The organism is Actinobacillus genomosp. 2 (genome assembly GCF_029773605.1).
In the GTDB taxonomy this organism is placed as follows: Bacteria; Pseudomonadota; Gammaproteobacteria; order Enterobacterales; family Pasteurellaceae; genus Actinobacillus.
Map to the genome: position 1 here is coordinate 865,073 of NZ_CP103807.1, position 57,671 is coordinate 922,743.

46 protein-coding genes and 4 pseudogenes (2 of these 50 running past the window's edge) are annotated in these 57,671 nt (G+C 37.9%); 16 read left to right on the plus strand and 34 right to left on the minus strand.

The genetic code is table 11. The features are described 5' to 3' along the window. The 3 genes in view from NYR60_RS04210 to NYR60_RS04220 are tightly spaced (at most 20 nt apart) and all read right to left on the minus strand, a layout consistent with a single transcriptional unit that may run on beyond the window. A protein-coding gene (locus tag NYR60_RS04210) for a TRAP transporter large permease (RefSeq protein WP_279467886.1) crosses the window boundary here: on the minus strand, positions 1 to 582 show its 5' portion. The gene continues 699 nt to the left of window position 1, outside the view; the window shows 582 of its 1,281 coding nt (coding positions 1-582); the start codon lies at positions 580 to 582; its stop codon lies beyond the left edge, outside the window. Positions 583 to 593: 11 nt separating this feature from the next. After that, positions 594 to 1,103 (minus strand): TRAP transporter small permease, encoded by a 510-nt coding sequence (locus NYR60_RS04215; RefSeq protein ID WP_279467887.1) that lies wholly within the window; start codon positions 1,101 to 1,103, stop codon positions 594 to 596. A 20-nt stretch (positions 1,104 to 1,123) separates the two neighbouring features. Then, positions 1,124 to 2,143: a TRAP transporter substrate-binding protein gene (locus tag NYR60_RS04220; RefSeq protein ID WP_279467888.1), complete on the minus strand. Its 1,020-nt coding sequence runs from the start codon at positions 2,141 to 2,143 to the stop codon at positions 1,124 to 1,126. Positions 2,144 to 2,497: 354 nt separating this feature from the next. Between NYR60_RS04220 and msrA the strand changes: the two genes are divergently transcribed. Further along, a complete protein-coding gene (msrA, locus tag NYR60_RS04225) occupies positions 2,498 to 3,004 on the plus strand; it encodes a peptide-methionine (S)-S-oxide reductase MsrA (RefSeq protein ID WP_279467889.1) in 507 nt (168 codons plus the stop codon). A 74-nt stretch (positions 3,005 to 3,078) separates the two neighbouring features. Here msrA and NYR60_RS04230 read toward each other — a convergent pair whose 3' ends face one another. The 6 genes from NYR60_RS04230 to NYR60_RS04255 are packed head-to-tail and all read right to left on the minus strand — an operon-like array spanning position 3,079 to position 8,871. Continuing rightward, the gene (locus NYR60_RS04230; protein WP_279467890.1) at positions 3,079 to 3,879 is read right to left on the minus strand and encodes a glycosyltransferase family 2 protein; all 801 of its coding nucleotides are present in this window, start codon (positions 3,877 to 3,879) and stop codon (positions 3,079 to 3,081) included. Then, positions 3,879 to 4,760, minus strand: a complete 882-nt coding sequence (locus tag NYR60_RS04235; RefSeq protein WP_279467891.1) for a glycosyltransferase family 2 protein — start codon at positions 4,758 to 4,760, stop codon at positions 3,879 to 3,881. The genes NYR60_RS04230 and NYR60_RS04235 overlap by 1 nt, the downstream gene beginning before the upstream one ends. Further along, on the minus strand, positions 4,753 to 5,952 hold the full coding sequence (locus NYR60_RS04240) for a hypothetical protein (protein ID WP_279467892.1): 1,200 nt from the start codon (positions 5,950 to 5,952) through the stop codon (positions 4,753 to 4,755). The genes NYR60_RS04235 and NYR60_RS04240 overlap by 8 nt, the downstream gene beginning before the upstream one ends. Further along, positions 5,953 to 6,723, minus strand: coding sequence for a glycosyltransferase family 25 protein (locus NYR60_RS04245; RefSeq protein ID WP_279467893.1), 771 nt, complete (start codon positions 6,721 to 6,723; stop codon positions 5,953 to 5,955). Further along, on the minus strand, positions 6,720 to 7,928 hold the full coding sequence (locus NYR60_RS04250) for a lipopolysaccharide biosynthesis protein (protein WP_279467894.1): 1,209 nt from the start codon (positions 7,926 to 7,928) through the stop codon (positions 6,720 to 6,722). Before NYR60_RS04250 ends, NYR60_RS04245 begins: the two co-directional genes overlap by 4 nt. Next, positions 7,906 to 8,871, minus strand: coding sequence for a polysaccharide pyruvyl transferase family protein (locus tag NYR60_RS04255; protein ID WP_279467895.1), 966 nt, complete (start codon positions 8,869 to 8,871; stop codon positions 7,906 to 7,908). The genes NYR60_RS04250 and NYR60_RS04255 overlap by 23 nt, the downstream gene beginning before the upstream one ends. Positions 8,872 to 9,026: 155 nt before the next feature. On the opposite strand from NYR60_RS04255, the gene NYR60_RS04260 reads away from it, so the two are divergent. Beyond that, a complete protein-coding gene (locus NYR60_RS04260; protein WP_279467896.1) occupies positions 9,027 to 9,767 on the plus strand; it encodes a YdcF family protein in 741 nt (246 codons plus the stop codon). 53 nt (positions 9,768 to 9,820) lie between these two features. Here the strand turns inward: NYR60_RS04260 and priA are convergent. The 7 genes and pseudogenes from priA to NYR60_RS04295 all read right to left on the minus strand — a co-directional run bounded on the left by priA (position 9,821) and on the right by NYR60_RS04295 (position 16,551). Beyond that, positions 9,821 to 12,018 (minus strand): annotated as a pseudogene (gene priA / locus NYR60_RS04265) (primosomal protein N'). A gap of 85 nt (positions 12,019 to 12,103) precedes the next feature. After that, a pseudogene (locus NYR60_RS04270) lies at positions 12,104 to 12,410 on the minus strand (nucleotidyltransferase family protein). Positions 12,411 to 12,416: 6 nt separating this feature from the next. Then, positions 12,417 to 12,836 (minus strand): annotated as a pseudogene (locus tag NYR60_RS04275) (HI0074 family nucleotidyltransferase substrate-binding subunit); the annotation flags it as partial. Positions 12,837 to 12,908: 72 nt separating this feature from the next. Continuing rightward, complete coding sequence (locus NYR60_RS04280; protein WP_279467897.1) at positions 12,909 to 13,529, minus strand: LysE family translocator; 621 nt, start codon at positions 13,527 to 13,529, stop codon at positions 12,909 to 12,911. Beyond that, positions 13,526 to 14,392, minus strand: coding sequence for an EamA family transporter RarD (gene rarD, locus NYR60_RS04285; RefSeq protein WP_431831749.1), 867 nt, complete (start codon positions 14,390 to 14,392; stop codon positions 13,526 to 13,528). Before rarD (NYR60_RS04285) ends, NYR60_RS04280 begins: the two co-directional genes overlap by 4 nt. Then, entirely contained in the window at positions 14,393 to 15,286 is an 894-nt protein-coding gene (gene rarD / locus NYR60_RS04290; RefSeq protein WP_279467900.1) for an EamA family transporter RarD, read from the minus strand. A 47-nt stretch (positions 15,287 to 15,333) separates the two neighbouring features. Next, on the minus strand, positions 15,334 to 16,551 hold the full coding sequence (locus NYR60_RS04295; RefSeq protein ID WP_279445091.1) for a pyridoxal phosphate-dependent aminotransferase: 1,218 nt from the start codon (positions 16,549 to 16,551) through the stop codon (positions 15,334 to 15,336). Between the two features lie 164 nt (positions 16,552 to 16,715). On the opposite strand from NYR60_RS04295, the gene NYR60_RS04300 reads away from it, so the two are divergent. Next, positions 16,716 to 17,996, plus strand: a complete 1,281-nt coding sequence (locus tag NYR60_RS04300; protein WP_279467901.1) for an isochorismate synthase — start codon at positions 16,716 to 16,718, stop codon at positions 17,994 to 17,996. A gap of 36 nt (positions 17,997 to 18,032) precedes the next feature. Here the strand turns inward: NYR60_RS04300 and NYR60_RS04305 are convergent, their stop codons facing one another. Next, on the minus strand, positions 18,033 to 18,941 hold the full coding sequence (locus NYR60_RS04305; RefSeq protein ID WP_279467902.1) for a lysine exporter LysO family protein: 909 nt from the start codon (positions 18,939 to 18,941) through the stop codon (positions 18,033 to 18,035). Positions 18,942 to 19,047: 106 nt separating this feature from the next. On the opposite strand from NYR60_RS04305, the gene dinB reads away from it, so the two are divergent. Both dinB and htpX read left to right on the plus strand, forming a co-directional pair. Further along, positions 19,048 to 20,118, plus strand: a complete 1,071-nt coding sequence (gene dinB, locus NYR60_RS04310; protein ID WP_279467903.1) for a DNA polymerase IV — start codon at positions 19,048 to 19,050, stop codon at positions 20,116 to 20,118. Positions 20,119 to 20,202: 84 nt separating this feature from the next. Further along, positions 20,203 to 21,072: a protease HtpX gene (gene htpX, locus NYR60_RS04315; protein ID WP_279467904.1), complete on the plus strand. Its 870-nt coding sequence runs from the start codon at positions 20,203 to 20,205 to the stop codon at positions 21,070 to 21,072. 70 nt (positions 21,073 to 21,142) lie between these two features. On the opposite strand, the gene NYR60_RS04320 is transcribed toward htpX, so the two are convergent. Then, on the minus strand, positions 21,143 to 21,625 hold the full coding sequence (locus tag NYR60_RS04320; protein WP_279467905.1) for a YqaA family protein: 483 nt from the start codon (positions 21,623 to 21,625) through the stop codon (positions 21,143 to 21,145). Between the two features lie 203 nt (positions 21,626 to 21,828). Between NYR60_RS04320 and focA the strand changes: the two genes are divergently transcribed. From focA to pflA, 3 genes are all read left to right on the plus strand, one after another. Further along, the gene (focA, locus tag NYR60_RS04325) at positions 21,829 to 22,653 is read left to right on the plus strand and encodes a formate transporter FocA (RefSeq protein WP_279445097.1); all 825 of its coding nucleotides are present in this window, start codon (positions 21,829 to 21,831) and stop codon (positions 22,651 to 22,653) included. A 93-nt stretch (positions 22,654 to 22,746) separates the two neighbouring features. Beyond that, positions 22,747 to 25,059: a formate C-acetyltransferase gene (pflB, locus tag NYR60_RS04330; RefSeq protein WP_279467906.1), complete on the plus strand. Its 2,313-nt coding sequence runs from the start codon at positions 22,747 to 22,749 to the stop codon at positions 25,057 to 25,059. Positions 25,060 to 25,186: 127 nt separating this feature from the next. Continuing rightward, positions 25,187 to 25,924, plus strand: coding sequence for a pyruvate formate lyase 1-activating protein (gene pflA, locus NYR60_RS04335; RefSeq protein WP_279467907.1), 738 nt, complete (start codon positions 25,187 to 25,189; stop codon positions 25,922 to 25,924). 77 nt (positions 25,925 to 26,001) lie between these two features. Here pflA and NYR60_RS04340 read toward each other — a convergent pair whose 3' ends face one another. After that, positions 26,002 to 28,299, minus strand: a complete 2,298-nt coding sequence (locus tag NYR60_RS04340) for a TonB-dependent receptor (protein ID WP_279467908.1) — start codon at positions 28,297 to 28,299, stop codon at positions 26,002 to 26,004. A 236-nt stretch (positions 28,300 to 28,535) separates the two neighbouring features. Here NYR60_RS04340 and prlC point away from each other — a divergent pair, with 236 nt between their 5' ends. After that, positions 28,536 to 30,569 carry an oligopeptidase A gene (prlC, locus tag NYR60_RS04345; protein WP_279467909.1) on the plus strand — a complete coding sequence of 678 codons (2,034 nt, stop codon included), beginning with the start codon at positions 28,536 to 28,538 and terminating at the stop codon, positions 30,567 to 30,569. A gap of 122 nt (positions 30,570 to 30,691) precedes the next feature. Next, positions 30,692 to 31,849: a chorismate mutase gene (locus NYR60_RS04350; protein WP_279467910.1), complete on the plus strand. Its 1,158-nt coding sequence runs from the start codon at positions 30,692 to 30,694 to the stop codon at positions 31,847 to 31,849. Between the two features lie 68 nt (positions 31,850 to 31,917). Here the strand turns inward: NYR60_RS04350 and NYR60_RS04355 are convergent, their stop codons facing one another. Together NYR60_RS04355 and hutZ are read right to left on the minus strand one after the other, a co-directional pair. Next, complete coding sequence (locus NYR60_RS04355; protein ID WP_279467911.1) at positions 31,918 to 34,770, minus strand: TonB-dependent hemoglobin/transferrin/lactoferrin family receptor; 2,853 nt, start codon at positions 34,768 to 34,770, stop codon at positions 31,918 to 31,920. Positions 34,771 to 34,835: 65 nt separating this feature from the next. Beyond that, complete coding sequence (hutZ, locus tag NYR60_RS04360) at positions 34,836 to 35,354, minus strand: heme utilization protein HutZ (protein ID WP_279467912.1); 519 nt, start codon at positions 35,352 to 35,354, stop codon at positions 34,836 to 34,838. 225 nt (positions 35,355 to 35,579) lie between these two features. On the opposite strand from hutZ, the gene NYR60_RS04365 reads away from it, so the two are divergent. Beyond that, positions 35,580 to 36,041 (plus strand): pyridoxamine 5'-phosphate oxidase family protein, encoded by a 462-nt coding sequence (locus NYR60_RS04365; RefSeq protein WP_279467913.1) that lies wholly within the window; start codon positions 35,580 to 35,582, stop codon positions 36,039 to 36,041. Positions 36,042 to 36,066: 25 nt separating this feature from the next. On the opposite strand, the gene NYR60_RS04370 is transcribed toward NYR60_RS04365, so the two are convergent. From NYR60_RS04370 to NYR60_RS04395, 6 genes and pseudogenes are all read right to left on the minus strand, one after another. Next, entirely contained in the window at positions 36,067 to 36,810 is a 744-nt protein-coding gene (locus NYR60_RS04370) for a TPR domain-containing protein (protein ID WP_279467914.1), read from the minus strand. A 2-nt stretch (positions 36,811 to 36,812) separates the two neighbouring features. Further along, positions 36,813 to 37,211: a heme lyase NrfEFG subunit NrfF gene (nrfF, locus tag NYR60_RS04375; RefSeq protein WP_279467915.1), complete on the minus strand. Its 399-nt coding sequence runs from the start codon at positions 37,209 to 37,211 to the stop codon at positions 36,813 to 36,815. Further along, positions 37,211 to 37,744, minus strand: a complete 534-nt coding sequence (locus NYR60_RS04380; protein ID WP_279467916.1) for a redoxin family protein — start codon at positions 37,742 to 37,744, stop codon at positions 37,211 to 37,213. Before NYR60_RS04380 ends, nrfF begins: the two co-directional genes overlap by 1 nt. 19 nt (positions 37,745 to 37,763) lie before the next feature. Next, positions 37,764 to 39,658 (minus strand): annotated as a pseudogene (nrfE, locus tag NYR60_RS04385) (heme lyase NrfEFG subunit NrfE). A 160-nt stretch (positions 39,659 to 39,818) separates the two neighbouring features. Next, positions 39,819 to 41,711 (minus strand): monovalent cation:proton antiporter-2 (CPA2) family protein, encoded by a 1,893-nt coding sequence (locus NYR60_RS04390; RefSeq protein ID WP_279467917.1) that lies wholly within the window; start codon positions 41,709 to 41,711, stop codon positions 39,819 to 39,821. Between the two features lie 24 nt (positions 41,712 to 41,735). Next, a complete protein-coding gene (locus NYR60_RS04395; protein ID WP_279467918.1) occupies positions 41,736 to 44,258 on the minus strand; it encodes a class I adenylate cyclase in 2,523 nt (840 codons plus the stop codon). A gap of 264 nt (positions 44,259 to 44,522) precedes the next feature. On the opposite strand from NYR60_RS04395, the gene fabB reads away from it, so the two are divergent. Further along, entirely contained in the window at positions 44,523 to 45,740 is a 1,218-nt protein-coding gene (fabB, locus tag NYR60_RS04400; protein ID WP_279467919.1) for a beta-ketoacyl-ACP synthase I, read from the plus strand. 169 nt (positions 45,741 to 45,909) lie between these two features. Here the strand turns inward: fabB and NYR60_RS04405 are convergent, their stop codons facing one another. After that, entirely contained in the window at positions 45,910 to 47,235 is a 1,326-nt protein-coding gene (locus NYR60_RS04405; RefSeq protein WP_279467920.1) for an MFS transporter, read from the minus strand. 318 nt (positions 47,236 to 47,553) lie between these two features. On the opposite strand from NYR60_RS04405, the gene NYR60_RS04410 reads away from it, so the two are divergent. Next, positions 47,554 to 48,831: an NRAMP family divalent metal transporter gene (locus NYR60_RS04410; RefSeq protein WP_279467921.1), complete on the plus strand. Its 1,278-nt coding sequence runs from the start codon at positions 47,554 to 47,556 to the stop codon at positions 48,829 to 48,831. A gap of 87 nt (positions 48,832 to 48,918) precedes the next feature. Here the strand turns inward: NYR60_RS04410 and rnt are convergent, their stop codons facing one another. Together rnt and gloA are read right to left on the minus strand one after the other, a co-directional pair. Beyond that, the gene (gene rnt, locus NYR60_RS04415; protein ID WP_279467922.1) at positions 48,919 to 49,575 is read right to left on the minus strand and encodes a ribonuclease T; all 657 of its coding nucleotides are present in this window, start codon (positions 49,573 to 49,575) and stop codon (positions 48,919 to 48,921) included. A gap of 136 nt (positions 49,576 to 49,711) precedes the next feature. After that, the gene (gene gloA / locus NYR60_RS04420; RefSeq protein WP_279467923.1) at positions 49,712 to 50,119 is read right to left on the minus strand and encodes a lactoylglutathione lyase; all 408 of its coding nucleotides are present in this window, start codon (positions 50,117 to 50,119) and stop codon (positions 49,712 to 49,714) included. 98 nt (positions 50,120 to 50,217) lie between these two features. On the opposite strand from gloA, the gene NYR60_RS04425 reads away from it, so the two are divergent. The 3 genes from NYR60_RS04425 to NYR60_RS04435 are packed head-to-tail and all read left to right on the plus strand — an operon-like array spanning position 50,218 to position 53,986. Continuing rightward, the gene (locus NYR60_RS04425) at positions 50,218 to 51,042 is read left to right on the plus strand and encodes a hypothetical protein (RefSeq protein ID WP_279467924.1); all 825 of its coding nucleotides are present in this window, start codon (positions 50,218 to 50,220) and stop codon (positions 51,040 to 51,042) included. Beyond that, entirely contained in the window at positions 51,042 to 53,768 is a 2,727-nt protein-coding gene (locus NYR60_RS04430; protein WP_279467925.1) for a YdbH family protein, read from the plus strand. The genes NYR60_RS04425 and NYR60_RS04430 overlap by 1 nt, the downstream gene beginning before the upstream one ends. After that, complete coding sequence (locus tag NYR60_RS04435) at positions 53,765 to 53,986, plus strand: YnbE family lipoprotein (protein WP_279467926.1); 222 nt, start codon at positions 53,765 to 53,767, stop codon at positions 53,984 to 53,986. The genes NYR60_RS04430 and NYR60_RS04435 overlap by 4 nt, the downstream gene beginning before the upstream one ends. A gap of 37 nt (positions 53,987 to 54,023) precedes the next feature. Here the strand turns inward: NYR60_RS04435 and folK are convergent, their stop codons facing one another. From folK to thiB, 4 genes are all read right to left on the minus strand, one after another. After that, the gene (gene folK, locus NYR60_RS04440; RefSeq protein ID WP_279467927.1) at positions 54,024 to 54,494 is read right to left on the minus strand and encodes a 2-amino-4-hydroxy-6-hydroxymethyldihydropteridine diphosphokinase; all 471 of its coding nucleotides are present in this window, start codon (positions 54,492 to 54,494) and stop codon (positions 54,024 to 54,026) included. Between the two features lie 70 nt (positions 54,495 to 54,564). Further along, positions 54,565 to 56,097, minus strand: a complete 1,533-nt coding sequence (gene pcnB, locus NYR60_RS04445) for a polynucleotide adenylyltransferase PcnB (RefSeq protein WP_279467928.1) — start codon at positions 56,095 to 56,097, stop codon at positions 54,565 to 54,567. A gap of 122 nt (positions 56,098 to 56,219) precedes the next feature. Further along, complete coding sequence (dksA, locus tag NYR60_RS04450; protein ID WP_279445955.1) at positions 56,220 to 56,669, minus strand: RNA polymerase-binding protein DksA; 450 nt, start codon at positions 56,667 to 56,669, stop codon at positions 56,220 to 56,222. 227 nt (positions 56,670 to 56,896) lie between these two features. Next, on the minus strand, positions 56,897 to 57,671 hold the 3' portion of the coding sequence (thiB, locus tag NYR60_RS04455) for a thiamine ABC transporter substrate binding subunit (protein WP_279467929.1). 191 nt of this gene lie beyond the right edge of the window; only the last 775 of its 966 coding nucleotides appear in the window; the start codon falls outside the window, past its right edge; its stop codon occupies positions 56,897 to 56,899.

The window sequence follows — 57,671 nt, forward strand, 5'->3', positions numbered from 1 at the left end:
ACGAGAAACTAATGCCCAAATGATACATAATGCGATAGTAATATAAATTGCCGGGGCAATTCCTCCCATAAATAAATCCGTTACGGATACACCGGCTGTCACACCAAAGATAATCATTGGTACTGACGGAGGCATAATTGGTGATAAAATATTACCAGCACCAATTAATGCAGTAGCTCGGTCACGGTTATAACCAATTGTTGCCATCATTGGGATAAGGATTGCTCCCAAAGCAGCTGTAGAAGCTACGGCACTTCCGACTAAGCTAGCAAATAATAGGATCGCAATAATAGCTACATAACCTAGACCACCACGGATATGACCTACAAGGGCTGTTGCAGCATCAACAATTTTATTTGTTAAACCACCACGATTCATTAAATCTCCAGCTACTACGAAAAATGGAATCGCCATCATCGAGAAGCTATCTGCACCGTTAAATAAATTTTGAGAAAGAATTTGTGAGTTGAAGCCACCAAGATAGAACATCAACATCATACCTGAGAATAGTAGAGAGAAAGCAATTGGAATACCAATTACAATACCGCCTACAAGACTTGCTAGAAAAATAAGAATAGTCATTTGTTTAACTCCTAATCCGAATCTGCTTCACTCATTAACGCTGCTTTGTGAATAGATTTAGGATCTCTAATCACATCAATAATGTTTAACAAAGCAATTAGAATAATTGCACTTGCCGTTATTAATCCGATTCCATAAACAACAGATAATGGTAAACCTGTTGCGGCAGCTTTTGCAGTAGAGGACTGAATTACCATTGCAAGGCTACCCTTAAATAAGATAGCCATTACGGTAATAACAATTAAACGTCCAACTACAAAAAGTAGCCATTTCAATTTTTCAGGGCAGTTTTTAATGAACGTATCCACACCTAAATGTGCATTTTCTTTCATTGCAACAATTGCACCAAGATAAATTACATAAACGAAAACATATCTTGAAACTTCTTCTGACCAAACTAACCCTGAGTTGAAAAAGAATCGAAGTATGACATTGAGGAATACAAGAGCAATCATTATTGCAAGCATTACTCCTAGTAATACTTGAATCCCATTGAATAATTTTTCAGTAAAATTTTTCATACTTCAAATCTCCACAATAATTATTGTGTATTTCTTACTTTCTCAACTAAGGCCTTAGCCCAGTCATATTTTTTATAAAGCTCGTCATAAAGCGGTTTCATTTTTTCTACTAATGCTTGTTTGTCAGCATCAGTTGGAACGACTACAGAGCCACCTTTTTCTTGTACGAGTTTTTTATCTGCATCAATGCTCGCTTGGTATAAATCCCAACTTTTCTCTGAAGTTGCTTTAGCAGCTTCATTGAAAATAGTTTTTTCTTCCTCAGATAAGCCATTCCAGAAATTTGAATTTGCTAAAAGTTCTAGTGAAGAAATCATATGGTTGGTTTCATAAATATTTTTATTCACAGAATAGAAACCTTGTTGAACAAAAGTGGATAATGGATTGTCTTGACCATCCACAACGCCTTGTTCAAGTGCGGTGAAAACTTCACCTAAGCCCATAATTGCCACATTTGCACCTAATAACTCTGCTACTTTTACGTGAATTGGGTTATTAGGCATACGCATTTTTTGGCCTTTAAATTGATCTGGAGAAGATAATGGTTTGCTTGATGAGAACACTCGTGCACCATTTGGCATCCATGCTAAGAATTTAATTGGTTGAGATTCTTCAAAACTTTTAGCAATCTCCGCACCCACTTCACCTTGGTAAACTTTACGAGCATGTGGGACATCTCTAAATAAGAAAGGGAAATCTGGAACTGACATTTTTGGTACTTCTGACCACATTACTGTACCTAATACAGACATATCAATGATACCTTGGCGTGTATAGTCAAAAGATTGTTTTTCATCACCTAACTGGCCAGAATCATAAATATCAATTTGATATTTACCTTTTGTTTTGCTTTCAATCATCGGTTTAAAAACTTCTTTTAACGCAATGGTTGATGGATGAGTAGTAGCGACAACAGAAGACACTTTAACTACTTTGGTTGCTTCACTCGATGAGTTATTAGCTCCTTTATCATCACAAGCAGCTAATGAGAATAAAACAGCACTTGCAAGTAAAGTTTTAAAAAACGTTCTTTTTTTCATGATAACTTCCTCTTAATAAGTAAAAGAAATTCTAGTATACAAGTATTTTATGGACATATTTTAATCTTATAAAAAGAAAAAAACTGAGAGAAAGATCACAAATTCTGAAAATATCTATATTTTTATGTTAATTTTGAAGCTTGTATAAAGAAACAAAAGAGATTAGAAATATTTCATTCTCTCTCCCCTAATCATTTATAGCTTTCTCTTTTCTCGGTTGAAATTAGCTAAAAGCATCTATAACATTAAGAGAAACTAACACCTTGTACTCTCAAATAAATCACTATATGCTATAAACACTTAATGCAAGCGGTCTAATTCCGCAAAATTTTTACCAAAATTGGGAGAAAACATATGGCGAATATTCGAGAAATTTATTTAGCAGGCGGGTGCTTTTGGGGGACGGAAGCCTTTATGCAACGTATTAATGGTGTGATTGATGCACAATCAGGTTATGCCAACGGTAATACTGAAAATCCGAGTTATCAAGAAGTGTGTGCTGGTAGCGGCCACGCTGAAGTGGTTAAAGTAACTTATGATGCAGACAAAATCAGCTTAGCAAAATTACTAGATTACTATTTTAAAGTGATTGATCCGGTGAGTGTAAATCAACAAGGTGAAGATAAAGGGATTCAATATCGTACCGGAATTTATTATGTTGATCCGCAAGATATTCCTGTTATCAATCAGGCTCTTGCCGATTTGCAAGCGCAATATGAGCAACCACTTGCGGTTGAAAATACAATGTTAGAACATTACTTCCCAGCGGAAGAATATCATCAAGACTATTTAGATAAGAATCCGAACGGCTATTGCCATATTGATTTACAATTAATGAACGAGATTCTACGTAATCAATAAAAAATCTGCACCTTAATCCGTTGGAGGTTTAGTCCAACTTTTGGGGTGCAGATAAATTTTGATACGCCTTTTTACTATTTCCGCATTAAACCATAAATCGCTTTGAGAGCTGCAAGCGGTAAAATTCTTGGTAAACCTCGCATTAAGAAAATAACAAACCCGGTTAACGGATCGTGAATTTTACATTCATTTTTTAGCTTCATTAAACGCCATTCGCTTTTGAAGTAATTCCAACCGTGTCGGCGGCTCACCATACCGTTTCCAACTCGAGCATACACTAACAAATCGGCTAAATTCGCCACATTATTGCCGTTTGCCACCATTTTTACCCAAAGGTTATAGTCTTCTTGTAGATCTTGATAACCGCCACACGCTTGAACTGCGGATTTTTTATAAGCAACCGTCATATGATTAAACGGGCAACGCAAGCGGGTAAATTTAACGATTTCATCCGCTTTAGTCGGTACATTTCGGTAAGCGACAATATCTTGAATATTTTGACCGAACTCGGCAATTTGTCCGCCAAAAATAATTGTATCCGGATTTTGTTCGATAAATGCCACTTGTTTTTCAAAACGTTCCGGTAAACAAATATCATCGGTATCCATACGGAACACCCATTCGTGCGAACAATAATTTAAACCGTCATTTAGCGTTTTACCTAAACCACGATTTTGCTCAAAACGAACGGCTTTAATCGGAAGTTGTTGCTCGTACTCCACCACAATCGCATCTAATTCCGGTGTAACTTTTCCGTCAAATAACACCACGATTTCATCTGCCGGTCGAGTTTGTGCTTTTAAGCTGTCAAAACATTCTCTTAAAAACTGAGGATTTTCTTTGATATACAAAGACATTAAAACAGAGAATTTCATTAAATAAACCTTTTCATATTAATTGCCAATTTTGGCGAAATAAATGTAACCATTGCAATAATCAAATGTTTTAAGCTATGGCTACGTTTGAACATTTGCAGATAATAACTTGCCGCTTTGCGAGAAAGATTCATCGCATAAGGATAAGCTAAAATATACAGCGAGTTCATTGCAAAATTTGCCGCTTGAGTATCCGTTTTCACATATTTTTGGCGAATCACTTCCAATGCCAACTCAGTATTGCTTGTATTGGTCGAAACGCTGGCACGTTTGGTATGAAAACCACAAATACTAAGCGGTTGATCGACAAATAAGGGCGAAAAATCCGGGTTAGATAGTGCTTTCAATACAAACTCATAATCTTCCAACGATTTTAAATCGGTCGCTAAACCGCCTAATTCAAAAAAGAATGATTTTTTAATACCCAACATCGGCATGCCGCCAATTTTATTGGCTAGCAATATCGCATCTAAATTCAATTTTTCTGGAGGAAGCGGTTTGGTAATATAGATAAATCCTTCATTAACCATCACACATTCCGCTGGATGATAAACAAAATTCGCTTGTGGGTGTTGAGCAATCTCCTGTGCAAGTACTGCACATTTTTGATCGGCAAAACGGTCATCGTCATCAAGGAATAATAACCATTCATAACTTGCATGTTCCGCCCCAACATTGCGGCTACCAGCAGCCCCTTTGTTCGGATTATTGCGGATTACTTTTACCGTAAAAGGATATTCTTGCGTTACCGTAACTGGCTGTTGAGAAAAATCATCAACAATAATCACTTCAAAATTTTGTTGCGTTTGTTTGGTCAAGCTCTCCAACAATGCCGGTATTTCTTGAGGACGATTGTAAGAAGGCACAATAATACTAAACATTTTTTGTCTCATTCTTGTTGTTAAAAAATACTTTAATTCGACCGCTTGTTCCAAACAAAGATAAGAACATTAATAAGACGAACATAATGCCCGGATAAGCATAAGTATCCGCCTTAATATTTAACACACTCAATAATGCCAATGTAGATAACGTAAATTTCCAACTGCCATTTAACCAGTTATCTGCGACACGTTTAACAAAATATGCGGTAAATATAAAACACACGAAAATATAGCCGACACCGCCATATAAGGCTTGGCGAATAAAGCCCGAATCCGAGCCGCCGTAATAACTACCGCCGTTTACATAATATTGACCATCTCCCATAATTAATTGCTTCACTTCCGGCATAAATAGATGCTTATTCATTAACGTATCGGTTGAAGAACTCAAACGATCGCCACCATTAATTAAGTTGATTACCGGTTCGAGGGCGTGTTCTACATAAGGGTGAGTCGGATAGTTATAGGCTAAAAACAGCACCACCGCAGCAAAAGCAATCATTGCCGTTAAATAATGGCGGCGGAAATAAAGCACCAAACTGACGATAGAAAATGTGAGGAAGGTACGTCCGGCAATCAGTCCGATAAACAGCAATAAGAAGACATAAACCGCATTTAGTTTTTCCGTTTTATGATGATATGCCAATAAAAAATGCAGTAACAGCATATAGAAAATACTTAATGGGAAAAATGCCGAAGAGGTTAAGTTATATAAACGATATTCTTGCTCCGAACCGATAAAGCGACTTAAATGTCCACGCATTTCGGCGTTAGTGTTTAATGCCAACTCAATAAATAAAGTAATGCCTAATAATGCTAAGAAACCAATCGTTGCCTGTACGCCAATCCCAATTTTCAGATCACGAATTAAATAAGATTTGCCTTGCTCGGTTTGATAAAACAGATTGTAAATCACAATACCAAAAATAAAAGCAATCAGTGATTTAACATACATACTGATGACACCCAATTCTCGTGTGCCGTTAATCAGAAGCGGAATCACCGATAAAGCGATTAATGCAATACAAACGATTAAACTATCGACCGGCACGACAAAATTTTTTTGGGTTTTGGTATACCATTTATAACCTAGCCATAATAACGATAAAAAGCCGGTTAATAAGCTCATTCGTACAATATGGAAAAACCACGGATCATAAATATAAAAAAGGTTAATCAATGATGTCATTTATAAATTTCTCTTAATTGCCAATAACTTTTTAAGTGGAAATTTTAATAATTTTTTTAGCATATTATTTTCAATTGAACCTCGTAAGGTTTCCAAATTACTGACTAAATTCGGATTTTCAATCGCCATCAACGGACGTACCACCAAGGTATCAATCGCAAATTTTTGTCCGAATAAAATATAATCATCTGCTAGCCAAAACGGTAAATTAGCCGTTTTTTGAGCTAGGAATTTACGAGCGGTCGATTTTTTAATTAAATAAGCAACCGTACCGGCAAAATAGTTTTTATACGGATAGGCATAACGATATTCAGTTTCACCAATTTTTTTCTGCATAACACGGAAGGTAGTCGGATAATTGATCTCTAATTCCTTATCATCAAAACTGAGAATTTTCGATTGACCGACCAGCACCATATCCGCACTCAGTTTCTCATTGAATAAAGCGGTCAAATTTTGCTGAAAATTTGCAGCAAATAGGCAATCGTCTTCACATACCAAGGTATAATCGTCTTCATTAATAGCATCATCATTAATAATTAATTCATACACGCCCAAATGACTCATCGTACAGCCGATTTCACCTTTAGTCACTTTACGTCCATAATGTTGCTCAAACTTTGCCATATCAAAACGCTGTGCAAGTTCACTCTGCTCAACATTCATTGTATTAATTGCGCTAAAGATCGAAAAGTCAGCCGTATCCGGTTGAGAAAAGAAAAGCTCTCTGCGTTGTACATCTTTATCGAGAGAGATAAGAAATTTTTTCATTTTGGTTCTGCCGTAGTTTGTATTACAGGGTATTTAAAATAGTAAATAATCGAAATAATCAGACGGGTTAAGCTACCGCCGATAAAGGCATAAGCTACACCATATAACTGATGATCACGTAATAAATAGAATAATCCGACAAAAACTGCTATTGATAGAATTTGACGTGTAAACAACAACACTTGTTTACCTAACAGCAACATATTTTGTGAGAGAATCCAAGAAAGTCCGGCTAAAATCGAATTGATAATAAACCAAATTAGTACATCCGCCACTTCGACATATTTACTACTAAAGAAAAAGCTAATAATCGGCTCGGCAAGTAAAGGTACTAACACAATTGCACCGACACTCATTAAAACGACAACCGCCAATACCGCTTTAATCCGGTTTAAATTATTTAATAACCCCGAATAGTAGTAATCCGCCAACATATTAATAAACTTAGTCATTAACGAATCAAAAGCAATACATACCGTATAAAGCCCAAGTACATAATTACCCATAAACGCCATAATTAAAAATTTATCCAAACTGGAGGTTGTTGCACCAAAAATTTGTAATAAATTTTGCTTACCCCAAGTTTTTAAGAAAAACGCGCGATCAATTTCAGCCACTTCATTTTCTTTTTTAAAGGACTTATCAATTTTAGCCAAATAAAATAAACAAGCGATAGCCTGAATCAGACTGAATAACGTTAAAAGGTAAAGGACAACTTCCAGTTCTTGATCACCAAATAACCAATAGGCTGAACCATAAATTGCGACTAATAAAATCGGCTGTTGTAAGGTCAGTAGCCGATAAACTTTCATCTTCGGATCAATTTTACTTTTCTCAAGCGTAATGGTCAGAATTGCAGTCAAAACAACATTGATAATGAACAACACATCAAAAGAAGTGAAATCAAACAGCAACATAGCCATATTGGCAACCACAACAGCTAATGCAAGAAACGCTACAAAATAACGCTTCCAATGCAAATATTGCTTATTACGCATTGAAAGTGCCATTGCAAAGCCCACACCGCCAGTTGCAATGGTAACGACATAAGAAACAGCGGTAATGAATAACTGATGAGAACCACGATCTTGTACGGAAAGCATATGTGCCAAAATAAAGGAACTTACCATCGTAAGTCCCATACTTAACACCGTTACCGTAATCAGTTTTACCAAGTTTTTACTAATTTTGATAGGTTTTGGCATAATCAATATCTTTTGTCCATTGCTTGTAATAACCTGTATTTTTTCCGTATGAGTTATCACAGACTTCGTTTGGCAGCCCTAATAAACACGAAAAAATATGCCCGTGTAAACGGCTGGTTACTACTGTATCATAACTGAGGAATACATCTTGGCAGCGACTAATCACATCTAAAGCATGCTGATACCACAAATCATTGATTTTATTTTTTACAAAGCCTAAATTGAATCGATTTGCCAATTTTGAAATACGGCTACACCATAACTCAAATTTCATATCGCTCGGTAATAAAATATCGTCCCAATCTTTCACATCATCTAAATTAGGTAATGTTGCCTGAATTTCTGCTTCAATATGACTTTTCTCTACATCTTTACGCAAGAAATACAACGTTTTACCCGAATGAGAAATGGCTTTCTTAGGCAAATGTCCATAAAGCTGATGAGCCATATCCGGAGAAAGCTGTACTTTATCGGAAAAATTCGCTTTCATCATTTCAAACGTCTTAATATCACGTGCAAATAAATGGCAATCTTGATGAGCAGCAAAAATAGCTGCTGATTTTTTCATTGCCTCTTCATTTGAAAAATGAGCGGTTTGCGGTAATAAAATGATGCGATTATTCGGAAATGCTTTGACCAAATCCTCTCGCATTTTTTGAATAGAAGGATAAATATCGCCAAAATTACCACCGCCATGACAAAGAATAGTGGAATTTGGCGTAACAAATTTCTTCGCTTCATTTACATCGAATCCTTGCAGACTGCGACGAAGGCGAATATTGAGATTATAATCTTTAAAAAACTGTTCCGTACCGGCATAGATCAATAAATCCCCTACATTTAAATGCAGAGGATAATCGAAATAAAGGACATCATTTTTATCTAAAATGAGTGTTTCAATTGTTTGTAATTGTTGTTTTAATGCTAAAAGTGTTTCGTTCATAAATAAAGCCTATTGAGTAAGACCGAGTTGCTTTGAAATGTGGCATTTTGACAGAGTAAACTACGGCAAGTTCCACTCAAAAACTTAATAAAAATAAAGTGTGCATTCTACCAATAAATCAAGCAAAATACGCAAAAATTTTTAGAGGCTTTCTTATGTTTTATCTAGGCAAAATTTTGACCGCTATCGTGCTTCCTCCCTTTAATATTGCCGTTATTTGGCTTTTTTCATTAGTTTGCTATTGGCTGAATTTCAAAAAAATTAGTTACGGATTAGCTTTTTTAGGTATCGGTTCACTTTATCTATTCAGCACGCCTTATGTTGCAACTAAATTAACCGATTCGCTAGTTACCAAAGATAATCTTACTTTAGATGATTATAAAAAAGCCCAAGCGATTGTGGTACTTGGCGGTGGTGTACGAGATAGTAAAGAAATCTACAATCAAATTACCGTAGGTAATCAGGCATTGGAACGTATGCGTTATGCCGCTTATTTACAAAAAGAAACTCAGTTACCCATGCTGATTACCGGCAGTAGTCCGAATGGCACATCTGAAGCGAAAACGATGGCAAACGAGTTTAGGTATTTCTTCAATGTACCGACTCAATGGCTGGAAGAAAAAGCCAAAACTACCAAAGAAAATGCTCAATTTTCACATGAAATATTAGCAAAAGACGGCATTAATAAGATTATCCTAGTCACAAATCAATGGCATATGAAACGAGCCAAAATGTTATTTGAAAAACAAGGTTTTGAAGTGCTTCCGGCAAGTATCGGACACGGTGTAACCCCTCAAGAATACATTAGTTTTACCTATTTCATACCACAATCCGGTGCAATGGACAGCATAATGCTTGCTTTAAAAGAATGGTTGGGGTATTGGAAGGAAAAATAGCATAAATTAAGCGGTCTAACTTTTGGGGGTCAGATCAAATCAGACCGCTTTTTTTAACCAATTTCTTGCGGATCAATATCTAAGGTTAAACGAATATTGTTTTGTAAACCTAAATTGGCTTTATCCAGATCAAATTGATCGATCAACTGTTGTAGTACGCCCCTTGAGCGATGTTGGATTAATAAAAGCCAGCGGTAATGCCCCGCTTTTTTTGCCATCGGTGCAGAAAAAGGCGGTAGAATTTGAATATCCTGTAAACCGAGTTCCGTGCTTTTTTGCTGGAAGTAAGCGGTCAAATTTTGCAAAAGATTTACTACTTGCTGATTGTCTTTACCGGTTGCTCGTAACAACACTTGCGCAGCAAACGGCGGCAAGCCCATCACTTTACGCATTTTTAACGCTTCTTGTGCAAATGCCAAATACCCTTGTTCTAACAAAGTCTTGAGCAACGGATGTTCCGGATAATGAGTTTGTAATACCACTTCGCCCTGCTTTTCCGCTCGTCCGGCACGTCCCGCCACTTGCACATAAAGCTGTGCCAAACGTTCTTCCGCACGGAAGTCGGTCGAAAACAGTGCCGAATCTACATTCACAATCGCCACTAACGTTACATTCGGAAAATGATGCCCTTTCGCTAACATTTGCGTGCCGATAAGAATTTGACTTTTACCTTCTCGGATATCGTTTAAGTGATTTTCCAATGCCCCTTTACGAGCGGTGGAATCTCGGTCGATACGACTAATTTGGTAAGTTGGGAACTGCTCACTTAACACTTGCTCCAACTGTTCCGTCCCCACTCCGATGGTAATCAGATTGGTTGAACCGCAATGTCCGCACTGGCGAGGGATCACTCGCTGTGAAGAACAGTGATGACAACGCAAGATTTTCTGCTTCTGGTGATAAGTGTAAGGCTTTTCACAAGCATCACATTCACACATCCAGCCACATTCGTGACAAAGTAAAACCGGTGCAAAGCCGCGGCGATTTAAAAACAACATTACCTGATTTCCTTGTTCCAAATGCTGTTTCATCATCGCTAATAAGCGGTCGGAAAGTCCGGCGGTAATACGCTGTGTTTTTAAATCAATCAGTTGTTGTTTCGACTGTTGGGCATTACCGGCACGGGCAGTTAAAGATAGTTCGATAAACTTGCCGTTTTGAGCATTTTGCACGCTTTCCAAACTCGGAGTTGCAGATCCTAGAATGATCGGAATATGTAAATTTTTTGCCCGTAAAATCGCCAGATCTCTCGCGTGATAACGCCAGCCGTCTTGTTGTTTGAAGGAACTATCATGCTCTTCATCAATAATGATTAAGCCCAATTTCTCAAACTGGCTAAACAATGCCGAACGAGTACCAATCACAATCGCACTTTCACCGTTTTTTGCTCGCAACCAAGCATTCAAGCGTTCGGTTTCATTCATATTCGAATGTAGTACATCAATTTCAACATTAAAACGCGCTTTAAATCGTTGTACCGTTTGCGGTGTCAGCCCAATTTCCGGCACTAACACCAACACTTGTTCGCCTCGCTTTAACACCTCTTCAATCACTTGCAGATACACTTCAGTTTTACCCGAACCAGTCACACCGTTTAATAAAAAGGTTTCAAAGCCGTTTTGTACCGTTAAACGGCTAACGACCAAGGTTTGCTGTTTATTTAATACCAGTCTATTCTGCAAGTTTACAAGCGGTCGATTTTGCAATTTTTTTTGCCAATGTTGCGGCTCAAACGGCACATTAACCGGTTCGATATAGTTTTTCTCCAATAGCCCTTTCCAAGCCGATTGACTACAAGCGGTCGGTTTTTCAAAAAATTTGCAATTTCTGCCAGTTCCGCCAGTAAATCTTGTTGTTTTTTTGCCCGTTTGTTCTCACCCGAGAGCAATGCCGCACGTCCGGCTTCGGTAACCGCAAAGTAATCTGGCTGCGCTCTCTCGGTGCTATCACCATTGCGCAATTTCACCGGCAAAGCATTGATCGCCACTTCACCGATAGGTGCGTGATAATAACGTGCTGCCCAACAAATTAGCATCCAAATTTCATCGTCAAAAATCGGTTCTAAATCCAATACTGCTTTAATCGGTTTGAGCTTATCTTCAGGCACATCGCTTATTTCAGGGAAATCCACCACCACGCCGATTTTCGTTTGATTACCGAAAGGCACTTCAACACGCACGCCTTTGACTGCCGACAAAAACGGCGGCAGTAAATAATCAAAATAACGATGTAACGGCACAGGTAATGCCACTCTAACTAACTTCGACATAACACTAAAAAATGAGAGAGAGCAATAGATTAAAATCTATCACTCTCGTAGGTTGCTAATGGGTTTATTAAATCACAACATAACGTTGCTGAATAATCTTTCTGAAACTTTCACTCGTGCTTGCCCAATCAACAATATCGACTTTCCAAACTAAATCCGATTCTGAAAAGGCTTCTCGCAAATGATCACTTTCCAAAAAAAGTTAGGGGGCTATCCGTACTAATGACAAGATCAAGATCGGAATATTTTTTAGCTGTGCCTTTTACTCGTGAAGCGAACGCCCATACCGCTAAATTCAGTACATATTTTTGTAGAATTTCTTTGACGATACGTAATTCTTCAGGCTGAATATCAAGGCTATAATCACTACTCATCTTGGTTCGCTGGCGTAATTGCTCAACTAAAAAGCGACTTTGCTCAAGAAAATCACTTATTCGGCTATAAACAGCATCCGCTTTTTGCTGATCATAAGTGTACGAAGTAATATTGCGTATATCTCGATACTCTGCCCACTTGCTCATATCATTTATCAGTCCTAAACGTAACGCTTCACGTAAAATATCTTTAAAACCGTATCCACCAACATCATCATTAATCGCTTCTTGTTGTAATTGGCGTTTCATCATTTTTAGACTGAGTTCATAAACAAATTCGAATTTCTGAATAGCACCGGCAATTAAAGTATCTTGAACAATCTATTTTTGTTGATTAAACCACGCTAAATCCGAAAGCTGTTTGATAGTTTCTTCTAATGAATAAAAGGCATCTTCCAATGCATCTAGCTTTAAACGCTCAACCATTAATTACCTCTCTTTAACCATTTATTCTGCCAAGACTTTACAAAAAAACTCAAATTTTTAACCGCTTATTATTTAGTGTACCAACCCAATATTAACAGCTAATAAGATAAAAATGACACCACAAATTTTATTCATTGTAGCACTTATTTGTTGGTTATTCCGCAGTAAATTTCCAAATGGAGAAGCTAAAAAGACTAGCACGATTACCCAAACTGTAGTGGTTGAAAGTGAGGTTAAGCCTAATAAGAAAAAGGGTAAAAAAGTATTTTCCACGTTTGAGGCAACGAACTGGGGCAATAACGCTAAAAAGAATAAAATCACTTTAGGATTCAATAAATTAGTCAGTAACCCTTGCCGATAAATTTGCCATAACGGTAATTTATCTAAATTTATTTGGTTGACTAAAAACGGTTCTCGCCACATTTTAATCCCTAACCAACATAAATATGCCGCACCGGCATATTTTAAAACAGAAAACAAAGTAGGAGAATGAGCAATAATTTGAGATAGCCCGACCGATACCTCCAAAATATGTACAAAGAATCCCGTCAAAATCCCAAATGAGGACATTAAACCGGCTTTTTTACCCTCGACAATCGTTCGAGTAAGGCTATAAATCGTATCAGAACCCGGTGTCAGATTCAGTAAGATACAAGCGGTCAAAAATCCCCAATAATTAACAATATCGTTCATCTGCGTGCTAACCTAAAATTATCAATCGTTAATAAAATTATCGCCAAAGCTAGACAAATCATTAACAGATAAGATTTGGAATCCAATACTTCACCGATCATAAACGAAATGCAAAGCATCACCAGCGGTTCCACATAACCGAGTAAACCAAGCACATTGACTGGTAATAAATTACTGGAGGCAATATATAAAATAAACGCCGCACCGTTGACTAAGCCGAACAGTGCCAAGAAATAATAGATATGCTGATTGTCAGCAAGAATCGGCTGCATATCGGTTTGAGCAATAAAATAACCGGCAAACGGCATCACTAACAGAAGCTCAACGAAAAAGGTGGCAAGCGTATTAATACCGAAATAGCGGCGTAGCGTAATGTACAGCGGATAACCAACACCGGCAACAATGGTCGCCCACGAAAACGAACCGGTCAGCCAAATATTGGAAACCACACCGATCACCGCAAAGCCAAGTGACAGCCATTTTAACAGGGTAAAATGTTCTTTAAACACAATTTTACCCAATGCTACCGCTACAATCGGCAGCAACAAATAACCGATCGAAACTTCAATCGCTTGTCCGTTATTCGGCGCCCATAAAAATAACCAAAGCTGAATGCCGGTATTCAAAGCAAGCAATAACAGCACCAAGACAAGCAGTGGATTTTGCTTGATTTTTTGCCAAAGCTGCTGAAATTTCGCCGTTTGTTTAAACAGTAAAATCGCCAATAAAATAAAGGGCGCTAGCACCACAATACGGAAGCCAAACATACTTTCGCCATTGAGCGGACGTAATAAGATCGCAAAGTAATAGCCCAAGCCAAATAAGAAGTTGGCGCTCATACAGCATAAGATGCCCTTTAACATTTAATTCTCCGCGATCACTTTTTTACGCTGTTTTCGGATACTGAAAAGACCGTCTAAAATTAAGAAAAATACTGCGATCACCAAACAAGTCATCAAAAAATAGGAATTAGGATCCAATCGCTCACCGATTAAAAATGAAATAATCATCATAAATGTCGGCTCTAAATAACCTAATAAGCCAAGCACATTAAACGGCAATATGGTGCTGGCTAACGTATAAGAAAATAACGCAGAACCACTTACTACGCCTAAAATCGCAATAAAGTAGTAAATATTCGGGTTTTGTGCATAAATAAAATCCATATCGGTATTCCAAATAAAATACAGCGAAATTGGAATCAGGAACATAATTTCAAAGATAAAACTATAAATATTACTTAGCTGGAATTTCCGACGGATATGGAAATAAATAGGATAACCAACAAAAACAAAAACGCCTTCCCAAGAAATACCACCGGCAAAAATGACGCTATTTAACACACCTAATGTTGCAAAAATAATCGCCAGCCATTTAACACGGGATAAACTTTCTTTATAAACCAAACGTCCGAAAGCCACCATGACGATCGGCATCAGCAAATAACCCATTGAAACTTCTAAGGCTTTACCACTGTTTGGTGCCCACAAGAAAAGCCACATTTGTGAGCCGACAATCGCTGAAGTGATTAAGATAACGAAAATTAAATAAGGTTGTTGTTTCAAACGCTTTGCAAACGCAAAAAACTCATATTGTTTCTTTAATACAAAAATGGCTAAAAACAAAAATGGTAAGGTAACAACCATACGAATGCCGAATAAACTTTCTCCGGAAAGCGGACGTAATAAAGTGGCGAGATAATACATGCCACCGAATAATGCAGAAGCAGAAAGTGAATAAATAATACCGAGTTGCATATAGACACATAAAAGTAATCTGCCCCGTGGATGGGGCAGAGAAAAGATTAAGATTGTTTATAAGTTTTTAAGAAGTTTGCAAGACGTCCCAGCGCTTCTTCAATTTGGTGCGTATAAGGCAAGGTTACGACACGGAAATGATCTGGTTTATGCCAGTTAAAGCCAGAGCCTTGTACGAGTAACACTCTTTCCGCTTGTAATAAATCATAAATAAATTTCGCATCATCTTTAATGCCGTACATTTCCGTATCAATTTTCGGGAACATATAAAGTGCACCTTTTGCTTTTACGCACGAAATCCCTGGAATCTGTACTAATAACTCATACATTTTATTACGCTGTTCAAGTAAGCGTCCGCCCGGTAACACAAATTCATCGATACTTTGATAACCGCCTAATGCCGTTTGAATAGCGTGTTGCATCGGTGTTGTTGCACATAAACGCATAGAAACCAACATATCCAAGCCTTCAATAAACCCTTTCGCTTGATTTTTCGGCCCGCTTAACACCATCCAACCTTGACGGAAACCGGCAACACGATAGGCTTTCGATAAACCGTTATAAGTTACACATAATAAATCCGGTGCAAGTGCGGCAATATGATGGTGTACTGCACCGTCATAAATAATTTTCTCGTAGATTTCGTCTGCAAAAATCATCAAATTATGTTGACGAGCAATTTCTGCGATCTCAAGTAACATCGAACGGCTATAAACCGCACCGGTCGGGTTATTCGGATTAATAATTAAAATACCTTTGGTGCGAGGCGTAATTTTAGCTTTAATATCTTCAATATCAGGCATCCACTCATTATCTTCATCGCAAAGATAATGCACCGCTTTACCACCGGCAAGTGTGGTTGCTGCTGTCCAAAGCGGATAATCCGGCATTGGAATTAACATTTCATCACCATCATTTAGTAATGCTTGCATTGACATTGTGATTAATTCTGATACACCGTTACCGATATAGACGTCATTCACATCAACACTACGAATCCCTTTTGACTGATAATATTGCACAATCGCTTTACGTGCGGAATATAAACCTTTTGAATCGCAATAGCCTTGTGATTTCGGCAGATTACGAATCACATCGACAACAATTTCATCCGGTGCTTCAAAACCAAACGGGGCGGGGTTACCGATATTCAATTTTAAAATTTTGTTACCCTCTTCTTCTAAACGAAGAGCTTCTTTATGAATTGCGCCACGAATATCGTAACGAACGTTTGCAAGTTTGTCTGATTTAGGGAAACGTTCCATGCTGTTTGTCCTGTTTGTTGTTTTAAATAAAATTGTTATTGATATAGAAAATTGTTCAACTTTACTCTGATTCGGTAGGAATTTAAAGAGGAAATGAGCTAAAATAATGACCTTTTTTCATAAGTGCTAAAATTTAGCGGTCAAATTCTTCAGAAACTTTGCAAATGTCTATTTTTAATCAATTAAAACAACAACTTAGCAAAAAGCTTACAGAAAATAAAACTCACTTCGGTTTGATTGAGTATCAAGCTAAGGTCGTTTTGTCCGAAGATAATGTTGCGTTATTAAGCTGGTTAAAAGCACAAAATCATTATCCGCACTTTTTTTGGCAAGCGAGAGATACTGATCAGACCATTGCAAGTATCGGAATGGTTCGTTCATTCTCAAATATAAATGATGCCCAACAATTTGTTGAACAAACACAATTTAGATTGGTCGGCGGGATTCAATTTGAAGGCAAGTGCCAATTTATTCTGCCCCGTTTGCAATTAGTCAAAAATCAGCAAAATCTGACCGCTTATTTCTATTTGAATGAAACTGAATTAACCCAACAAGCGGTCATTTTTGAACAATTTTTTGCAAATTTCAGACAAACCTTACCGCTTGAATTAACGGAAAATCATCTCCTTTCACTCACTTCCGTTTACGATTTTGGTAGCTGGCAACAAAATATTGAGCGAGCAATTAGTCACATTCAACAAAACAAATTTAACAAAGTGGTACTGGCAAATGCAAAAACCTTACAATTTGAACAGACTCTGTCCGCTTATGATTTACTTAGTGCTAGTCAAACAACCAATTTAGGTTGTTACCATTTTATTTGGGCAGAAAATGCAGACTCGGCTTTTGTCGGATCAAGCCCTGAACGTTTATATCAACGTCAGCAGCAAACCTTTAAAACCGAAGCACTTGCCGGTACAGCTCCTGTGACAGAAAGTATTGTGCAGACGGAACTTAATGCAGAATGGTTATTAACTGATCCGAAAAATATCTATGAAAATCAGTTAGTTGTAGACGATATTTATAACCAATTAACCGATTGTGTTAGCCAATTGCAAATCAGCAATGCAGAAATTAAACGCTTACATAATGTACAGCATTTACGCCGTAAAATTTCTGCTGTATTAAAACCCAATATTACTGATGCCGATTGTCTTGCTCGGATTCATCCGACTGCAGCGGTTGCCGGTTTACCTCGCCAATCTGCGAAACAATTTATTGCTGAATATGAGCAATTCTCACGCTGTTGGTATGCAGGCACATTAGGTTATTTGCAACCGGACGAGGCGGAATTTTGCGTTGCTTTGCGTTCTGCGCAAATTGAACAAAACTGCATTACTCTCTATGCCGGCGCAGGTATCGTTGAAGAATCGGAACCGCAATCGGAATGGCAAGAAATTGAACGGAAGTCATTGGCATTAGCCAAATTACTAAAAGTGGATTAACAAACAAAAATGGCAGGTATAACCCTGCCATTTGTTTTATCCGGCTAAGCCGATAAATAACGCTAATAATAATGGTGCAACTAAATTCACAATAAAACCGAAGCTGATGGCAAGCGGTACAACCTGAGTACCGCCCGATTTTTGAATGACCGGTAACATACAGTCTAATGATGTCGCTCCACCTAATCCGACTGCGGTAGAAGGAAAGGCTCGCATAAAAAATGGGATTGTAAACAAACAGAAAATCTCACGAGAGAGGTCATTAAAGAAAGCGATACTACCATATATCGGCCCCCAAGCGTCATTCACCAATACGCTAGATAATGAATACCAACCAAATGCCGAGGCAAAAGTTAGCCCTTGTACAATACTTAAATCAAGTACCAAAGCGGCAATAACCCCACCGACAAGACTACTAACAATCATCACTAAAGAAGTATAAATACCTCGTTTGTTAAAAAATACTTCTCGCAGCGGAATCCCACTATTACGTAACTGAATCCCAACGCCGAAGATCATTACTTCTAGCACATAAGTACTGGCATGTAATGGGAAATCTAATGTGCCTTTGCTCACAAAACCAATGACTCCGCCGGCAATGGTAGTGCCGATTAATTTAAACGAATCCATTAGCATTACCCAACGAGAAGGGATTTCTTGCGGATTCACTTCCTCACGAACCATCGGTTGCCATTTATCGTAAATCGCTAAACCGATAATATTCGAAAATTGAATAATTAAGCTCAAACCGAGTGCAATCCCACCGATTTGTGGTAATTTGCTGCCAATATCATCTAATTGCCCTAGCGAGATACCCATCACAAATAAAATCAAATATAAACAAATATTTACGACCTGATTAACAACCTGTAATTTGCCTTTACCGACTTTAAATAAATAGCCTAAAAACAAGGGAATCAGCACTATCGCCAAACCATATAACATTTCATCTTCCTTATCATTATGTATTTTTTGAGTTGAAATTTTAACGGTAACCACATAAAATAAAACTGTTTTTATATACAGTTAAGTTATAAGTATTCGAAATCATATGGCAAGGCAACGCAAAATCATTCACATCGATATGGACTGTTTTTATGCTGCGATTGAAATGCGAGAAAATCCGGCATTAATCGGTAAACCTGTTGCCGTTGGAGGTTCCGTTGAAGGTCGAGGCGTATTGACTACTTGTAATTATGAAGCAAGAAAATTCGGTTTACATAGTGCAATGCCAACCGTTCAGGCGTTAAAACGTTGTCCGAATCTGATTCTAGTACCGGTAAATATGCCATTATATAAAGCGGTTTCCGAGCAAATTCATCAAATATTTCGCCGTTATACCAATATCATCGAGCCACTTTCATTAGATGAAGCTTATTTAGATGTGACGGATTGCCAACAATGTTCCGGATCAGCCACTTGGATTGCCCAAGAAATTCGAGCGGCAATTTGGAATGAGTTACATTTAACTGCCTCCGCCGGCATTGCCCCGCTCAAATTTTTGGCAAAAATCGCTTCGGATCAAAACAAGCCTAACGGGCAATTTGTCATTTCTCCGGAAAATATGACCGCTTTTATTTATGATTTGCCACTAAAAAAGATCCCGGGTGTCGGTAAGGTAACCAATGAAAAATTAGCACAACTGGGATTACACACTTGCGGCGATATTCAACAAAGCGATAAAGCCTTTATTTACAAAACCTTTGGTAAATTCGGGCAGCGGTTATGGGACTTCAGCCACGCAACTGATAATCGACAAATTGAAGTGAATCGCCCTCGAAAATCTTTAGCGGTCGAAAATACGCTACCGACTGATATTTGGCATTTAGCACAAGCGGAACAAATTGTTGATGAACTGTTTGATAAACTGGTGTTTCGCCTACAAAGAAATTGGGGTCAGCATTCACCGCAAGAGTTTAAAAAATTAGGCATTAAACTCAAATTCGGCGACTTTACGCAAACTACGTTGGAACGTACGACAGACGGGCTTTCGTTAGAACGCTTTATTGAGTTACTGCAACAAGTTTGGCAACGCACGAATCATCGTTCGGTACGCTTAATCGGGCTTTCGGTGCATTACCCGATAGAAAAAGTTAAAAAACAGTTAAATTTATGGGAATAATTGTTGTCAAACACTTGAATTCTTATAGAATTAACTCTATTTAGTGATTTGTTTTCCCACTCTTTTTTGGAGATTTATTTACTTATGGCAAAAAGAATTGTCTTATTTTTATTAACTAACTTAGCGATTACTTTCGTACTTGGTATTGTGTTAAATATCATTTTCCAAGTGACGGGGATTCAAGGTGGTAGCACCGGTGGCATTTTAGTGATGTCGCTTGTATTCGGTTTCGCTGGTTCTTTAATCTCATTATTTATGTCAAAAAGTATGGCATTACGTTCTGTCGGTGCAGAAGTGATTCAACAGCCTCGCAATCATGCAGAACAATGGTTATTCGATACTGTGCAACGTCAATCGCAACAAGCGAACATTCCAATGCCAGATATTGCCATTTACCACTCTGCCGATGTTAATGCCTTTGCAACCGGTGCAACAAAAAGCAACTCATTAGTCGCGGTAAGTACCGGTTTATTGGATAATATGACTGAAGATGAAGCTGAAGCGGTGGTTGCACATGAAATTGCACACATTGCAAACGGCGATATGGTGACGATGACTTTATTACAAGGCGTATTGAATACCTTTGTAATCTTCTTATCCCGTATCATTTCAACTGCGGCTTCAAGCGGTAAAGATGAAAACGGTAATGCGACTCAAAACACCTTAGTTTTCTGGATTGTGGACATTGCGTTACAAATGATCTTTGGTGTAGTCGCGACCATGATTGCAATGTGGTTCTCTCGTTACCGTGAATACCGTGCGGATGCAGGTTCTGCACAATTAGTCGGCAAAGAGAAAATGATTGCGGCATTACAGCGTTTACAACGCGTACACGAACCGCAAGAAATGCAAGGTTCTCTCGCGGCATTTATGATTAACGGTGTGCGTTCTAAAGAATTATTTATGAGCCACCCACCACTTGAAAAACGTATCGAAGCGTTAAGAAACTTATAATCGACAAGCGGTCTGATTTTGCAAAAAATTGCAAGAACAGACCGCTTTCTTATAGGCATTTATTTAATAGCTAAAACCAAGGTGATATGGCAAACAGTAAGATTAAGTAACGTATAAATTTACCTAAGCAAATAAAGATAAGAGATTGCCATAAATTAAAGCGAAGCCAACCGGCAATACCGCATAGCAGATCACCGATAATCGGCAAACTACTTAATAACAAAGCAAATACCCCATATTTTTCACATAAACGTAATGCCCATCGAGCCGTTTTATGTTTTAAATCTAATGGTTTGGGAATCAATAATCCTATTGCATAAGTAATGGAACTGCCAAGGCTATTACCAATGGTTGCAACACCGAGTAGCCAAAGTATTTGGCTTGAAAATAAACTCGAATCAGTCAAGCGAGTTTGAGTTGCTAGCGTAGTAAATATAATTTCGGAATTGCCCGGCAACACAGTTGCACTCAGAAATGCACTGAGGAACATAGTAACTAACTGATTCTCTGCTGAAAGAAATAAACTAAAAAAGGAAGTGAAATAATCTGTCATACTTATTTTGTAAAATATTTGTTAAATAACCGATCTAGTTATTTTAACAAAAGTTTGAGGTCTGGTTTCAATTTGATCTGCATCAAAATGTACTTTTGATTTACCTCAATATAATGACAATTATGTTTTGAGGGATTGAGGTAACAGGTCTATAATTCTCAACAATTTCTGTAATTTTTCAAATTTATATTTAAGGATTATAAATGTTCTCTCCTGCTGAAATGGCAAAAATCGCTGAAGACGGCGCAGTTTATAAAGCGACTAAACATCAATTATATTCTTTCATCTCCGCAATTTTAGCAGGTGGCTTTATTGGACTTGCATTCGTATTTTATACCACAACCCAAACCGGTGCGGTGGATGTGCCTTGGGGTATGGCGAAATTAGTCGGTGGTACGGTTTTCTCACTTGGTGTAATTTTATGTGTAGTTTTTGGTGCTGAACTTTTTACTTCATCCACTTTAACCGCTGTGGCTAAAGCGACACATCGAATCACTTGGTTCCAAATGTTTAAAAACTGGTGCATTGTGTACGGTGGTAATTTTATCGGCGGTCTAAGTGTAGTGGTATTAATTTGGCTCTCAGGTCAAATTATGGCGGCAAACGGTCAATGGGGTTTAACCATTCTTAAAACAGCACAACATAAAATTCACCATACTTGGATAGAAGCCTTTACCCTCGGTATTTTATGTAACATGATGGTTTGTCTTGCAGTATGGATGGCAAATGCCGGTAAAAGCCTAACGGATAAAGCGTTTATTATGATTATGCCGATTGCATTATTCGTGTCATCAGGTTTCGAGCACTGTGTTGCCAATATGTTTATGATTCCGATGGGAATGATGATTTCACATTTTGCATCACCTGAATTTTGGACAGCGATTAATGTTGATCCGGCACAATTTGCAGATTTAGATTTATATCATTTCGTTGTGAAAAATTTAATTCCGGTTACTTTAGGTAATATTGTCGGCGGTGTATTTTTCATTGGGTTAGTGCAATGGTTCTTATATATCCGTAAGCACTAAGATAATTTCAATTTAGGCGGTTTAATTTAGGCAAATTTCTGCAAAAAATAACCGCTTGTAAAACTTAATTTACTAACAAATAGAGGACTTAAAATGACTCAACTAACTGAAGCTCAACAAAAAGCATGGGCAGGGTTTACTGGTGGCGACTGGCAAACTGAAGTAAACGTACGTGATTTTATCCAAAAAAACTATACTCCATATGAAGGCGATGAGTCTTTCTTAGCTGGCGCAACAGCTGCGACAACTAAGTTATGGGAAGAAGTAATGGAAAAAATCAAAGTTGAGAACAAAACTCACGAACCGTACGATATTGATTGCGACATTCCATCAACGATTACTTCTCATAAAGCAGGTTATATCGATCAAGCTTTAGAGAAAATCGTAGGTCTTCAAACTGATGCACCATTAAAACGTGCGATCATCCCATTTGGCGGTATCAAAATGGTTAAAGGTTCTTGTGATGTTTATCGCCGTACCTTAAACCCTGAAGTAGAAAAAATCTTTACTGAATATCGTAAAACACATAACCAAGGTGTATTCGATGTTTATACTCCGGACATTTTACGTTGCCGTAAATCAGGTGTAATTACCGGTCTTCCAGATGCTTACGGTCGTGGTCGTATTATCGGTGACTACCGTCGTTTAGCAGTATACGGTGCGGATTTCTTAATGAAAGACAAGCAAAAACAATTTGCTTCATTACAACCTCGTTTAGAAGCGGGTGAAGATATCCAAGCAACAATCCAATTACGTGAAGAAATCGCAGAACAATACCGTGCATTAGGTCAAATCAAACAAATGGCTGCATCATACGGTTTTGACGTTTCTCGTCCGGCTGAAACTGCACAAGAAGCGGTTCAATGGACTTACTTCGCATACCTTGCTGCAGTTAAATCACAAAACGGTGCGGCAATGTCATTCGGTCGTGTATCTTCATTCTTAGATATCTATATCGAACGTGACTTAAAAGCAGGTAAAATCACAGAAGAAGAAGCACAAGAGTTAATCGACCATTTAGTAATGAAATTACGTATGGTTCGTTTCTTACGTACACCTGAATACGATCAATTATTCTCAGGCGACCCAATGTGGGCAACCGAAACTTTAGCAGGTATGGGCTTAGACGGTCGTACATTAGTAACCAAAAACAGCTTCCGTATCTTAAATACTCTTTACACAATGGGTCCATCACCAGAACCAAACTTAACTATCCTTTGGTCTGAACAATTACCGGACGGCTTCAAACGTTATTGTGCAAAAGTATCTATTGATACTTCATCAGTACAATACGAAAATGATGACTTAATGCGTCCTGACTTTGATAACGATGACTATGCAATCGCATGTTGCGTATCTCCGATGGTTGTCGGTAAACAAATGCAATTCTTCGGTGCACGTGCAAACTTAGCGAAAACAATGTTATACGCAATCAACGGCGGTATCGATGAGAAATCTGGTGCACAAGTTGGCCCGAAAACTGCTCCAATTACAGACGAATACTTAAACTTCGACGATGTAATGGCTCGTATGGATCACTTTATGGATTGGTTAGCAACACAATATGTGACTGCATTAAATATCATCCACTTCATGCATGATAAATACAGCTACGAAGCGGCATTAATGGCATTCCACGATCGTGATGTATTCCGTACAATGGCGTGTGGTATCGCAGGTCTTTCTGTTGCGGCAGACTCATTATCTGCAATCAAATATGCAAAAGTTAAACCGGTTCGTGGCGACATTAAAGATAAAGACGGTAACGTAGTGGCTTCAAATGTAGCGTTAGACTTTGAAATCGAAGGCGAATATCCGCAATTTGGTAACAACGATAACCGTGTAGACGAAATCGCTTGTGACTTAGTTGAACGTTTCATGAAAAAAATTCAAACGCACAAAACTTACCGCAATGCGACACCAACACAATCAGTACTTACTATCACTTCTAACGTGGTTTACGGTAAAAAAACGGGTAATACACCTGATGGTCGTCGTGCTGGTGCTCCATTTGGTCCGGGTGCGAACCCAATGCACGGTCGTGACCAAAAAGGTGCGGTTGCATCATTAACTTCTGTTGCAAAACTTCCGTTTGCTTATGCAAAAGACGGTATTTCATATACCTTCTCAATCGTACCAAACGCATTAGGTAAAGATTACGAAGCACAAAAACGTAACCTTGCAGGCTTAATGGACGGTTACTTCCACCACGAAGCAACTGTTGAAGGTGGTCAGCACTTAAACGTAAACGTATTAAACCGTGAAACATTATTAGATGCGGTTGAGCATCCGGAAAAATACCCACAATTAACTATTCGTGTATCCGGTTATGCAGTACGTTTCAACTCTTTAACTAAAGAGCAACAAATGGACGTAATTACACGTACATTTACTGAATCAATGTAATCTCTTATATTGTGTTCTTTTCAAGCGGTCAGATTTTGCAAAATTTTTGCGGAATCTGACCGCTTCTTTATTGATATTCTGTTAAAATATAATAATAAATCTATATTTAATCTCGAAGGAATCATATATGTCTATTGCACGTTATCACTCTTACGAATCTTGCGGCACGGTAGATGGTCCGGGGATTCGTTTTATTCTTTTCTTGCAAGGCTGCTTAATGCGTTGTAAATATTGTCATAACCGCGATACGTGGGATCTTGACGGTGGTAAACAAATCAGTGTCGAAGATCTGATGAAAGAAGTGGTAACCTATAAGCACTTTATGAAAGCGACCGGTGGTGGCGTGACTGCGTCCGGCGGAGAAGCGGTTCTACAAATGGAATTTGTGCGAGATTGGTTCAGAGCCTGTAAAGCAGAAGGTATCGATACTTGTTTAGATACTAACGGCTTCGTACGTCATTACAGCCCCGTAGTCGATGAAATGCTTGAAGTGACCGATTTAGTGATGCTCGACTTAAAGCAGCTAAATGATGAAATCCACCAAGATTTAATCGGTGTATCGAATAAACGTACGCTTGATTTTGCTCGCTATCTGCAAAAATTAAATAAACGTACTTGGATTCGTTATGTTGTCGTACCAGGTTATACCGATGATGATGATTCCGCACATCGCTTAGGGCAATTTATCCAAGGTATGCAAAATATTGAAAAAGTCGAACTGTTGCCATATCACCGCTTAGGCGCACATAAGTGGGAAACACTTGGTTATAAATATGAATTGGACGGTGTATTACCGCCAACAAAAGAAGATCTTGAGCGTATTCAAAAAATTATTGAAAGCTACGGACATACTGTAAAATTCTAACCCCATAACATAAGAATAAAAAAATCCCCAAGGTACGATTAAATACTTTGGGGATTTTATTTATTCTAAAAGTTTTATTAGAAAGTTACATTCATACCAAGCATCGCATTTCTACCCATTTGTGGAATATGAGGTAAATAAGACACGTGCTGATGAATTTTTTGATTTAATAAGTTATCTACTTTTAAGAACACTTGATATTCCGACTGATTCAACATCTTATTGTAAGTTAACCCAACATTCACTTGATGAGAACCAGGTGTTGCTTTTTCATATTTCGACACTTTATTCTGAGTAAACACTCGATAATACTCTAACATTCCCGACCAATTCTGATTGAAATCAGCATTAAATCTTGCCCCTAAACGTAATGGTGGCACACGTGGTGCTGAAATATCAGGTTGGGCTTCCCATCCTGAAACCTGACCTCTTCTTGCACCAAAAATGTAATAGCCTTTTGGAATATCAGGCAGATCGGTTAATTTACCACGAACATAATCACCAAATACGGCAAGACGATAGTTCGGCGTAAAGAGATAACCAATCTCGCCTTCTACCCCACTAAAACGTGCTTTCCCTTGGTAATAACGGTTTACTTTTAAATTATATTCATCAGTCAAAGATTTAGGACCACGATTATCATTCAAAGTAAGTGGATAAATATAATTATCGTAATGAGTATGATACACATTAAATTTGTAATCCCACTTCTCTCCCATATAAGCTAAAGCTAACTCAATATGATTTGAACGCTCTTTATTTAGGTTTTTATTACCGGCTTCAAAAGCATTGAGTGCAATATGTTTACCGTGTGCATAGAGTTCTTGAGCATTTGGTAAACGTTCCTGATGAGAAGTATTTAAAGTCAGTTTATAATCCGGAGCAAAAAACCAATTGGTCGCAAAACCATAAGAGTAACCGGTTTCCTTATGCGGTTCCAAATTTGGCATTGGTGTATTAAAGCCTAACCATTGATCGATTAACTTAACATCATAATCCATTGAAATTTTCTGATGCTCAACACGGCTACTGACTTCAAATGAAAAATCACCGAGATTTAAACGTTCAATACCAAATACACTAAATTGCTTAGTTTTTGGATTATTTAATAACTGTTGCTTATTCACGACACGTGCTGCTTCTAATGATAAAGCACTCGTCTGTAAATGAGAATATTGCGCTCCAATCGCCCCCTTTAGCCCATTCCATTCTGAATGAACTAATTCAAGACGTAGATTTTTTCCTTTATTTTTAAAGTAATTTTCTATTCTATTACCATCTTTTTCATCATGAAAATAATCGACATAATTCGCTGTAACTTTGAGCGATTCAATCCCCTTTGTCGGATTTTTTAATTCCCCATCAAGATCGTATCGTTTGGAATGCATATCAATCCAAGGCTTACCATGTGGGTGATCTTGCATGCCATACTGAGAACCGCCAGGAATATGTGAGTGATCTAAACGAAGCCCTGGATTGTTATAATCAATGTCGCTTTCTTCCGCTAAATGCGGATAAAAACGTAAATAGCCTTTCCCAAACATCACGCCTTGGCGAATAATGCTAATCGTATAATGATCGTATTGATGCGTATGCCCTACTAAACCGTATTTATTACGTTGATCCGTATAAGCCAAACCTAAATGTCCTTTCTCTCCAATCCAAGAAAGCCCGACTGTGCCTGATTGAGATTGAAGATCACTATCCGGTACTCGATGATAAGGCTTACCTTCAATAGTAAACTTCGGTGCATAATATTCAGAAGCTTTGTTATATAATCCTTGTAAGCGTAAGGCAAAATTATTACCTAATGCAAAAGTAGATCCTGCATAAGTTAAACTTTCTTTATTCGCAGAACTAAAACGTACGCCGGCCTGTCCCTCATACCCTTTTTCTGGTAATGCACTTGGAATTTTCTCATCAACGACATTAATTACTCCGGCATTATTTCCCGCACTATACAGTAATGTCGTAGGCCCACGTAAAATTTCAATACGTTTTGCGAGCAAAGAATCTACGGTTACTGAATGATCGGGAGATAATTCCGACATATCAAAGGTTTCACCGTTATTTTGCAGAATTTTCGCACGCTTGCCTTCTTGACCACGAATAATCGGCACACTGGCTCCCCCACCAAATTGACTGGAGTGAATACCTAATTCCCCGGAAAGCGCATTACCTAATGTAGCTCCCCTTTGTTTTAACGTTTTACCGTCAACCATATTTTCATTGATATTTAAGGCATCTCCTAACACATTACCTTTCGTATCCGGTGTATTACCTTCAACAGTAATCATATCCAAACTTTCTTCTGACGCATATCCAATATTTGAAATTAGCAACAATAAACTGAATGCCAAGCTATGTTTTTTCATTATCCCTCCACTTAAAACCATAAAAAAATTATGTCTGTGTAATTTACTGCAAAAAACATAGCACTGCAATATAACCATAAAAAAATTATAGATACTTTTATCCATACTCAGCACATGAAACAAAATTATGTATAAAAATGCCCCAAAAACCTCTCTGCTATTCTGTTTCTATGAAACTTTGGTGTATGATGATAAGACTAAACAACATATTTCAGATAAGAAAAAGGAAATAAATAATGTCTAATCCTCTTTTAAATTACACCGGTTTACCTGCATTTTCACAAATCAAACCGGAGCATATCCAACCTGCAGTAGAAGCCGTCATTAAAGAATGTCGTGATACGATTGAACAAGTTGCCCAAATTGAAAATCCGACTTGGGAAAATTTCTATATGCCACAAGCGATTGCTGGTGATAAATTTTCTCGTGCGTGGTCGCCTGTCGGTCATTTAAACGGCGTGAAAAACTCATCGGAATTACGTGAAGCTTATCAAGCTTGTTTACCACTACTTTCGGAATACAGCACTTGGGCGGGACAACACCAAGGCTTATATCAAGGCTACGTAAAACTTAAAAATTCACCGGAGTTTGAGAACTATTCGCTTGCACAGAAAAAAGCGATTGAAAACAGCCTACGTGATTTCGAACTTTCAGGAATTTCGTTACCAGCGGATAAACAAAAACGTTATGGCGAAGTGTCTGCCCGTTTATCTGAACTCAGCTCGCAATTCAGTAATAATGTCCTTGATGCCACAATGGGCTGGGATATTGTGATCACGGATGAAGCTCAATTAAAAGGTTTACCTGAATCTGCCTTAGAAGCAGCAAAACTTTCTGCAGAAAGCAAAGGTAAAAAAGGTTACCGCTTTACTTTAGAATTCCCAAGTTACTATCCGGTACTAACTTACTGCGAAAACCGTGAACTACGAGCAGCAATTTATAAAGAGTATGCAACCCGAGCTTCTGATCAAGGCTCAAATGCAGGCAAATGGGATAACTCGGCAAATATTGATGAGAAACTCAAATTACGCTTAGAAATGGCACAATTATTAGGTTTTGCAACCTATGCGGATCTTTCTTTAGCAACGAAAATGGCGGAAAATCCGCAACAAGTTGTCGATTTCTTAGAAGATTTAGCCAAACGTTCAAAAGCACAAGGTGAAAAAGAATTAGCGGAATTACACGCATTTGTGGAACAAGAATACGGCGTAACCGAACTTCAGCCGTGGGATATTGCATTTTATAGTGAAAAGCAAAAACAAGCATTATATGCAATCAATGATGAAGAACTTCGCCCTTATTTCCCGGAAGATCGTGTACTTTCAGGCTTATTTGAACTAATGAAACGTATTTTCGGCTTACGTATCGAAGAAAAATTCGGTATTGATACTTGGCACGAAGACGTGCGTTTCTTCCAAATTTACGATGAGCAAAACGAAGAACGTGGTTCATTCTATTTAGATTTATACGCACGTGAAAATAAACGTGGCGGTGCGTGGATGGACGATTGTATCAACCAAAAACGTTTAGCAGACGGTTCGCTACAAAAACCGGTTGCATACTTAACTTGTAACTTTAATAAACCGATTGGCGACAAACCGGCTCTGTTTACGCATGACGAAGTTACCACCTTATTCCATGAGTTTGGCCACTGTATCCACCATATGCTCACCCAAATTGATGTCGGCGATGTTGCCGGGATCAACGGTGTACCGTGGGATGCAGTGGAATTACCGAGCCAATTCTTAGAAAACTGGTGTTGGGAAGCAGAAGCGCTTGAATTTATTTCAGGGCATTATCAAACCGGCGAACCGTTACCGAAAGATAAATTAACTCAGTTACTCAAAGCGAAAAACTTTCAAGCAGCAATGTTTGTGCTAAGACAATTAGAGTTCGGTTTATTCGATTTCCGCTTGCATTTAGCACAACCTCGTGAAAGCTTAGTTTTAGATACATTAAAAGCGGTAAAAGCGGATGTTGCCGTGATTCGCACACCAGAATGGGTACGTACGCCGCATAGCTTTAGCCATATTTTCGCAGGTGGCTATGCAGCAGGTTATTACAGTTACTTATGGGCGGAAGTATTATCGGCGGATGCCTTTGCAAAATTTGAAGAGGATGGTATTTTCAACCGAGCTACCGGTCAGTCTTATTTAGATAATATTCTGACTCGTGGCGGTTCGGAAGAACCAATGGTATTGTTTGAACGTTTCCGTGGCCGTAAGCCAACCTTAGACGCATTATTACGCCATAAAGGTATTGCGAACTAACCCCGCTCTATTCTTACAAGCGGTCAAATTTGCAAAAAATCTTGCAAATTTGACCGCTTGTCTTTTTTTTATCGACTAAATCGCTATAATCTTGATAAATCAAATAATTAAGAGAAAACACGATGTCATTAGATTTATCCAATATCCGCCAGCAAATTACCCAACTTGATCGCCATTTACTGAAATTACTTGCCGAACGTCATCGTCTCGCTTTTGATGTGGTACGTAGCAAAGAAATTACTCAAAAGCCGCTACGCGATATCGAACGAGAAAAAGAGCTATTACAAGCACTAGTGAGCTATGCCGAAGCAGAAAATTATCAATTAGATCCACAATATGTCACACAAATTTTCCAACGCATTATCGAAGATTCCGTGCTGACTCAGCAAAATTATCTGCAAAATAAATTAAATGAGCAAAAAGAACAAAATGTCTCGATTGCCTTTTTAGGTATGCGTGGTTCTTATTCCAATATGGCATCTCGTCAATTTGCGAAAAAATATCAAGGTTCTTTAATCGAATTGAGTTGTGATTCGTTCCAACAAGTGTTTGATAAAGTGAGTGAAGGTGAAGCCGAATTTGGCGTGCTTCCACTTGAAAACACCACCTCAGGTTCAATCAATGATGTATATGATTTACTACAACACACTGATTTAGCAGTGGTTGGTGAACTGGCTTACCCGATCAAACATTGTGTATTGGCAAACGGTAATATTGATCTTGCTGAAATTGATACCTTGTATAGTCACCCTCAAGTGATCCAACAATGCAGTCAATTTATTCAACGTCTAAATAAAGTTCATATTAAATATTGTGAAAGTAGCTCGCACGCAATGCAGATGGTTGCCCGCTTGAATAAGCCGAATATTGTCGCATTAGGTAATGAGGACGGTGGTAAACTTTACGGTTTAACTAATATCAAAACTGATATTGCCAACCAACAAAACAATATCACACGCTTTATTGTAGTCGCAAAACAAGCGATTAACGTTTCGCCACAGCTACAAACTAAAACATTGTTACTGATGACCACTTCACAACAAGCCGGTGCGTTAGTAGACGCTTTGATGGTATTCAAACAGCATCAAATTCGTATGACCAAATTAGAATCTCGCCCGATTTACGGTAAGCCTTGGGAAGAAATGTTCTATGTAGAATTACAAACGAATATTCATTCCGAAAATACTCAACAAGCGTTAACCGCATTAGAAAGCGTAACCAGCTATGTCAAAGTATTAGGTTGCTACCCTAGCGAAATCATCGAGCCGGTAAAACTCTAACAAGCGGTTAAATTTTAAGATTTTTATGCAAAAATGCCCAATAAGCAATAACTTATCGGGCATTTTAATTAGAAAGTTACCTCTGCACTTAACTTAAAGTTTCTTCCGGGAGAGGTAAAACGATTTAATCCTTTACCTGTTGCTTGATTAATCAAGTTACTCGTACCAAACGGACGAATTGAACGAACAGATTCCCAAGTCAGATATTTGCGATTCTGTAAATTATAAACACCTGCTTGTAAGGTAACGTTTTTCCACGGCTTAACATAAGCAATCATATCTAATAAGGTGTAAGCACCGCTACGCCATTTTAAGTAACTGTCTTTTGCCTTTTCTTCGCTATGATACATATTGTAAGTATCTTCCGCCTTCTTCGCACTTACACGGGTAACATACATATCAACCCCGAATTTATCTTCCGGATGTACATAACCTAAACCAAACACAGAAGTTCTCGGTTGAATCGCATTTAGCGGTAAATTACCTTCCATTTTTCCTTTTTGATAAGTGTATTTATAACTTGCGTTGAACCCATCTAAGACCTGCCATAGCTGACCGAGGTTCAATTTAGAATTAATTTCCAAACCATTCACCTTCGCATCTTGGCGATTTATATTTTGGTAAATCTGATAAGGCCTTGCCGTTGCACTACCACCAAAAGCATTTACTAAATTTTTAGGACCAAGATATTTCAAATCAATAAAATTATCATAATTTGTTTTAAAATAACTGGCTGTAATAAAACCTAAATCGTTATGAATAGTTAAAGCTACCTCTTTGGTTTTGGCACGCTCAGCTTTTAAATTTACATTCGGTAATACCGTAAAATCCGGATGCTTAAAGGTAAAATAAAGCTCATCGGAAGTTGGTGCTCTAAATCCATTTGCATATTTTAGTTGCACACGAAAGAAACTAAATGGATCAGCCGTTGTTGCTAGTGAATAAGAATGTTTTTGATATTTCACATTACGTGATAAATATTTAATGTTTTCTTCCGCATTTTGGCGAATCTGCTCATTTGAGGGATTATTCGGTAACGGTATAAAAATACCTTGTAACATATCATTCGGAATCTTCGCCGTTTTACCGGCAATATATTGAGGCTTATATCGAATATGATCATAACGATACCCTAAATCAAAACTAAAATAGTCATTCACTTTTACATTATCCGCAAAATATAACGAGCTATTTTTTGCTTCAACTGGAATTAAAAATGAAAAAGTATCTTGATTAGGACAAAGTAAACCGTTCCATTGATCACTTCCCGAAGCATTACTACAAGTAATCGCTTCCTCTTCCCCATTCTTAAAGTAATTTGTTTTTACGCCTAAAAAACGTCTTGCCCACCATTGCGTATTTCCCGTAGCACTAAAGCCACTGTGATTAACCATTTTCTTCTCTGTTTGATTATATCTACCGCCATATTCAAAAGAATGGTCTTGACCAAATAACAAGATATTTTTAGTTAAATCTAAATTAATTTGCTTAGTTTCAGTATCTAAATCTCGTTCTGAATAAATATTCTCCGTATAACCTTTACTACTTGGAAGCAAAACACTATAAAAATCCTGTTTACGAGTAAGCGTAGCAAACTTATGTCCCTTTTCGTTAGTATATATCTTATTAAGCTTTACCTCGCCAAAACGAATTGAGTTATCATAACTTTTTTTATAAGCGGTAATCGGTGAGTTACAATCGAAGGCATTACAATCAAACCAATAATCGTTCACTAACTCTAGACCCTCAGTATAAGTGCCTTTTGAGTCCGTGATCATTGTTAGTCCTGATGATGGTTCAACACTTAATTGTGGTGTCTTACCATCTCTATCGACGACTTTACCGTCTTTTAGCTGTAAATCAGCTAAATTTTCCGTTTCTTTGCAATGCTTTCCATCACAATAATCGTCTATTCTCGCTCTGTTCTTAATTTTCTGAGTAGAATAAGTCAGTTTTAGGCTATCCCATAATGGATTGATGCTAAAGTTTTCATATACAAACGCATAATTTTGACGCTTGCTTTTATCATTCGTATGACGTAGTTCATATTCATCAGCATCGATATATGTAGTAGGTTTTAAAGTATAAGAAAAATCGTGACCTCGATTTTTCTTTTCATATAGATCCGCCACTACGCTAAAACGATGATTCTCTGACGGAGAATAACCGAATTTAACTAAGGTACTCTCTTTTTTAATGGCATAAGGATCGGTTTTTTCTCGTTCTTTCCCCTGTAAATTGCCGTTTGCTGTCTTATAATCATAATTCTCTAGTTCATGTCCGTCACGCCAAGTTTTTAGTGCTAGAATATCGAAATTTTTATAACGACCGGCAAACGTAAGTGAATTTGCTTTTTGGTTATCCGCACTTGAATAACCAGCTTTATAACCAAAGTGGTAATCTTTTTCCGTTAAAAAGTCACGAGCATCTTTGGTTTCAAACATTACCGCTCCGCCTAAAGCACCGCTACCGACACGTACAGAATCTGCACCTTTGCGAATAGTCGCTTGTTTTAATGTTTCAATTTCTACTGAGTTACGCGTATTATTAAAGTTACCGTACCCTTCAAATAATTCTTTAAATCCTTGAGATGAAAGCGTTTCCGCTTGATGTAAGCCATCTACAGTAATGGCAACACGGTTCTCATCAACCCCTCGTACTGTATAACCGCTACTACCCATACGTCCTGTTTCAACTACTGTCACACCGGTTTCATAACGTACTAGATCTCGAGAGTCTTGCACCTGTTGTTTAGCAAGTTGTTTTGCAGATTTTTTGATTTCAGAAATTTTTTGTTGCTGAAGACCCTCTTTAACGATAATAGTATCTAACTGGATTTGTTCTTCTGCTAATGCAATGTTGTATTGTAAAACACACAATGTTGCAACAGACAGATTAAAGCGAAAATTAATCACAATCATTCTCCTTTATGTGAGATAAAAAACTGTGCTAATCAAACTAGCACAGTAAATATTTCGTCATATATTTATTCTGTTTTATGCCCTTCATCTAAGTGAACAAAATTCACTAGATCATCGGCACTTACTTCAAATGCTTTGCCAAAACCTTTCACAAAAAGACCTTGTATAGGTTTAAAGCTAAATAATTTAAAATCTTTCATTTTTGCAAGCTCATCAATTAAATCACCATGGCGAGCTTTTAGTGCTTTTAAACCACTTTCCCATTCTTCTCCCTCACGCTCAATTAAACGTGAACTCGCATCAAAAGTTAAACGGCGACGTGCAAAAATTTGGCGACTTTTAGCTTCATCATCAATCAACATTAATGACACTTTCGGAACTTCCATTAAGTTACGAGCATGACGTGCAATCGTCGAAATAAGCACTTGATATTCACCATTATTAATGACAAAAGGTGCATAACTCACATTCGGCTTACCAGCTTTATCTACCGTTGAAAGCACAATAGTCTGAATACTTTGTTTTAATTCTTGAATTTCAGGTCCTAAACGATTTTGTAGTACGTCTTGGCGATTTGTGGTCATAAGATCTCCTTTTAATTAAATTTATTAATATTTTATATTTATTACAAATAAAAACCATTCTTAATTATATTTATCTTATTACGTTTAGCAACCCATAAAATTGTAAATTTTGACATTACACCAACAAAAAATAACATTATTGATTGCAAACAATATAAAACATTATAAATTATGCTATATTAAATCACATAAGACTGACTAAACTTACATTATTGGGGAGGAGAAATGCAAAGACGTATCACTAATATTCTCCATAAGAAATATCTATGTACTATCTCTGGCTGTGAAAATAATCAGCCTTGGTCATTTATTTGTTTTTATAAATTCGATCCGGAATATGATCGTCTGATATACCTCACATCTAATCAAACTAAGCACGCTCAAATCCTATATAAAAATCCTTGTATCTCTGGAACAATTTATACTCCGACACGTTTTCATTCCTTATTACAAGGCATTCAATTTTTAGGAAAATCTTATTGTTTAGAGGGCGAATCCGCTCAAAATGCAAGGAGAATATATAACAATGCTTTTAAGCCCTATACAGATGACTCATTGGATATTTGGGAAATTCAATTAGAACAAATTAAACTAATCGATCATTCATTAGGAAGATACGGAAAGATGGAATGGAAAAAAGGAGATCCGGAAAACAGTGATGAGTACCAAATGATTCAAAGTAGATAAAAAGGGGAGCAATTGCTCCCTTAAACTAATTCAACATCTCTTTTGCAGTTTGAATACTATAAATAATCGCTTTACGATCAATAGCATCATTATCACTATCTAACACTTTACGCCAGAAATCTATTGCTTGTTGGTAATTTTTCTTAGCATAGGCATCGGAAGCCAATAAAAGTAAACTTGAGCTTTCTTTAGCATCCACTTTCAAGGCTTTATCAATCCATTGTTGTGCTTTTTCCGATAAATTTTTATGGTTAGCATAATATTCGGCAGTAGCCATCGCACCAAGTATTGATGCCTTTTCCCCTAATACTTTTTGAGCATTATCATAACAAACTAATGCAGAATCAAAATCATTATTCAGTGCATACGCTTGACCTAATTCATACCATAAATCGCCATTATTCGGATTTTCTCGTAAACGATCCTGTAAATTAGTTATATAACGATAATTCTTCTGTTCTTTATCTTCCAATGCAGTTTGTACCTGAAATGCTTGGTGCATTTGTGTACCGGTTCGGACAATTTGATAACGATCTGTTTGCCAATAGATTAAAGTTGTAACTACACCCAATAATACCAACAATCCCAGTGTGGCAAGCGGTCGTTTTTGAGTGATATTTTCCAAACGATGACTCTTTTGCATTTGTTCAAATTGGTAACGATCTTGCGTTTCTGCTAAATATTCTTGCTTCAGATCCACTGAATAAGATTCCGCAAATTTAACCGCTTGCTGATAATTTTGTTGATTAAACTGATCTCTTGTTTTCATTTTTATTTACGTTTTTTAGTTCGCCACACTATCGCACTCAGTAAAATTAAACATAAACCGAGCGGGATACCCCATAACGCCCAAGTTTGCGAATTAAACGGCGGTTTATAATTTACAAAATGTCCAAAACGCTGTGTCATAATTTGAATAATTTCATCATCGCTTTTACCTTGATTGACCATCTCATAGACTTCAAGCCGTAATTTATATGCTGTTGTTGCATTAGATTCGACTAAATTCTGATTCTGGCACTGAGGACAACGTAAGGATTTTGCTAAAGCAACGGCTCGTACTCGGTCAGCTTCATTGTGGAATTGAAATGTATCCACCATTTCTGCTTTAAGAGGCATACTGAATATAAGCGGTAAAATTAACGTCATTTTTTGCAAAAACTTAATCATTATTTTTCCTCTCGCAACGCGTTCAAACGAGGTAAAAAGTCTTTTTCAAAATCAGGGTTATAGCCTTTTTGCTGATAACGGACAATGCCGTGTTTATCAATTAAATAACTGGAAGGTGCTGAAGATACTTTTAAAGTTTGAATCAAAAAACCTTTTTCGTAATCATCAATAATCAATGTAAACGGATTTCCCCATCGCCCTAGTGCCTCTCTCGCATCATTCGGTTGATCCGAATAGGTTAATCCGACAATAGGTACACCTTGCTCTTTTAGTTTTAATAAAATCGGAAATTCTTTGATACACCAAGTACACCAGCTTGCCCAAACATTCAAAATATAAGGCTCTTTCGGCAAACTGTTATTATTAATATGTGCATTATGATCCAACAGACTTTTTCCGACAAATTCCGGGAATGGCTTATCTCGCCAATCTTCGGTAGGTGATAAAGCATCTTTATTCATTAAAGGCACAGTCAAAAAACCGACTAATGCAACCAGTAATAACAAAGGTAAAAACAAAAAAACTTTTTTCATATTCATTCCACCATCTCTTTTATCTACGACGATAACCGAATAAAGCTAAAATAGAGGCTAAAACCATTATGATTCCGCCTAGCCATAACGCTCTCACATAAGGTTTATAATGTAAGCGGAACGCATATTCAAGATTGCCGAATTTATCGCCCATCACAATATAAATATCATCTAAACCGTGGTGATATAAGCCTACTTCCGCCATCGTCATGGTTCGAATATCGTAATAACGACGCTCTGCGACTACTGTCGACAATAACTTATCCGATTTACTGATCGAGAAAATCGCATTTTCAGACGTATAGTTGGCACCGATCCCATCTTGATAATCTTCATATTTGAAAGTAAAACCAGCTAATTCTGCTTGTTGTTGCGGTTTTAAACGTACGCCAATTTCATCGCCATAATAACTATTCATCATGGCACCGATGACACAAATGGCAAAACCGATATGAGCCAAACGCATTGCAAGCGGTCTAATTTGTAATAATTTTGCCGAATATGGAATGTGAGTCACAATAATCCAAACTGCAAGGCTCATAAAAATGGTTGGTAATACTTCTATCTGATGTAATTTTGTTTGAGAAATCGTATGCTGAACCAGTAACAAGGAAACGCCAATCGCAACAGGTATTAACCACAATCTCAACATAATCTGTTTCAGCGGAACTTGTTTCCAACGTAATACCACCGCCAATCCCATTGCGATCATCAATAACAATGCCAATGGTGCAAACACATTATTGAAATAAGGTGCACCGACTGAAATTGATCCCCAATCCATGGCAGTAAAAATCATCGGGTAAAATGTACCAAGTAATACAGCGCAAGCTGCCACACTCAATAAGCCATTTAAGAGTAAAAAAGCAGTTTCTTTTGAAAAGAATTGAAATTTTACTTCGCCTTGCCATAGGTTTACACGGAAAGCAAATAAGGCTAGAGCAATAAAACTGAGGCTGAAAAAAGAATCAGTAATGCCATTCCTCTGTCCGGATCAACCGCAAAAGCGTGAACTGAAGTTAATACGCCGGAACGAACAATAAATGTGCCTAATAAACTTAACGCAAAGGCAAAAATCGCCAGTAAAATTGTCCAATAACTAAAAATACCGCGTTGCTCACTCACTATCAGGCTATGCACTAAAGCCGTGCCTAATAACCAAGGCATTAATGAAGCATTTTCTACCGGGTCCCAGAACCACCAGCCCCCCCAGCCAAGTTCATAATATGCCCACCACGCACCGAGTATAATGCCAGCGGTTAAAAATCCCCAAGAAATCATTGTCCAAGGACGAATCCAACGAGTTATTGCCGCATCTAACACCCCATCCATTAAGGCCGCAACAATCATCGCAAAACTTATCGCAAAACCAACATAGCCTAAATAAAGTAACGGAGGATGAAAGATCAACCCGACATCTTGTAGCATTGGATTCAGATCACGACCTTCCGGCGGTGGTGGGAAGCTACGCTCAAATGGATTCGATACCAGTAGAATAAACAGCATAAAGCCAAGGCTGATTAGCCCTAGCATTGCTAACGTTCTATTAATAAATAAGCGGTCTGATTTATCGGAAAATAAGCAAAATACGCCAGTCCAAAGTGTCAATGCCGCCAACCAAAACAGCATCGATCCTTCATGTCCGCCCCAAGTCGCTGCGAATTTAAAAAAATCAGGTAGCTGACTATTAGAGTGTTGTGCAACATAAATAACCGAAAAATCATCGCTTAAAAAAGCGTAAGCAAGTATGCCGAAAGAGAGTACACAACTAAAAGTCTGAACATAGCTTAGCAACATATTATATTGAAGTAAGGTAGCCTTTTTTGTAACCTCACCCAACAATGATAATCCCACTTGGCTAACAGCTGCCGCTGCCGCTAAAATTAATGCAAAATAACCCAACTCCGGGAGCATAAAAACCTACTACAATAAATAAAATAACCTTGCAAAAATATTTGCAAAAATCACCGCTTAAGATCACAGAAGATTAATCATAAAGATTTGTTACGGCTATGTAAACGAAAAGGGCGACCAACTCGCCCTTGTAACAAAAAGTTTTGATCAAACACGACTTTTAATCGATAGGATTTACAGTGACATCCTTTGATTGGTTTTCAACCGGTTTATCGTTTTGTTCGCCATCCGCTAAGATTTCTGCAGCGTGTTCATTTAACGCTTCAGCTTCCTGCTGTGGCTGAACAAACGGTTTTGGTGTGAAATATTTGCGAATCAACTCAGCTGAAGTGCCATAAATCAATTCTTCTTTAAAACGGGCTTTATCTAGTGAACGAACACTTTCAATCACTTCGTTTGCCTCTATTTCATCAATCCCCAGTTTGACCATTGCCGCTTTACTCAATAACAATGCTGATTCAAAAGTTTCTCTAATTTGAAAATCCACGTGCAACTTGGTCAGCTCAATGGCACTATGACGGTCATAAGTACGGGCGAAAATTGGTGTTAATGGAAATTCTTGTTTAATTTGTTCAACAATCAAGGCACTTCTTGCTGGATTGTTAATTCCTAACACGACACAATCTACTTTGGCTAAACCACTTGCTCTTAATACATCTAAACGCGTACCATCACCATAGTAAACCTTAAAACCGAAACTGGCTGCCGCTCGAATACGGTCAGTATTAGAATCGATCACGGTGACGGTAATACCCCTTGCTAACAACGTTTGACACACAATTTGGCTAAAACGCCCAAATCCGATCACTAATACGTTATTTTCTAAATCTTCCGCAATTTCGATGCCGGTCATATTCAGGGTTTCTTGGCTTGCTTTACGAGTCATCAAACGTTGCACCAACAATACCACTAAAGGCGAAATCAGCATCGATACAATGACCGCAGCAGTAAAGGTCGCTTGCTGATCTTCATCTAATAGCCCAGCCGTAGCTGCTGCGGCAAATAGCACGAATGCAAACTCACCGCCATGTGCCATAATTGACATTCTCATCATTGCTTCCTGATGAGTTAAACGAGTTAATCTCGCCACTAAATACACAACCAATGCCTTACCGCAAACGCATAGAGCCACAATACTTAACAACCAAACTAAATCATTGAAAACAAAATTCAGATCGAGCGACATACCGACACCCATAAAGAATAAGCCGAGTAATAAGCCACGGAACGGTTCAATATCCGCTTCTAATTGATGACGGAAAGATGATTCAGATAAAATAACGCCTGCAACAAAAGCCCCCATCGCCATAGAAAGTCCGCTCATTTCCATTAATAATGCCGCACCTAATACCACTAATAATGCGGCGGCAGTCATCATTTCACGCACTTTTGCTTTTGAAATCATTCGGAATAATGGATTCATAACCCATTTACTACCGACAATCAGAATAATAACGCCGATTACAGCAATCCCGATCGAGGTCAGACTGGAAGTTTGTTCTTGACTTGCCTGTTCCGGTGCTAAAAATGCAATAGATGCCAATAACGGTACAATCGCTAAATCTTCAAATAATAATGTCGAAACAATCCTTTGCCCTTTTAAGGTACTAGCAATCCCTTTATCTTCTAACATTTGCATCACAATTGCGGTAGAAGATAATGCAAAACCTGCCCCTGCTATAAAAGCAACCTCTGGCGATAGTTTCAAAATATAAATACCAGCAAACGTCAGTAACGTACCGCAACTGGCAACTTGTAAGAATCCTCGTCCAAAAATCGCTTTACGCATACTCCACAATAATTCAGGGTGCATTTCCAAACCGATAATAAAGAGGAACATGACCACCCCTAATTCGGCTAAATGGACAATAGCTTGTGGATCTTGAAATAAGCCTAATACGGAAGGGCCGATCAAACAACCAGCGACTAAATAACCGAGTACGCTGCCCAAACCAATTCGTTTAAAAAGCGGAACAATCGTTATACTGGTTGCGAGGAGTGCAACTATTTTTCCTAACTCTGAATTTGCTAAATGTGCAATATCTATCGACATAAACTTTCCAAAATAAATTAATCACTATCGTTCTTGAGATTGTTGCAGATATTCTCGATGTTGTTTGCTTTGAAACGGTACAATCTGTATTTCATCATTCATTTTTATCAGCTGATAAAATTGAGGAAAGTTAAAACTTTCCGATTCGGCACTCTGATTATATTTTCCCGTATGTATTCGATTAATTTCTCTTACTTTATCTTCCTTAGCACCAAAACAATTGTAATAGCTTTCTAACGCATTTTTTTCATCAAGAATATAGACGTTAAAGCTCCCATCCGAATTATCCTCAAAAAAGAACTGTAAAAATCCTTCACTTGCAAATTCCTCTATCGTTTTAGGAAAGCTGGAAGTCACCTGCGGTGATTGTTGACTCACGTTGGTGTGAGCAAAATCTTGCTTAAATTCAACCGCTTGTTCTTCTATTTGCTGAATATCTACTTTCTGTCTACCAAAAATAAATTGCCACGTTTTTCCGGCGACTCTCAAAGTATCTAAACGTTGTTTAGGTAAAATAGTGCCAGTTTGGATCGTAATACATTTATGCACCAAATCCGCAATAGCATCTCGTAGCTCGCTATTTAAATGTCGGCTATAACAGAATACATTGACCGATTGCGGAGATGCGGAACTACGATAAATTTTATTCGAAATCAGCTTCAACGCTTTTAAAATAGCATCATCGCCCTCAAAATGCTGAGTGCGAATTTCATTCCATAAATTGCGATAAATAATACTCACGCTTCCGACCAAACTTTGCTGAGTAGAACCGAAATTAAATAAATCGCTTGGCTGAACTGCTCTCCGTGTCTTGACTAATCTTTGTGTTGGATCATTGACTAAATTAATAGCGAGAACAAGATTACGAATTTCATTCGGATGCAATAAGTCTTCATCTGACATTTCTGGTGCTTTAACTGGAAATGATAAACGTAAATCGGTAATAAACTGGCGTAAACGAGATAGCTCTAGACTACGGCTAACGAGATGTAATTGCGTATTCGAAGTAATCACGCCGTTAAAATACCCCCAAGCCACCAATTTAGTGAGATTCTTACCATGTCTAACGTAACGGTGTACCGAATCATAAGGGCTTTTCGGTGCTTGGTTGATCATATACCAACCTGCTTGCATTGCAGAACCTTCTCGTACCTCAATAAAAGTGACCGCATTTTCCGCTAAATTATGGGCAATTTGCGGATTAATCAATGGTACTTTTCCTGGTAAGATCTCAAATACGGAATAAAGCTTACGCATTAACGTATCTATATCACTGGTTAAAATGCTCGGATCAATATGAAATTTACGGGCAAAATGAATTAAATTACGATAACTTTGCAACAATTGCTCAACGATAATTTGTTGATGAGTAACCGCTTGTTTAATTTTCCAACTTTGCCGATTATCTAATAAATTCAGTTCTTGCAGATTCCAATTCCAACCATCAATTAATTCTCTCAATACCTGTGTTCGCCAAGTTTCCGTTTTTTCACCTTCACTCGCTTTCACATAAAAGCACATCCGTAAACGAGAAAGCCTTAACATTTCTTTTCGTTCAGTTAGATAATCAGTAACTTGTTCCAACATTGCTAAATAAGGATCAAAATGATATGTACAAGCAGACGATCCTAATAATTTTTGCTTAAACTGTTTCGATATTAAATTGGTTTGCGGATAAGTATCCGCATAACTTTCAAGCAATAAAATTTTGATTGCCGATTTATAAGGACAGTCAATACCTTTATAAAGCTGCCAAAGGCTTGCTCCAAAAAATTCATTGGTGGAAAGTGAGGAAAAATCCCCAAAATCGATCCATTCTTCTGCATTAAAAGCATCGGAAGCTAAATATTTTTGGTATAAGCCATCAGGTAAATGTTGCCAGAGTAAACGCTTGCCAGCCATACGTATCGTAGAGCGATAAAACTCATCTAACAGGAAATAATGCTGTGCCGATCCACTATGTTCTTCACTTAACTCATCATGATATAAATGTGCCTTAAAGTGAGTCGGATTCATTAAATAGAAGTTAATCTCAACCTCAAAACTTTTTGCCCATTGCTTAATTTTTGCCAATTTCTGTTCTATCAGTTGATATTCCATCGCATTTAATCGATCAGAATAACATAACCATAAATCAAGATCAGAAAGACTAGTTTGTGTAATTGAACCGGTACTTCCCATTGAATAAAGTGCATCAAAGGCAGGACTATCTTCAAACTCTAAAGTACAACTCACAGGCAAAGACATACCAGAAAGATACTGCTTCTGATATTCGGATAATGCAAAATGAGCAATACCGCTCGGCACATTCTTCGTATATGCAGGTAATTCCGGGATATTTGTATGGATAAGAAGAGGTAAAAGGGAAAAAACGTGCTGGAATCGTGAATTATTGGCAGTTAAAGCACGCTTAATTCTAAAATCATTAAGTACATCAACACGTGAAATGCTATGCGATAATAATACCGACCAATCGGTATGTTCTGAAAAAAGAGTATCAGATAAATCAAGATTTATCATGCTTGCTGATAACTGTAACGTTTTCACACTTACTCCTTTATCGTACATAAAAGTGTGATCAATGTAACATTTTGATAAAAAAAGTAAAGCTACCCATAAAATAACTTTTGACATCTCACAAACATTCCCGAAAAACAGCTCGGATCAGAATATAAACTTGTATTAAAACAGTTCAGACAAGTAGCAAAATCGTGTAAACTACTCAAGTTTTAGCTACTTACTTTGATAAAAAAGTGTAAAGTGTAAGCTGAATGTTATATCTCATTAATTTATTATGATGAAGGAAACAAAATGAAAAGAGTCGTTATCACTGGTTTGGGTATTATTTCTAGTATCGGTAACAATAAAGAGGAAGTTTTAGCTTCATTAAAAGAAGGCAAATCAGGTATCGAATTTGTTCCTGAATTCGCAGAAGTTGGTATGCGTAGCCAAGTCGCAGGCACAATTAAATTAAATCCTGCTGAACTAATCGATCGTAAAGTCTATCGTTTTATGGGCGATGCTGCAGCATATGCTTATCTTTCGATGAAAGAAGCGATCGAAGATTCAGGTTTAACTGAAGATCAAGTATCAAACGATCGTACCGGTTTAGTAATCGGTGCGGGTACCGGCTCAGCGCACAGCCAATTAGTAGCTTGTGATGCGGTACGTGGCCCACGTGGCGTGAAAGCGGTTGGTCCTTATGCAGTAACCAAAACAATGGCATCAAGTGTATCGGCATGTTTAGCAACACCATATAAAATCCGTGGTGTTAACTATTCAATCAGTTCTGCGTGTGCAACTTCAGCTCACTGTATCGGTCACGCAATGGAATTAATCCAATTAGGTAAACAAGACGTAGTGTTTGCCGGTGGTGCAGAAGAACTGTCTTGGGAATGTGCAACTGAATTTGATGCAATGGGTGCAGTTTCAACCAAATATAATGACACGCCAACAAAAGCAAGTCGTGCTTATGACGCAAATCGTGATGGTTTCGTTATCGCAGGTGGCGGTGCGGTTGTTGTCGTTGAAGAATTAGAACACGCTCTTGCTCGTGGTGCAAAAATCTACGCTGAGATCGTAGGTTACGGTGCAACTTCTGACGGTTATGATATGGTTGCACCAAGCGGTGAAGGTGCGGAACGTTGTATGAAACAAGCACTTGTAACAGTCAATAGCGAAGTGGAATACATTAACGTACACGGTACTTCTACACCGGTTGGTGATGTAAAAGAGTTAGGTGCAATTAAAAACGTATTCGGCGATAAAAACCCTGCGATTTCATCAACAAAATCAATGACCGGCCACTCTTTAGGTGCAGCAGGTGCACACGAAGCCATCTACTCATTATTAATGTTAGATAACGGCTTTATTGCACCAAGCATTAACATCGAAACCTTAGACGAACAAGCGAAAGGCTTAAATATCGTAACAGAGCGTCAAGACAAAGCGTTAACAACCGTAATGTCTAACAGCTTCGGTTTTGGTGGTACGAATGCTTGCTTAGTATTCCAAAAATATAATGGCTAATCACCACCCCATATAAAGTAAAAAAGTGCGTTTAATACGCACTTTTCTCTTACCTCAAGCAGTCAAATTCTTCAGATTTTTTGCAAAATTTTGAGAGAATTTGACCGCTTGTTATTTATATGAAAAACAAGGCTCCGATACGGAGCCTTTTTTCTACCTAAAATCAAATTTACGCTTTGGTTAAATCTAGGTCTTTGGTTTCTTTTGACATAAATAATGCAATTAAGGTTAATACTGCATTTGCCGCAAGGTAGATCCCGACACCTAAAATGCCATAAGTTGCGTTAATTTTAATTGCGAAAGTTGCGGCTACAGTTGCACCAACAATCGAAGCAAAATTATAAGCAAGTGATGCACCGGAATAACGTACTTCGGTCGGGAATAGCTCCGGCAATAATGCCGCCATCGGACCGAAAGTGAACCCCATTAATGCCATACCTACAACAAGGAAAGCAAATACAGAATATGGCGTGCCGTTTGAAAGGAATAACGGCATTGCTAAACCGAAAATGCCCATCGCAAAAGTGACCCATAACAAAAACTTACGGCGACCGACTTTATCGGCTAAAAGACCTGAAATACTGGTAAATGCACCAAAAACGATCGCACTTAATAGTAACAAACCGGTAAAGGTATTCGGCTCAATACCGAGTCCCATAGGATGGCCAGCATCAGAAAGTTTTGCCGGCGTTCTTGAATACACTTGTGCAAAAGCAGTCATAATATAGAACAATACATAAGTCGCCGTCATAATGAATGTGCCTAAAATCAATGGCTTCATATGATGCTTAAACACAGCACTCACCGGTGCTTTTTGAGTTTTACCTTTTTGCTCCGCTTCACGGAATACATGGCTTTCATGTAATGTTAAGCGAACCCATAACCCCACCATGACTAAAATAACGGAAGAAACGAACGGAATACGCCAAGCCCATTCAACCAACCCTTCTTTTCCCCAGGTGTAACTGACAAGGAAAAATGCAGCATTCGCTAAAAACAGACCAATTGGCGCACCTAATTGTGGGAATGTACCATACCAAGCTCGTTTGCCGTCAGGTGCATTTTCTGTTGCGACAAGCGCAGCGCCGCCCCATTCGCCGCCAAGACCTAACCCTTGCCCAACGCGACATAAACATAAAAGCACTGGAGCCCAAATGCCAATATCCGCATAAGTTGGCAACAAACCAATACAAACGGTTGAACCGCCCATTAATAGCAATGAAGCAACTAATGTTTTCTTACGACCAATTTTGTCACCGAAGTGACCAAATAAAGCCGAGCCAATCGGACGAGCGAAGAACGCTAATGCCAAAGTGGAAAGAGAAAGTAACTCATCCGAAACGGGATCACCACTTTTGAAAAATTGCGTATTAAAAACTAATACCGCTGCAGCGGCATAAATATAGTAGTCAAAAAATTCGATTGCGGTTCCCACCATAGAAGCAATCGCTACTTTTTTAGGATCATTCCTTAAATTTTGTGCTGTGTTAGGCATAAATATAAATCTCATTTAATTGTTATAAAACAGCGTGAATCCTAACAGTTTCAATATATTCGAGCAATATCTCCGCAATTAGCACAAATTAATTAAAATTTATAAAATTCTATAAAAAAAATAAAAATCAGCATAACTCACTAAATACCTATAAAGTTTATATGATTATGCTTTAGCCGAAACATTTCAGCCTACAAAATTTTTATCATTTTTTTTACGAATTAAATTAATCATAAAAAAGTGATTGTTTCCATTAAGAATTTGAGCATACAATGTTTCAAAACGTATAGTATTTTTTACAATAAAGGGAAAGAAAAAATGACACAGACACAACAAATAGAACCAGCATCAAACTGGCAATCAAAGTTCAGAGCGATAGGACCGGGTATTTTAATGGCATCCGCTGCAGTAGGTGGCTCGCATATTGTTGCCTCAACGCAAGCCGGTGCAATTTATGGCTGGCAATTAGCATTAATTATTATTTTAGCGAATTTATTCAAATATCCATTTTTCCGCTTTGGGGCGCAATACACCTTAGGCTCTAATAAATCGTTATTGGAAGGCTATCAAGAAAAAGGCAAAATCTATTTATGGGTTTTCTTTATCCTGAATGTCATTGCAGCAATGATCAATACTGCCGCGGTAGGTATTGTAACAGCAGCTATTTTGAAATTTATCTTTTCAGCAGTAGGCGTGCAATTTGACTTAAGTATTCCGGTTGCGAGTACCATAATTATTGCGATCACTTGGGGTATTTTATTATTAGGTAAATATCGCTTCTTAGACTCGCTTTCTAAATTTATTATGATTGCACTGACGGTTTCCACGGTAACTGCAGTCGTGGTTGCCGCATCAAAAGGTGGTGTGCAAGTTGCACCTGATTTTATTGAGCCAAGTCCTTGGAATTTAGCTTCACTTGGTTTTATTGTAGCATTAATGGGTTGGATGCCGGCACCAATTGAGATTTCTGCAATCAACTCAATGTGGGTAGTGGCGAAACGCCGTCTCAATAAAGTAAGCTATGAAGACGGTATTTTTGATTTTAACGTCGGTTTTATCGGCACGGCAATTCTTGCCTTAGTGTTCTTAGCGTTAGGTGCATTAGTTCAATACGGTTCAGGCGAAGCGGTTGAACAGGCGGGTGTGAAATATATTGCACAATTAATTAAAATGTACGCTTTCGCTATCGGCGATTGGTCTAAATTATTGATCGCATTAATTGCTTTTATGTGTATGTTCGGCACAACCATTACTGTAATTGACGGTTACTCTCGAGCGAATAATGAGGCATTACGTTTATTGCTAAACAGAAAAGAAAGTTCTCCGACAAGCCTAAATATTTGGATGACGGTCACATCTGCTATCGGAATTCTGATTATTTCGGTATTTATGAGCGATGTAGCTAAAATGCTTTCTTTTGCGATGATTTGTTCATTTGTTTCAACACCAATTTTTGCCGCATTAAATCTTTCACTCGTATTGAAAGGTGAGCATAAAGTCAAAGGTGGCTTATTCTGGCTATCTATTGTCGGCTTAATTTATCTGACGGCTTTCACACTCTTATTTATAGCGTATGAGTTAGGTATGTTGTCTTAATCAAACAAGATAGAAATATACAAGCGGTCTATTTTCCTCACTTTTTACAAAAAACCAGGAAAATAGACCGCTTGTTTTTTAATCAAATTATGCATCTGATACGTTATCACTCACAAGCGGAAAACCACCGAGATCTTTTAAACGATTTACCATTGTACAGAATAATTCTGCGGTTTTTTCCGTATCATATAAAGCTGAGTGAGCTTGTTTACCGTCAAATGGAATTTTTGCCATTTGGCAGGCTTTGACTAATACGGTTTGTCCGTACATAAAACCAGCAAGTGTGGCGGTATCAAACATAGCAAACGGGTGAAACGGATCACGCTTCGCATTAATACGCTTCACCGCCGCTTGTACAAATGCCTGATCAAAGGTCGCATTATGTGCCACAATAACTGCACGCTGACAACCCTGATCTTTTAATGCTCTACGAACCATTTTAAACATTTCGGGAATCGCAATATTTTCCGGCACAGCACCTCGCAACGGGTTATCAATATCAATGCCGTTAAATTTAAGTGAATCCGGATTGATATTTGCCCCTTCAAACGGCTGAATATGAAAATGGCATTTTTGATCCGGTACTAAATAGCCGTTCTCATCCATTTTTACTGTGATAGCAGCCAGTTCTAACAAAGCATCGGTTTGTGCATTCAAGCCGGCGGTTTCCACATCAATAATTACCGGTAAATAACCACGAAAACGATTTTTTAATAAATTATAGTCTGTTACTTGTTCTGTCATTGTCTATTCATTACAGGTGTTTTACACCGACTTAAAGAAAAAGCGGTCTGATTTTAAAGAGAATTTGCAAATATCTCTCAAAATTTGACCGCTTGCACCATAAATTGCTGAAAAGCTATTTTTATGGCAAATAAAATTAATTACCTAATGCAGCCTGTGCATTTTTATTTTCGATAAACTCAATTTTATAACCGTCCGGATCTTCCGCAAAAGCGATGACCGTTGTACCACCTAAAACCGGACCCGGTTCACGCGTAATTTTAGCACCGGCAGCACGTAAACTTTCAATCGTTGAATAAATATCGTCAACGCCTAATGCAATATGACCGAATGCCGTACCTAACTCATAGCTTTCTACGCCCCAGTTATAAGTTAATTCGATTACCGCATTTTCGCTTTCATCCGCATAGCCCACAAATGCTAATGAATATTTATATTGAGGGTTTTCGCTGGTACGAAGCAAACGCATACCTAACACTTCAGTATAAAATTTGATTGAACGCTCTAAATCGCCCACACGTAACATAGTATGTAAAATTCGCATAGTTCATTCCTTATTTTAAGTTAAAAAATCTTCGCTATTATGGCATAATTTCAAACCAAAATCATTTTTCAATCTTATTTATCTATTACTTTTAATTTATGTCTCACGATCACGATTCCGAAAAAAAATATGATGTTGCCACACACGCACTTTTACCGATGGTATTAATGCTGTTTGTACAAATGTCACTTAATCACTATTTTGCACCACAAAATGCCATTTTTATCTCGCCGTATTTACTTGCTTTCTTTATTGCCAACCTCATTGTATTTTTTGTGTTATGGAAAGGGCAAATTTGTCCGGGACAAACAAGTAGATTGTTATTTGTATTAAAATTTTTTATGGTGTTTTCACTCGGTAATTTTATCTATTCTATCGGTTTCACACCAAAACATAATCCTATGGCACTTGCCGGTGTTGCCTCTTTAATGGTCGCAATTTTTTATTGGCTATTTAACGCCAGAGAAAAACCGATGAATACCTTAATTTATTGTGCTTTCGGTATTCTTGCGGTGGGAATGATTCAATATTTAGCGATTTATTGGGTTGAACTTCCGTCTTTATTTAATGGAGTTCGTGCCAATAATTTTGCTCAATTATTACTCGGTATTTTACTTGCCGGTTGGTATTTAATGCTGGCAAAAAGCCGTCTTGATGTTTTCTTTAAATTATTAGTACAGCTGGCGTTAATCGTCTTAGTGCTGAATTATCTCTGGAGTGCATTTGTACTTTATCAGCAATTACAAATTATGCCAGATATGGTGTTATTGCCTTATGAACTTTACTTTATTGTGCAATTTGTTATTTTTGCCTTACTCGCTTGGCTGTTACTCGGTAAAGACGAAAAACAAATTAAAAATCCACTTGGCTGGACATTAGCAACGCTCTTGGCGATGCTTTATCCGTTTACCAATATGATCTAATGCTAAAACGTAGCTTACTTGTTATCGGTACTTTTGTTGCACTGCTGATTATCAGCAGTGCAACCTTGCTTTCAGGTAAGCAACTTTCTACAGTTACCAACTGGTTTTTACCGGACGGTTGGCAAATTCAAACGCCTGCCGGCGGTATTCAAGCGAATTTAGAAAATGCAAATCTAGCAAAATTTTCTCTCACCTATCAAAATTGTCCTTTAATTACAGTCGATAATCTTGCTGTGCATTGGCATAGTAAAAATCGAGTTTCAATCGATAAAGCAACGCTGGATTATCAATGTTTAACTCAATTACCCGATTCTGATGAATCATCTACCTTCTCTCTTACGCCAATTTTAGCGTTGTTGCCCGAGGGTGAAGCGGAAATTAAAGCATTACATTGGTTGAATTTACCTAATGATTTGCATCCACGCTTAGCACAATTATTAAGCACACTGAGTTATAGCAAATTTGCATTTTTTCAGCAAAAATTGACCGCTTTAATCCGTCAACAAGCGATAGAATTAACGGCGGAATTTGATAATCAAACGCTTTCCGGTAATTTAAGTTATCAACCGAGTAAACAGGAAAAACACAATTTACTGTTTTCCGCCCACGTGAATCCGAAAGATTTGTTCGCCATTCCATCACAATTTGAAGGCGATTATCACTGGATTTTACCAAAAGAAATCATCGCAAATGAGGCTATTCGAGAAGGCAGTTCTCTACTCAGTTGGCAAACCGATAACCAAAATCACTTAATCGGTGATTGGGCTTTCGCTTCCGAAACCGCCCCGAAAAATCGCTTAAATTTTCCATTCCGTTTTGATTCACAAACTCTTGAAATTAAACAGGGTAAATTCTATTGGGATTGGCTGGAAGACTTCCCACTACAAGGTTTTATCAACGCAAAATTCACACCTAACAGTTTTGCGAATGGCGAGTATTATCCAATTAAAACCTACTTACGTTTTAACTTGTTATCGCAAAGTAAAAGTGCCGGTAAGGGAAATATCGTATTAGAAAGCCGTGACGGAGAATTACAAGCTGACAGCTTAAATATGCCGTTTCAAATTACCGGTAATGTGAAATATGACGATTTCATTTTGTACAGCTCATTACCAGTGGCATTTAGCGGCAAATTTGATCATTTAAATTTTAAATTTCAACCCAAATCGCTGTTACGTTTGGTGGGGAAACAACGTTTATTAACAATTAATGAATTACGTTTTCCGCTTGCCGGTATTCAGATTAACAAACACGGTGTAAATGGTCGCTTACATGCGGTATTCAAAGGTGAAAGCCCCGATTTTAAAAACATCAATCTGCATTTAGACGGTTTTGCCAAAAACTTTAAAATGGGTCAATTAGACTTTTTTGAAGACGTTACAGATAAAAATGCGGTACAAGATTTATGGCAATGGCGTGTATGGGGAGATACGAATATCCATACCATAGCGAGCAAACTCAAGATTAGCGGACAAGGAAATTGGCATAAAAATTTAGTACAACTCAATAAATTAAGTGGTGAATTAGGAAAAATTCATCAGCAAGGCGTTTATATTCCAAAAACGGAATTAAGTTTATTCAAACCGATTAAATTTGCTTATGAAAAGTGGAAACTTGACGGCGGTATCCAGCTAAAATCACCGGAAATACAATTTAGCTATGGTGGAAAAATTCCATTACCGTCTGCGAAATTACAAGTCAGCGGCGAGATTGAAAATTTGAATCTCAAAGGCGAACTACAAGCCCAACAAATTAAGCCACTTCGCTTATTTGCTCGCCGTAAACTAACTAAAACCGCAAGTGAGCTTATTGGGCGATTATATTGGCAAGAACAGCCGGCAAAAGTATTTCAACCACTCATTCCATTTCGCAAAAATTGGTTAATTACCGGTGGAACGGTACGAGGCGAAACCGCTTTTAGTGCTGGTGTAGAAAAAGGCATTATCGCCGGAGGGCATTTTGCCATTCGTAATGCTTCGCTTTCTATGCCGAATGGTGAAGCAAAAGCGATTGAATTTAATCTACCTTATCGCTTACAAGATAGTGAATTTGATTTTGGTTTAAAACAGCCTATCGACTTAAAAATCGGGCAATTAAATCTCGGCTTACCGATTGAAAATATTCATGTAAAAGTATTTGGACATTATCCTTATAGCCGTAAAAAGCCGTTAATCCTCAAACAACTTTCAATGAATTTACTAGACGGTGAGTTGAGTGTTGAGCAATTTGCTTTGCCTCAAACACAACTTGCTTATTTAAAATTAACAAAGATCGATTTCGAACGAATCCTTGAATTGGTGCAATACCAACAAATTGAGCTAAAAGGCAAAGCGGATGCGATCTTACCATTTTGGTTGGAAGGTAAACCTTGCTATGTATGTGATGGCTTACTTACTCAAGCGGTGCAATCCAATTTAAAAATTCAGCCCGAATTAATGAAAGCCATTTCAAAAAGTAGCGGTTACTCTGAGCAGCTCTTGCTTTATTTGCTGAATGATACGAGAATTACTGACTTACGTAGTTTGATTAATGTCGGTCCAACCGGAGAAATGGTGTTAGATGCGAAATTAAAAATGCAACTCAATCAGCAAGAAAAAGCCAAAATTAACTTTAATTACAACCATAAGGAAAATATTTTTAATCTTTGGCATATGATCAATTCAGGCTCTTATGTCGAGCAAAGTATTGAAAATACTATTTACCAGCAATTAGATAAAAGAAAATGAGAAAAAGCCTATTTTTTGCAGTTTTTTGCCTAAATTTGACCGCTTGTACGCCTAAAGTACAGCTTGAAACACCGGCAGAAGGGATTACGATTAATATGAATGTCGTGGTTGATCACCGTATTGATGTGAAATTTGACGAAAAATCCCGAGCAATATTGCAGACATCGGACAGTAAAGCGACTCAATCTGAGGCTGTAATCTCAAACCAAACAGAATAAAACATAAAAATGCACGGAATTTTCCGTGCATTATTTCTTAGAATATTATCATTTGATGCTGTTTAAATTGCTGGTAAATTTCCGCCAATTTTTGACCGCTTGGCAGTATTAAATCTGGATTAAGATCATACATCGGCACGATAACAAATTCGCGATTTTGCATTTCAATATGCGGAACGGTTAAACGCTCATTTTGAATCTGTTCATCGCCGTATAAAATAATATCCAAATCTAGCGTACGCTCTCCCCAACGACGAATCCGTACTCGCCCTTGTGCATTTTCAATACTTTGTAATTTATCCAACAATTCCAACGCTGTTAAATCGGTATCGAATTTTGCCACCGCATTCACATAATCCGGCTGATCTTGTGGTCCGACCGGCTTACTGCCATAAAATGGGCTAATTTCAAAATTGATTGCAAATGTTTTTAAAGATTCGACCGCTTGTTTAACTTGTGCCAGCGGATTATCTAAATTCGACCCTAAAGCGATATAGACTGTTTTCATAATGATTTCCGTTTCTACTTATTCTAACTAAAAGAAAAGGCACAAGCTCTCGCTTGCACCATCTTTCTATTTACTCTGCCGAGACTTTCTTCACCGGCTTTTTCTTTCTAAATGTTTTACGACGACGTTTTTTCTTTTCTTCGCCGGCAAAATTCGGCAAATTTCTGACCGCTTTCAACATTTCCGCACGTTGTGCGTCATTGCTAAATTGGTATTCGTGCCACCACGCTGAAAGCTCGACCAAGTCACCGCCTTCAATCTCAGCTCGCATCACTAATAAATCAAAACCGGCACGGAATTTTACGTGTTCCAGCGTCTGCTGCGGACGTTTGCCTGAACGTTTGGTCATTTGGAATTGTAACGCCCAAATGTCACGAATCACAGAGGTATGACGGCGATGTAATGCAATCGCTTTACAACTTTCATCCAATACATCATTAGCCGCTAACATCATTGCATCATGGCTGTTTAGACCACCTTCATTTTTTAGCACTTCCATTTTCTCACGTAATGGATACCAAAGTAATGCTGCAAATAAAAATGCAGGATTAACGCGTAAATTATCACGAATACGCTCATCCGTTGAGTTAAGTGCTTTACTTAGCATACGCTCTGCATTCGAATCATTGTGTTCGGTGAAAAAAGGCACAAGCACCAGGAATAACTGCTCGAATAATCCGTATTGACGCATCAGTTGATAGGTTTTAAAACCTTGTCCCGATTGCAACAATTTTAATGATTCATCAAACAAACGTGCCGCCGGAATATTTTTCAATAAATGGGCAAGTTCACGAATAGGGGCATCGCTCGGTTTATCCAAGAACATATCCAATTTCGCCATAAATCGAACTGCACGTAACATACGTACCGGATCTTCTTGATAACGCACCACCGGATCACCGATTAAGCGTAACTTACCGGCTTTCAAATCTGCAATACCATCAAAGAAATCGAAAATCAGATTATGCTTCGGATCATAATAAAGCGAGTTCACCGTGAAATCACGGCGTTGTGCGTCTTCACGTAATGTACCGTACACATTGTCACGTAACAGCATACCTTCTTCGCTCACTTTTGAGATCTTATCACTACTATGATTGCTATGATTCGCTCGGAAAGTTGCGACTTCATAAATATCACGTCCAAACACAATATGGGCTAAACGGAAACGGCGTCCGATTAAACGGCATTGACGACCAAAGACTTTTTGGATTTCTTCCGGTTTTGCATTGGTTGCCACATCAAAATCTTTGGGTTTATGCCCAAGTAATAAATCTCGAATACAACCACCAACCACATACGCTTCAAAACCGGCACGTTGTAATTTTTCAACGATTGCTAACGCATTTTTAGGAAAATCTTTCGGCGTAATATCATAATGACCACCACTTACTGTAAATTTTTTATGCAGTAAATGAGAAGGAATATCTGAATTTTTTTTAGATTTTTGAGAAGAACGCTGAGGCTGCTCACTCAATATTGGAGCAGAACGCTTGGATTTTGTTTGAGATTCTACCGCTTTAACACGTTTTTCCGATTTTACTTCAGACAAATTTTGTTCTGTAAGCGGTTGTTTTTTTCCTTTTTTTTGTCGAGAAAACAACGACTTAATATAGTTAAAAATAATCCACCCCTAGTAAATTAAAATAAATAGCCATGTAAAATAAAAATAATGGACAATGCGAGATTGTCCATTATTATACCACTATTTACTTTTTAATTAGCTTATAGGCCCATTTGTTTTTCACGGATTTCAGCGAGTGTTTTACAATCGATACACATATCCGCTGTCGGGCGAGCTTCTAAACGGCGTAAGCCGATTTCTACGCCACATGTTTCACAATAACCGTATTCATCTTCCGAAATACTATTTAATGTTTGCTCAATTTTCTTGAGTAATTTACGTTCACGATCACGATTTCTTAACTCAAGGCTAAATTCCTCTTCCTGAGTAGCACGATCGGCAGGGTCCGCAAAGTTTGCTACTTCTTCCTGCATTTGATTTTTGGTACGCTCAGCTTCGTCCATAATTTGAACATGCCATGCACGAAGAATTTTACGAAAATGCTCTTTCTGAGCATCATTCATATACTCTTCATCTTTTTTCGGTTGGTAAGGTGTTACGCCCGCTAAAGCTAATAAACCTAATGAAGTGGTGTTTGCCACTTGAGCCATAATTTCACTCCTTGTTGGATAGCACATTCCCCAATTTAGTATAAAAGTGTCATAAAAATATTTGGGACGAATTTTAAAAGGGCGTATAAATAACAAATGTCGCCCTATTTGGCAATGAATATTTGCAAAAATTTTTGCAATTTTTACCGCTTAGCAGACAATGAAAACGGCTAAAGATTCCTTTAGCCGTTAAATTTTACTCAAATTATTTTTACTTCTTCTTTATTTTATTGCCAGCTTTTCGACCAAGTTGCTAACCAACTTTTAATCGTTTCAGCATTCGGCATCGTAAATGCTAAATTTTTATACTCCGGCATTGCTTTAAAAGCAGGATCAGCTACCGTATCCACTAGCGGTTTCATCACATTATGGTAAGAAATTACTTTTTGTGCTTCCGGCTGTTGTAAGAAAGCAAGGAATTTAGTCGCTAATTCTTTTTGCTTACTCGTATTTAATATCGCAGCTACTTCTGTTTGGACTAAATGCCCTTCGGCAAATTGTGCTGCCACATATTTATCGGTTTTATCGTGCCATTGATGATAAAGCGGAGAAGTCGAATAGCTCAATACTAAATCCGATTCACCTTTTAAAAACGCACTATACGTTTCCGACCAACCTTTGCCAACAGTTACCGTATGTTTCGCTAAAGTTTTCCACGCCTGTTCAGCTTGTTCACCATATACCGTGTTTAGCCAAAATAATAACCCTCGTCCAACAGTACTGGTACGGGGATCTTGATAAATGACTTTTAAATCTTGACGTTCAACCAGTTCTTTTAATGATGTCGGCGGACTTGCTAATTTCTGTTTGTCATAAATAAAAGCATACTCACTATAATCATACGGATAAAATGTTTTATTTTGCCAATTTAATGTGCCTGTCGTTAAACCATGCGGAACAAACAAACCGGTTTTTTCCGCTTCTGCCATTGTGAAATTATCAATGCCTAGCATTACATCCGCTTTGGTTTTCTTGCCTTCTAAACGAATACGATTCAACATC

Coding starts and splice junctions, on each gene's coding strand:
- NYR60_RS04215 (WP_279467887.1), bottom strand. CDS start 1,103: ATGAAAAATTTTACTGAAAAATTATTCAATGGGATTCAAGTATTACTA.
- NYR60_RS04220 (WP_279467888.1), bottom strand. CDS start 2,143: ATGAAAAAAAGAACGTTTTTTAAAACTTTACTTGCAAGTGCTGTTTTA.
- msrA (WP_279467889.1), top strand. CDS start 2,498: ATGGCGAATATTCGAGAAATTTATTTAGCAGGCGGGTGCTTTTGGGGG.
- NYR60_RS04230 (WP_279467890.1), bottom strand. CDS start 3,879: ATGAAATTCTCTGTTTTAATGTCTTTGTATATCAAAGAAAATCCTCAG.
- NYR60_RS04235 (WP_279467891.1), bottom strand. CDS start 4,760: ATGTTTAGTATTATTGTGCCTTCTTACAATCGTCCTCAAGAAATACCG.
- NYR60_RS04240 (WP_279467892.1), bottom strand. CDS start 5,952: ATGACATCATTGATTAACCTTTTTTATATTTATGATCCGTGGTTTTTC.
- NYR60_RS04245 (WP_279467893.1), bottom strand. CDS start 6,723: ATGAAAAAATTTCTTATCTCTCTCGATAAAGATGTACAACGCAGAGAG.
- NYR60_RS04250 (WP_279467894.1), bottom strand. CDS start 7,928: ATGCCAAAACCTATCAAAATTAGTAAAAACTTGGTAAAACTGATTACG.
- NYR60_RS04255 (WP_279467895.1), bottom strand. CDS start 8,871: ATGAACGAAACACTTTTAGCATTAAAACAACAATTACAAACAATTGAA.
- NYR60_RS04260 (WP_279467896.1), top strand. CDS start 9,027: ATGTTTTATCTAGGCAAAATTTTGACCGCTATCGTGCTTCCTCCCTTT.
- NYR60_RS04280 (WP_279467897.1), bottom strand. CDS start 13,529: ATGAACGATATTGTTAATTATTGGGGATTTTTGACCGCTTGTATCTTA.
- rarD (WP_431831749.1), bottom strand. CDS start 14,392: ATGTTAAAGGGCATCTTATGCTGTATGAGCGCCAACTTCTTATTTGGC.
- rarD (WP_279467900.1), bottom strand. CDS start 15,286: ATGCAACTCGGTATTATTTATTCACTTTCTGCTTCTGCATTATTCGGT.
- NYR60_RS04295 (WP_279445091.1), bottom strand. CDS start 16,551: ATGGAACGTTTCCCTAAATCAGACAAACTTGCAAACGTTCGTTACGAT.
- NYR60_RS04300 (WP_279467901.1), top strand. CDS start 16,716: ATGTCTATTTTTAATCAATTAAAACAACAACTTAGCAAAAAGCTTACA.
- NYR60_RS04305 (WP_279467902.1), bottom strand. CDS start 18,941: ATGTTATATGGTTTGGCGATAGTGCTGATTCCCTTGTTTTTAGGCTAT.
- dinB (WP_279467903.1), top strand. CDS start 19,048: ATGGCAAGGCAACGCAAAATCATTCACATCGATATGGACTGTTTTTAT.
- htpX (WP_279467904.1), top strand. CDS start 20,203: ATGGCAAAAAGAATTGTCTTATTTTTATTAACTAACTTAGCGATTACT.
- NYR60_RS04320 (WP_279467905.1), bottom strand. CDS start 21,625: ATGACAGATTATTTCACTTCCTTTTTTAGTTTATTTCTTTCAGCAGAG.
- focA (WP_279445097.1), top strand. CDS start 21,829: ATGTTCTCTCCTGCTGAAATGGCAAAAATCGCTGAAGACGGCGCAGTT.
- pflB (WP_279467906.1), top strand. CDS start 22,747: ATGACTCAACTAACTGAAGCTCAACAAAAAGCATGGGCAGGGTTTACT.
- pflA (WP_279467907.1), top strand. CDS start 25,187: ATGTCTATTGCACGTTATCACTCTTACGAATCTTGCGGCACGGTAGAT.
- NYR60_RS04340 (WP_279467908.1), bottom strand. CDS start 28,299: ATGAAAAAACATAGCTTGGCATTCAGTTTATTGTTGCTAATTTCAAAT.
- prlC (WP_279467909.1), top strand. CDS start 28,536: ATGTCTAATCCTCTTTTAAATTACACCGGTTTACCTGCATTTTCACAA.
- NYR60_RS04350 (WP_279467910.1), top strand. CDS start 30,692: ATGTCATTAGATTTATCCAATATCCGCCAGCAAATTACCCAACTTGAT.
- NYR60_RS04355 (WP_279467911.1), bottom strand. CDS start 34,770: ATGATTGTGATTAATTTTCGCTTTAATCTGTCTGTTGCAACATTGTGT.
- hutZ (WP_279467912.1), bottom strand. CDS start 35,354: ATGACCACAAATCGCCAAGACGTACTACAAAATCGTTTAGGACCTGAA.
- NYR60_RS04365 (WP_279467913.1), top strand. CDS start 35,580: ATGCAAAGACGTATCACTAATATTCTCCATAAGAAATATCTATGTACT.
- NYR60_RS04370 (WP_279467914.1), bottom strand. CDS start 36,810: ATGAAAACAAGAGATCAGTTTAATCAACAAAATTATCAGCAAGCGGTT.
- nrfF (WP_279467915.1), bottom strand. CDS start 37,211: ATGATTAAGTTTTTGCAAAAAATGACGTTAATTTTACCGCTTATATTC.
- NYR60_RS04380 (WP_279467916.1), bottom strand. CDS start 37,744: ATGAAAAAAGTTTTTTTGTTTTTACCTTTGTTATTACTGGTTGCATTA.
- NYR60_RS04390 (WP_279467917.1), bottom strand. CDS start 41,711: ATGTCGATAGATATTGCACATTTAGCAAATTCAGAGTTAGGAAAAATA.
- fabB (WP_279467919.1), top strand. CDS start 44,523: ATGAAAAGAGTCGTTATCACTGGTTTGGGTATTATTTCTAGTATCGGT.
- NYR60_RS04405 (WP_279467920.1), bottom strand. CDS start 47,235: ATGCCTAACACAGCACAAAATTTAAGGAATGATCCTAAAAAAGTAGCG.
- NYR60_RS04410 (WP_279467921.1), top strand. CDS start 47,554: ATGACACAGACACAACAAATAGAACCAGCATCAAACTGGCAATCAAAG.
- rnt (WP_279467922.1), bottom strand. CDS start 49,575: ATGACAGAACAAGTAACAGACTATAATTTATTAAAAAATCGTTTTCGT.
- gloA (WP_279467923.1), bottom strand. CDS start 50,119: ATGCGAATTTTACATACTATGTTACGTGTGGGCGATTTAGAGCGTTCA.
- NYR60_RS04425 (WP_279467924.1), top strand. CDS start 50,218: ATGTCTCACGATCACGATTCCGAAAAAAAATATGATGTTGCCACACAC.
- NYR60_RS04430 (WP_279467925.1), top strand. CDS start 51,042: ATGCTAAAACGTAGCTTACTTGTTATCGGTACTTTTGTTGCACTGCTG.
- NYR60_RS04435 (WP_279467926.1), top strand. CDS start 53,765: ATGAGAAAAAGCCTATTTTTTGCAGTTTTTTGCCTAAATTTGACCGCT.
- folK (WP_279467927.1), bottom strand. CDS start 54,494: ATGAAAACAGTCTATATCGCTTTAGGGTCGAATTTAGATAATCCGCTG.
- dksA (WP_279445955.1), bottom strand. CDS start 56,669: ATGGCTCAAGTGGCAAACACCACTTCATTAGGTTTATTAGCTTTAGCG.